General features: G+C 65.0%; 61 protein-coding genes and 2 pseudogenes. 35 read left to right on the top strand and 28 right to left on the bottom strand.

Translation table 11 applies throughout. The annotated features are described in order from the left end of the window. The 6 genes from BEMPMBAN_RS06085 to BEMPMBAN_RS06110 all read right to left on the bottom strand — a co-directional run. A partial coding sequence (locus BEMPMBAN_RS06085; RefSeq protein WP_234897315.1) for a DUF4226 domain-containing protein occupies positions 1–571 on the bottom strand: 571 nt, incomplete at its 3' end. 312 nt (positions 572–883) lie between these two features. Further along, positions 884–1,171: a hypothetical protein gene (locus BEMPMBAN_RS06090; RefSeq protein ID WP_083129130.1), complete on the bottom strand. Its 288-nt coding sequence runs from the start codon at positions 1,169–1,171 to the stop codon at positions 884–886. 157 nt (positions 1,172–1,328) lie between these two features. Next, a complete protein-coding gene (locus BEMPMBAN_RS06095) occupies positions 1,329–1,760 on the bottom strand; it encodes a PIN domain nuclease (protein ID WP_068920391.1) in 432 nt (143 codons plus the stop codon). After that, on the bottom strand, positions 1,751–1,972 hold the full coding sequence (gene vapB, locus BEMPMBAN_RS06100) for a type II toxin-antitoxin system VapB family antitoxin (protein WP_068920390.1): 222 nt from the start codon (positions 1,970–1,972) through the stop codon (positions 1,751–1,753). The genes BEMPMBAN_RS06095 and vapB overlap by 10 nt, the downstream gene beginning before the upstream one ends. Positions 1,973–2,175: 203 nt before the next feature. After that, on the bottom strand, positions 2,176–2,757 hold the full coding sequence (locus tag BEMPMBAN_RS06105) for a hypothetical protein (protein ID WP_083129131.1): 582 nt from the start codon (positions 2,755–2,757) through the stop codon (positions 2,176–2,178). Between the two features lie 136 nt (positions 2,758–2,893). Next, positions 2,894–3,862, bottom strand: a complete 969-nt coding sequence (locus BEMPMBAN_RS06110) for an EspK C-terminal domain-containing protein (protein WP_159229544.1) — start codon at positions 3,860–3,862, stop codon at positions 2,894–2,896. A 1,009-nt stretch (positions 3,863–4,871) separates the two neighbouring features. On the opposite strand from BEMPMBAN_RS06110, the gene BEMPMBAN_RS06115 reads away from it, so the two are divergent. Then, complete coding sequence (locus BEMPMBAN_RS06115) at positions 4,872–5,087, top strand: hypothetical protein (RefSeq protein WP_112558942.1); 216 nt, start codon at positions 4,872–4,874, stop codon at positions 5,085–5,087. Between the two features lie 1,291 nt (positions 5,088–6,378). Here the strand turns inward: BEMPMBAN_RS06115 and BEMPMBAN_RS06120 are convergent. Genes BEMPMBAN_RS06120 through BEMPMBAN_RS06130 form a run of 3 tightly spaced genes read right to left on the bottom strand, consistent with a single transcriptional unit; the run spans position 6,379 to position 8,882 of the window. Then, the gene (locus BEMPMBAN_RS06120) at positions 6,379–6,708 is read right to left on the bottom strand and encodes a hypothetical protein (protein WP_068920388.1); all 330 of its coding nucleotides are present in this window, start codon (positions 6,706–6,708) and stop codon (positions 6,379–6,381) included. Positions 6,709–6,745: 37 nt separating this feature from the next. Then, positions 6,746–8,497, bottom strand: coding sequence for a PPE domain-containing protein (locus BEMPMBAN_RS06125; RefSeq protein ID WP_083129135.1), 1,752 nt, complete (start codon positions 8,495–8,497; stop codon positions 6,746–6,748). Between the two features lie 58 nt (positions 8,498–8,555). Further along, positions 8,556–8,882, bottom strand: a complete 327-nt coding sequence (locus tag BEMPMBAN_RS06130) for a hypothetical protein (RefSeq protein WP_068920386.1) — start codon at positions 8,880–8,882, stop codon at positions 8,556–8,558. A 140-nt stretch (positions 8,883–9,022) separates the two neighbouring features. On the opposite strand from BEMPMBAN_RS06130, the gene BEMPMBAN_RS06135 reads away from it, so the two are divergent. The 9 genes from BEMPMBAN_RS06135 (at position 9,023) to BEMPMBAN_RS06180 (ending at position 22,892) form a co-directional block, all read left to right on the top strand. Next, the gene (locus tag BEMPMBAN_RS06135; RefSeq protein ID WP_068920385.1) at positions 9,023–9,310 is read left to right on the top strand and encodes a hypothetical protein; all 288 of its coding nucleotides are present in this window, start codon (positions 9,023–9,025) and stop codon (positions 9,308–9,310) included. A 2,484-nt stretch (positions 9,311–11,794) separates the two neighbouring features. Then, positions 11,795–12,193, top strand: coding sequence for a hypothetical protein (locus BEMPMBAN_RS06145; protein WP_133259164.1), 399 nt, complete (start codon positions 11,795–11,797; stop codon positions 12,191–12,193). A gap of 915 nt (positions 12,194–13,108) precedes the next feature. Then, positions 13,109–13,825 (top strand): ParA family protein, encoded by a 717-nt coding sequence (locus tag BEMPMBAN_RS06150; RefSeq protein ID WP_083129138.1) that lies wholly within the window; start codon positions 13,109–13,111, stop codon positions 13,823–13,825. Further along, positions 13,818–14,342, top strand: a complete 525-nt coding sequence (locus BEMPMBAN_RS06155; RefSeq protein ID WP_133259165.1) for a ribbon-helix-helix domain-containing protein — start codon at positions 13,818–13,820, stop codon at positions 14,340–14,342. Before BEMPMBAN_RS06150 ends, BEMPMBAN_RS06155 begins: the two co-directional genes overlap by 8 nt. A gap of 263 nt (positions 14,343–14,605) precedes the next feature. Then, the gene (locus BEMPMBAN_RS06160) at positions 14,606–15,388 is read left to right on the top strand and encodes a hypothetical protein (protein WP_371413115.1); all 783 of its coding nucleotides are present in this window, start codon (positions 14,606–14,608) and stop codon (positions 15,386–15,388) included. Between the two features lie 85 nt (positions 15,389–15,473). Further along, positions 15,474–16,052, top strand: a complete 579-nt coding sequence (locus tag BEMPMBAN_RS06165) for a hypothetical protein (protein WP_159229546.1) — start codon at positions 15,474–15,476, stop codon at positions 16,050–16,052. A gap of 362 nt (positions 16,053–16,414) precedes the next feature. After that, the gene (locus BEMPMBAN_RS06170; protein WP_234809908.1) at positions 16,415–21,754 is read left to right on the top strand and encodes a helicase-like domain-containing protein; all 5,340 of its coding nucleotides are present in this window, start codon (positions 16,415–16,417) and stop codon (positions 21,752–21,754) included. 89 nt (positions 21,755–21,843) lie between these two features. Beyond that, complete coding sequence (locus BEMPMBAN_RS06175; RefSeq protein ID WP_234897317.1) at positions 21,844–22,488, top strand: hypothetical protein; 645 nt, start codon at positions 21,844–21,846, stop codon at positions 22,486–22,488. Further along, positions 22,485–22,892 carry a hypothetical protein gene (locus BEMPMBAN_RS06180; RefSeq protein WP_083129141.1) on the top strand — a complete coding sequence of 136 codons (408 nt, stop codon included), beginning with the start codon at positions 22,485–22,487 and terminating at the stop codon, positions 22,890–22,892. Before BEMPMBAN_RS06175 ends, BEMPMBAN_RS06180 begins: the two co-directional genes overlap by 4 nt. Before the next feature lie 127 nt (positions 22,893–23,019). Here BEMPMBAN_RS06180 and BEMPMBAN_RS06185 read toward each other — a convergent pair whose 3' ends face one another. The 5 genes from BEMPMBAN_RS06185 to BEMPMBAN_RS06205 form a co-directional block, all read right to left on the bottom strand. Beyond that, positions 23,020–23,781: a hypothetical protein gene (locus BEMPMBAN_RS06185; RefSeq protein WP_133056250.1), complete on the bottom strand. Its 762-nt coding sequence runs from the start codon at positions 23,779–23,781 to the stop codon at positions 23,020–23,022. A 220-nt stretch (positions 23,782–24,001) separates the two neighbouring features. Further along, positions 24,002–24,670, bottom strand: a complete 669-nt coding sequence (locus BEMPMBAN_RS06190; RefSeq protein WP_133056251.1) for a hypothetical protein — start codon at positions 24,668–24,670, stop codon at positions 24,002–24,004. A 271-nt stretch (positions 24,671–24,941) separates the two neighbouring features. Further along, positions 24,942–25,220, bottom strand: a complete 279-nt coding sequence (locus BEMPMBAN_RS06195; RefSeq protein ID WP_039584124.1) for a type II toxin-antitoxin system RelE family toxin — start codon at positions 25,218–25,220, stop codon at positions 24,942–24,944. Continuing rightward, entirely contained in the window at positions 25,217–25,486 is a 270-nt protein-coding gene (locus BEMPMBAN_RS06200; RefSeq protein ID WP_039584126.1) for a type II toxin-antitoxin system Phd/YefM family antitoxin, read from the bottom strand. Before BEMPMBAN_RS06200 ends, BEMPMBAN_RS06195 begins: the two co-directional genes overlap by 4 nt. 203 nt (positions 25,487–25,689) lie before the next feature. Continuing rightward, the gene (locus BEMPMBAN_RS06205) at positions 25,690–26,043 is read right to left on the bottom strand and encodes a hypothetical protein (protein WP_036376747.1); all 354 of its coding nucleotides are present in this window, start codon (positions 26,041–26,043) and stop codon (positions 25,690–25,692) included. A 276-nt stretch (positions 26,044–26,319) separates the two neighbouring features. On the opposite strand from BEMPMBAN_RS06205, the gene BEMPMBAN_RS06210 reads away from it, so the two are divergent. The 5 genes from BEMPMBAN_RS06210 (at position 26,320) to BEMPMBAN_RS06230 (ending at position 29,582) form a co-directional block, all read left to right on the top strand. Beyond that, entirely contained in the window at positions 26,320–26,832 is a 513-nt protein-coding gene (locus tag BEMPMBAN_RS06210) for a hypothetical protein (RefSeq protein WP_083129144.1), read from the top strand. A gap of 361 nt (positions 26,833–27,193) precedes the next feature. Then, the gene (locus BEMPMBAN_RS06215; protein WP_068920352.1) at positions 27,194–27,475 is read left to right on the top strand and encodes a hypothetical protein; all 282 of its coding nucleotides are present in this window, start codon (positions 27,194–27,196) and stop codon (positions 27,473–27,475) included. Then, on the top strand, positions 27,472–27,993 hold the full coding sequence (locus BEMPMBAN_RS06220; protein WP_112558591.1) for a CopG family ribbon-helix-helix protein: 522 nt from the start codon (positions 27,472–27,474) through the stop codon (positions 27,991–27,993). Before BEMPMBAN_RS06215 ends, BEMPMBAN_RS06220 begins: the two co-directional genes overlap by 4 nt. A 34-nt stretch (positions 27,994–28,027) precedes the next feature. Then, a complete protein-coding gene (locus BEMPMBAN_RS06225; protein ID WP_083129147.1) occupies positions 28,028–28,381 on the top strand; it encodes a hypothetical protein in 354 nt (117 codons plus the stop codon). Positions 28,382–29,063: 682 nt separating this feature from the next. Beyond that, the gene (locus BEMPMBAN_RS06230) at positions 29,064–29,582 is read left to right on the top strand and encodes a hypothetical protein (RefSeq protein ID WP_070354495.1); all 519 of its coding nucleotides are present in this window, start codon (positions 29,064–29,066) and stop codon (positions 29,580–29,582) included. A 74-nt stretch (positions 29,583–29,656) separates the two neighbouring features. On the opposite strand, the gene tnpB is transcribed toward BEMPMBAN_RS06230, so the two are convergent. Beyond that, positions 29,657–31,117: an IS607 family element RNA-guided endonuclease TnpB gene (gene tnpB, locus BEMPMBAN_RS06235; protein ID WP_112558607.1), complete on the bottom strand. Its 1,461-nt coding sequence runs from the start codon at positions 31,115–31,117 to the stop codon at positions 29,657–29,659. Next, the gene (locus BEMPMBAN_RS06240) at positions 31,110–31,703 is read right to left on the bottom strand and encodes an IS607 family transposase (protein WP_083129149.1); all 594 of its coding nucleotides are present in this window, start codon (positions 31,701–31,703) and stop codon (positions 31,110–31,112) included. The genes tnpB and BEMPMBAN_RS06240 overlap by 8 nt, the downstream gene beginning before the upstream one ends. A 584-nt stretch (positions 31,704–32,287) precedes the next feature. Here BEMPMBAN_RS06240 and BEMPMBAN_RS06245 point away from each other — a divergent pair. Both BEMPMBAN_RS06245 and BEMPMBAN_RS06250 read left to right on the top strand, forming a co-directional pair. Next, a complete protein-coding gene (locus tag BEMPMBAN_RS06245) occupies positions 32,288–33,241 on the top strand; it encodes a coiled-coil domain-containing protein (protein WP_200845888.1) in 954 nt (317 codons plus the stop codon). Positions 33,242–33,289: 48 nt separating this feature from the next. Continuing rightward, complete coding sequence (locus tag BEMPMBAN_RS06250; RefSeq protein ID WP_083129150.1) at positions 33,290–33,559, top strand: hypothetical protein; 270 nt, start codon at positions 33,290–33,292, stop codon at positions 33,557–33,559. On the opposite strand, the gene BEMPMBAN_RS33105 is transcribed toward BEMPMBAN_RS06250, so the two are convergent. Beyond that, positions 33,556–33,798, bottom strand: coding sequence for a plasmid mobilization protein (locus tag BEMPMBAN_RS33105; RefSeq protein ID WP_107529119.1), 243 nt, complete (start codon positions 33,796–33,798; stop codon positions 33,556–33,558). The two genes, BEMPMBAN_RS06250 and BEMPMBAN_RS33105, sit on opposite strands and share 4 nt — an antisense overlap. 21 nt (positions 33,799–33,819) lie before the next feature. Here BEMPMBAN_RS33105 and BEMPMBAN_RS06260 point away from each other — a divergent pair, with 21 nt between their 5' ends. The 5 genes from BEMPMBAN_RS06260 to BEMPMBAN_RS06280 all read left to right on the top strand — a co-directional run bounded on the left by BEMPMBAN_RS06260 (position 33,820) and on the right by BEMPMBAN_RS06280 (position 38,279). After that, a complete protein-coding gene (locus BEMPMBAN_RS06260; RefSeq protein WP_070354493.1) occupies positions 33,820–34,506 on the top strand; it encodes a Fic family protein in 687 nt (228 codons plus the stop codon). A gap of 80 nt (positions 34,507–34,586) precedes the next feature. Then, on the top strand, positions 34,587–34,982 hold the full coding sequence (locus BEMPMBAN_RS06265; protein ID WP_133056253.1) for a hypothetical protein: 396 nt from the start codon (positions 34,587–34,589) through the stop codon (positions 34,980–34,982). 33 nt (positions 34,983–35,015) lie between these two features. Beyond that, positions 35,016–35,372 (top strand): hypothetical protein, encoded by a 357-nt coding sequence (locus tag BEMPMBAN_RS06270; protein ID WP_068920347.1) that lies wholly within the window; start codon positions 35,016–35,018, stop codon positions 35,370–35,372. 349 nt (positions 35,373–35,721) lie between these two features. Next, complete coding sequence (locus BEMPMBAN_RS06275) at positions 35,722–37,488, top strand: RNA polymerase sigma factor sigma-70 region 4 domain-containing protein (protein WP_112558133.1); 1,767 nt, start codon at positions 35,722–35,724, stop codon at positions 37,486–37,488. Next, entirely contained in the window at positions 37,485–38,279 is a 795-nt protein-coding gene (locus BEMPMBAN_RS06280; protein WP_165799860.1) for a hypothetical protein, read from the top strand. The genes BEMPMBAN_RS06275 and BEMPMBAN_RS06280 overlap by 4 nt, the downstream gene beginning before the upstream one ends. 20 nt (positions 38,280–38,299) lie before the next feature. Here BEMPMBAN_RS06280 and BEMPMBAN_RS06285 read toward each other — a convergent pair whose 3' ends face one another. Together BEMPMBAN_RS06285 and BEMPMBAN_RS06290 are read right to left on the bottom strand one after the other, a co-directional pair. Further along, positions 38,300–38,710, bottom strand: coding sequence for a hypothetical protein (locus BEMPMBAN_RS06285; RefSeq protein WP_176749603.1), 411 nt, complete (start codon positions 38,708–38,710; stop codon positions 38,300–38,302). 263 nt (positions 38,711–38,973) lie between these two features. Continuing rightward, on the bottom strand, positions 38,974–39,267 hold the full coding sequence (locus tag BEMPMBAN_RS06290) for a hypothetical protein (protein WP_159229548.1): 294 nt from the start codon (positions 39,265–39,267) through the stop codon (positions 38,974–38,976). On the opposite strand from BEMPMBAN_RS06290, the gene BEMPMBAN_RS06295 reads away from it, so the two are divergent. From BEMPMBAN_RS06295 to BEMPMBAN_RS06325, 6 genes and pseudogenes are all read left to right on the top strand, one after another. After that, positions 39,266–39,895 (top strand): thermonuclease family protein, encoded by a 630-nt coding sequence (locus BEMPMBAN_RS06295; protein ID WP_234897318.1) that lies wholly within the window; start codon positions 39,266–39,268, stop codon positions 39,893–39,895. The two genes, BEMPMBAN_RS06290 and BEMPMBAN_RS06295, sit on opposite strands and share 2 nt — an antisense overlap. Positions 39,896–40,022: 127 nt before the next feature. Continuing rightward, the gene (locus BEMPMBAN_RS06300; RefSeq protein WP_165799862.1) at positions 40,023–40,193 is read left to right on the top strand and encodes a hypothetical protein; all 171 of its coding nucleotides are present in this window, start codon (positions 40,023–40,025) and stop codon (positions 40,191–40,193) included. 174 nt (positions 40,194–40,367) lie between these two features. Further along, entirely contained in the window at positions 40,368–40,706 is a 339-nt protein-coding gene (locus BEMPMBAN_RS06305) for a helix-turn-helix domain-containing protein (protein WP_083129153.1), read from the top strand. A gap of 48 nt (positions 40,707–40,754) precedes the next feature. After that, complete coding sequence (locus BEMPMBAN_RS06310; RefSeq protein WP_070354488.1) at positions 40,755–41,177, top strand: hypothetical protein; 423 nt, start codon at positions 40,755–40,757, stop codon at positions 41,175–41,177. Positions 41,178–41,247: 70 nt separating this feature from the next. Then, a protein-coding gene (locus BEMPMBAN_RS06320) for an IS5 family transposase (protein ID WP_425294936.1) occupies positions 41,248–42,145 on the top strand; the annotation gives its coding sequence in 2 pieces (ribosomal slippage) (positions 41,248–41,636 and positions 41,635–42,145; 900 coding nt in all). Beyond that, positions 42,142–42,987: pseudogene (locus BEMPMBAN_RS06325) on the top strand (integrase catalytic domain-containing protein); the annotation flags it as partial. The gene BEMPMBAN_RS06320 and the pseudogene BEMPMBAN_RS06325, both read left to right, overlap by 4 nt. Positions 42,988–43,042: 55 nt before the next feature. On the opposite strand, the gene BEMPMBAN_RS33110 reads toward BEMPMBAN_RS06325, so the two are convergent. Together BEMPMBAN_RS33110 and BEMPMBAN_RS33115 are read right to left on the bottom strand one after the other, a co-directional pair. Further along, positions 43,043–43,669: a class I SAM-dependent methyltransferase gene (locus tag BEMPMBAN_RS33110; RefSeq protein ID WP_272952219.1), complete on the bottom strand. Its 627-nt coding sequence runs from the start codon at positions 43,667–43,669 to the stop codon at positions 43,043–43,045. Between the two features lie 63 nt (positions 43,670–43,732). Continuing rightward, a pseudogene (locus BEMPMBAN_RS33115) lies at positions 43,733–44,575 on the bottom strand (NAD(P)/FAD-dependent oxidoreductase); the annotation flags it as partial. A 47-nt stretch (positions 44,576–44,622) separates the two neighbouring features. On the opposite strand from BEMPMBAN_RS33115, the gene BEMPMBAN_RS06335 reads away from it, so the two are divergent. Further along, the gene (locus BEMPMBAN_RS06335; RefSeq protein WP_159229550.1) at positions 44,623–45,192 is read left to right on the top strand and encodes a helix-turn-helix domain-containing protein; all 570 of its coding nucleotides are present in this window, start codon (positions 44,623–44,625) and stop codon (positions 45,190–45,192) included. A 1-nt stretch (position 45,193) separates the two neighbouring features. On the opposite strand, the gene BEMPMBAN_RS06340 is transcribed toward BEMPMBAN_RS06335, so the two are convergent. Genes BEMPMBAN_RS06340 through cobC form a run of 4 tightly spaced genes read right to left on the bottom strand, consistent with a single transcriptional unit; the run spans position 45,194 to position 49,051 of the window. After that, entirely contained in the window at positions 45,194–46,252 is a 1,059-nt protein-coding gene (locus tag BEMPMBAN_RS06340; RefSeq protein ID WP_159229551.1) for a bifunctional RNase H/acid phosphatase, read from the bottom strand. Continuing rightward, positions 46,249–46,977 carry a zinc ribbon domain-containing protein gene (locus BEMPMBAN_RS06345; protein ID WP_159229552.1) on the bottom strand — a complete coding sequence of 243 codons (729 nt, stop codon included), beginning with the start codon at positions 46,975–46,977 and terminating at the stop codon, positions 46,249–46,251. The genes BEMPMBAN_RS06340 and BEMPMBAN_RS06345 overlap by 4 nt, the downstream gene beginning before the upstream one ends. Further along, the gene (locus BEMPMBAN_RS06350) at positions 46,974–48,131 is read right to left on the bottom strand and encodes a Nif3-like dinuclear metal center hexameric protein (RefSeq protein WP_159229553.1); all 1,158 of its coding nucleotides are present in this window, start codon (positions 48,129–48,131) and stop codon (positions 46,974–46,976) included. Before BEMPMBAN_RS06350 ends, BEMPMBAN_RS06345 begins: the two co-directional genes overlap by 4 nt. After that, a complete protein-coding gene (gene cobC / locus BEMPMBAN_RS06355; RefSeq protein WP_234897327.1) occupies positions 48,101–49,051 on the bottom strand; it encodes an Rv2231c family histidinol phosphate aminotransferase CobC in 951 nt (316 codons plus the stop codon). The genes BEMPMBAN_RS06350 and cobC overlap by 31 nt, the downstream gene beginning before the upstream one ends. Before the next feature lie 115 nt (positions 49,052–49,166). On the opposite strand from cobC, the gene BEMPMBAN_RS06360 reads away from it, so the two are divergent. The 3 genes from BEMPMBAN_RS06360 to BEMPMBAN_RS06370 are packed head-to-tail and all read left to right on the top strand — an operon-like array spanning position 49,167 to position 51,146. Then, entirely contained in the window at positions 49,167–49,832 is a 666-nt protein-coding gene (locus BEMPMBAN_RS06360; RefSeq protein ID WP_200845892.1) for an HAD-IA family hydrolase, read from the top strand. Next, positions 49,825–50,304, top strand: a complete 480-nt coding sequence (locus tag BEMPMBAN_RS06365; RefSeq protein ID WP_159229555.1) for a low molecular weight protein-tyrosine-phosphatase — start codon at positions 49,825–49,827, stop codon at positions 50,302–50,304. Before BEMPMBAN_RS06360 ends, BEMPMBAN_RS06365 begins: the two co-directional genes overlap by 8 nt. Beyond that, complete coding sequence (locus BEMPMBAN_RS06370; RefSeq protein ID WP_159229556.1) at positions 50,301–51,146, top strand: SURF1 family cytochrome oxidase biogenesis protein; 846 nt, start codon at positions 50,301–50,303, stop codon at positions 51,144–51,146. Before BEMPMBAN_RS06365 ends, BEMPMBAN_RS06370 begins: the two co-directional genes overlap by 4 nt. Here the strand turns inward: BEMPMBAN_RS06370 and BEMPMBAN_RS06375 are convergent. After that, on the bottom strand, positions 51,100–52,062 hold the full coding sequence (locus tag BEMPMBAN_RS06375; RefSeq protein ID WP_159229557.1) for a cobalamin biosynthesis protein: 963 nt from the start codon (positions 52,060–52,062) through the stop codon (positions 51,100–51,102). The two genes, BEMPMBAN_RS06370 and BEMPMBAN_RS06375, sit on opposite strands and share 47 nt — an antisense overlap. 36 nt (positions 52,063–52,098) lie before the next feature. Here BEMPMBAN_RS06375 and BEMPMBAN_RS06380 point away from each other — a divergent pair, with 36 nt between their 5' ends. The 3 genes from BEMPMBAN_RS06380 to BEMPMBAN_RS06390 are packed head-to-tail and all read left to right on the top strand — an operon-like array spanning position 52,099 to position 54,068. Then, positions 52,099–52,926 carry an oxygenase MpaB family protein gene (locus BEMPMBAN_RS06380; protein WP_159229558.1) on the top strand — a complete coding sequence of 276 codons (828 nt, stop codon included), beginning with the start codon at positions 52,099–52,101 and terminating at the stop codon, positions 52,924–52,926. Positions 52,927–52,953: 27 nt separating this feature from the next. Then, a complete protein-coding gene (locus BEMPMBAN_RS06385) occupies positions 52,954–53,349 on the top strand; it encodes a VOC family protein (protein ID WP_159229559.1) in 396 nt (131 codons plus the stop codon). A gap of 29 nt (positions 53,350–53,378) precedes the next feature. Continuing rightward, a complete protein-coding gene (locus BEMPMBAN_RS06390; RefSeq protein WP_159229560.1) occupies positions 53,379–54,068 on the top strand; it encodes an SOUL family heme-binding protein in 690 nt (229 codons plus the stop codon). Here BEMPMBAN_RS06390 and BEMPMBAN_RS06395 read toward each other — a convergent pair. Together BEMPMBAN_RS06395 and BEMPMBAN_RS06400 are read right to left on the bottom strand one after the other, a co-directional pair. After that, complete coding sequence (locus BEMPMBAN_RS06395) at positions 54,029–54,307, bottom strand: hypothetical protein (protein WP_159229561.1); 279 nt, start codon at positions 54,305–54,307, stop codon at positions 54,029–54,031. The genes BEMPMBAN_RS06390 and BEMPMBAN_RS06395 overlap by 40 nt on opposite strands. A 333-nt stretch (positions 54,308–54,640) precedes the next feature. Further along, a complete protein-coding gene (locus tag BEMPMBAN_RS06400; RefSeq protein WP_234897329.1) occupies positions 54,641–55,192 on the bottom strand; it encodes a TetR/AcrR family transcriptional regulator in 552 nt (183 codons plus the stop codon). Between the last annotated feature and the right edge of the window lie 6 nt (positions 55,193–55,198).

Consider the following 55,198-nt stretch of genomic DNA (forward strand, 5'->3'; position numbering starts at 1 on the left):
CCCCACCACCAAACGGAGAACCCCCGCCGCCGAACCCCGGAATGCCACCACCTAGCCCAGGAATGCCGCCGCCCATACCCATACCAGGAATGCCACCCATACCCAGACCCGGCTGCCCAGCCGCCGCCACCGGCTCCTCAGCAGGCTTAGCCTCGCCGCCACTGCCGCCAGCCTCTCCACCACCGGCACCGCCGTCAGCGCTGCCGCTACCCTGGCCACCGACACCCTCATAGGCCTCGGTGTTCTTGTCGGTGTCTTTGGCTTTGTCCTCAGCCTCGGCCGCGGCCTTCTCGATAACCCCACGCGCTTCTTCCAGCCGCGTCTTGCTGTAGTCCATCAGGGCCTGCTGCCCCTCCGGGGTGTACAGCGCACCACTGGCTTTCAGCTCGGCAATCTTGGCCTGCACATCAGCGTTGATCTTCTCCAGCTCCGCACGACCGGCCTCCCCGGCCGCGGCGATCTCATCGGCGCTGATACCGGCGGAATCCAGATCATGAAGGGTCTCCAGCATCATGCCAATCTTGCGGGCATTCTCCTTCGCCGCCTCAGCAGCCGGCCCGCCGTCACCCACCTCAGGAGTAGCCGGAGGAGGCGGTGGCGGCCCCACAGGAGGGGTCGGCGCACCGGGCGGACCCTGTGTGGTTGTGGTCGTCGTAGGTGGACCTTCCGGACCGGGAGGTGCAGGCGGAGGGCTCGGAACCGGACCAGGAGGAGCCGGCACAGGCGGCTGCTGAGGATAATCCAGCGGAAATGGAGCGGCCCCCGTTCCGGTACTTAACGGAACAGCACCCGGACCCGCGAACGCCTTCAACGCGTTCCCCACGACCTGGTTAATCGCCAAACCGAACACGTCCCACGACATAATGCATCGCTCCTTACGCGACTAGAAGTTCAATGCACGCTCGGCAGCGGCAACCGCTTCCAGCGTCGGTAACGTCCCATCAGAAACCCCATGGTTGGCCAACCATCGATCATGAGCCACCGCAGCCACCGCCCGACACCGCTTGTTCAGCGTCACCGAATCCCACTGGCGAGCTTCATTGCTCAACGCCACATAGCGCACAAACCCCATCGCATTGACACGCACGACCACAGACCGCCGAGACGACATAGCGGTCGCCGCCACCTGCGACATCAGCTCATCAGTCTGCGAACTCAGATGCTTGGTCATCGGTCCCCTTCCGGCCAACGCCGCTGCGCCGCTCTACGCACTGATAGACATATTACACATACTGACTAATCACGTGAACAATCAGTGATCAACTTTGTGTGACAGCGTGCATGCCCATCTCCAACTTCAACACCGGCAGGCGGCGTCCTCCAATGAGCTAAGCGGGCGCCGCTCCACCAGGCAGTGCCAGCCGGACCGTAGATTGCCCGGTGATCGCACTGATCGTCTCGAAATCCTTGTCGACGTGCAGGACCGCCAGCCCGCAGAGCTCCGCGGTGGCGGCGATGATGAGGTCCGGAATTGACGGCCCACGGTGCTGCCCCCGATCGGCAAGCAGCAACTGGACTTCTAGCGCGCGGTCCTCGATTCTCGGTGTCAAATACTCGACTGGCATCGCAGCCAGCGGTGACTCCCGGAATTCGCGGCGTCCGACCTCGCCCGAGTGAGCCGAGTACCCGATTTCGAGTCGCGTCATGTTGCTGATCCGAACCATCCCCCGCTCGATGCGGGTGACCCATTGGTCCACATCGTCGCTGTACGAAAGTCGCACCAAGGCCGATTTGTCGATCAACCATTCGCTCACCCCCACGCCCCACGCATCAACTCTGCGTCGGCGAGGCCGGAAACGGCTTGTTCGAGGCGCTGGAGATCATCGCGCGTGACCGCACTGCGGGTGACCCGCGCATCCTGGGCAAGGCGCCGACGAATGTACTCAACGCGCGATAGGCCCACCTCGGCCGCCCGCGCATCAATGCCAGCCAACACGTCATCTGGCAAGTCCCGAATCAAGACATCACTCATACACTGATGATATCCCGAGATATCGGGTCGCTGACCGCCAGTTATAACACCACACCAGAGCTGGCACCAGCCGTACGCGTGTAGTACAGCAGCCTTGCACGGCTGGTGCGGTTTACCTAGACTTACTGGTGAGCCGATGCATCGTGGTGTCATCGGAAGTGGACCCCAGGAGTTCCTGCCGGAAGACAGGGCCTGGGGCCGCGTCATTTCTGGGGCACTTCCAGCATGGTTACCTTCGACTCAATGATCCCGAAGTGCTCGGGGTCGCCGCTGCGGAGTTGGGTCACCGCGCCACAGCAAGCATCGGGTATCCACAGCATCGCCTCAGTGGGGCCGCCAACGTGATCGAGATGCAGCCGACCCCCTAGAGCGCGCTTTCGCCGCAGGTAGTCCAAGGTGCGCTGGTCCTCCCGGTCGTCCTTGGGGCCGCGGGATTCCACGATCGCCTGCGCGACACCCAAGGCCACCAGCTCGGGCAGTAGCAGTTCCATGCAGATCCGGCGCCGACGTTCCGGGTGCTCGGTGATGCCAGGCCGGGATCGGACGACCACGAGGTGCTCAACGTCGAGCCCTGCGACGGTCTTGGCAATCGTGCGCTGCCGGCCGCGGTCCTCATCGCGCCAATGCAGCTTGCGATGTCGACTCCCTACGAGCAGCGCCCGCATCGCCTCCCGCGCATGCTCAGCACGGCCTGCTTCGCTGATGACCGCGCTGAGGATGTACGTACCGGGATCAACACGTTGATTAGACCCCGATTCATCAATCCAGGCATCGAACGGACTCATGGGCGGTGACGGTATCGGTCCAAGGAGCAGGTTCGCCGGGATCGCCACTCGTGCCGAACCACTAATTTCCAGGTTTACGGAAGACAGCGCCCAACAGTTGCACACCGCTCCCCGCCATTTCATGGCGGGCAGATCGTCAGATCGAGTTCAACGTTGAGGTAACGACAGGCTTGAAGCCCGCCGCTACCGCGCAGTACACGATATCGGCCAACGCCGGCGAGGCCGGTTGCCGCCAGAAACGAATGAGCTCCGCAATCAACGCCGTCCGATAGAACGCCATGTACAGCAGACGCTGACGCAGCGAGTCCGCCGAATCATCCAGATCCAGCGGACCGTTCATATGCGGACTGGTCGCATTGCCGTCGTGACGCTGAGCGACCTCGGCATCGTACGAATCCCAGTCCACGGCGCCCTGGCTCAGCTGATTCAAGAACGTCAGGTCCGCCGCCTCGGCAACGTGAATCGGTCCATCCGCGCCACGCACCGGACCATCCGGGCCCACCGCACCCGCCGTGGCCACCGCCGACTCCACCACACTCCGAGTGATCACCGCAGCCACCGATATCGACGCCGGACCCGAGCCCACCGACGCAATCTGCTGAGCCAGCGCCGGATCAATCGTCGCCAACCGATGCTGATGAGCACCATCAAGCACAGGCACAGACCCCGGCGAGTGCAAAATCGACCGCAGCGTCACCGTCTCGAAATCCGACCACCCCGCCGGACGCGGACCCTCCGCAGTGGTCACCAAAGCACTGCGCACAACCCCAGATACTCTGTCGGACAACACATCCGCATGCGCAGTCAACAGATCCGCCGGTCGCCGCCAACCCAAAAACCCCGACGCCCAACTCCACGGCAAAGCAGGATCAATGGGGGCCAACCGCGCCGTCGTCGGAACGAACACCGAAGCAGGCACATACACCCCACCACCAGCACTAGAACCAATGACAAGCTGCGGACCCAGATGCGTACGCACAACGGCCACAGCCCAATTCACAAACCCGGCATCGATCGTGTTCCACGCGGCATCGGTACCGCGAACCAACCCGTCGATCACTTGCCGAGCCAACATCATGTCCGCGCTCACCTCGGGCTCAGGCATGCTCGCTGCTGTTGCCGCACCCGACGTGCCCGCCATCACCGGAGCGGCACCGCCCTGCTGACCCGACGGTGCCGCCGAAGCCGGCGCGGCCGCCGCCGACGCAGGAGCCGTCGGTCCCGCAGCCGTCGGGCTCGCCGCCGACCCACCCCCAGGCGGAACAAACGGGGCCAGCGGGCCACCACCGGAACCTCCAGCCGCGGGCGGATGCGCCATCATCGGCATACCACCGCCACCACCAACCATCGGTCCCGCAGCAGGGCCCGCAGAACCGCCACCAGCAGCCGCCACCGACGGCTGCACCGGACCCTGCAAAGGAGCTGCCACCGCAGGCGCCGCACCCGGATGCTGGGCTACGAACTTCTCCAACGGAGGCGGCGACACCGCACCCGAAGAACCAATACCCGACGCCAACCCCGAATTGAAGCTCGACGCCGCACTCGTCAATGACCCGCCACTACCCAGCGAGTCTGCTGCCGACGCAGGCGAAGTGAACGCATCCGACAGTGACTTGCCCCCACTGCCCAAAGGATTGCTGAGCCCGGAGGGCATCTGCGGCGGCCGCAAACCACCCATCGCCGAACCCGCCGATGGCATGCCCCCACCCGCAGAGCCGCCACTTGCACCGCCCATCGGCAATCCTGCCGCTGGCAGCCCTGTCGTAGTAGACGGAAGCCCGGTCGCGGTTCCTGGTGCGACGGGGGATCCGTCCGTCGTCTCTCGGACGTCGGTTGCGGTGCCGTCCGGTTCGGTACCGAGCTGCTTTACGTCGCCACCATCCTTCCCCGCAGAATCACCGTCTGCGGGGGCCTCCTCTCCGGGTGAATCTGGCACCGGCTTCTCGTCAGCTTCTTTTTGCTCAGTGTTGCTGGCTGGCTCTGCGACGTTATCCCTTGGTGCGTCGGGTGTTTCGCCGACTGGTGCTTCGGGGATGGGTAGGACGGCGGGTGTGGCGGCGATGTCTTCGAGTGCGGTGCTGTAGAGGCTGGCAGCTTCGGCTTTGAACGGGGCCATGGCTGACACTGCGGCCGAGGTGCCGCCGCTGGATTGGGCGGTGTCCCATGCTTCGGCTGCGGCGTCGGCGACGCGGCTGAGGTCGGTCTTCAATCCGGAGACGATTGCGCGGAATGAATCTGCTGCCGTTGCAGTGGATTTGAAGTGGTTGGCGCCGCCATCGGCGTGGTTGACCATTTTGCGCATCAGCGCGATGCGGGCTTCGCCGCCCTGACCTACCAGTAGGCTCGCGCCTTTGGTCATCTCATTTTGCACGGTGTCGGCGTATCCGGATACCGATGTGGCCATGGCTCTTTCGTCGTCGGCCAGTGCCTGCAAATCAGTTTCGCTGATGGACGGCCAATAAGGTAGGACAGTCAGTGACGATGCTCGCCCTGACGGCCGCTGTATGTCCCCTGCGTTTCCGACTACCGCCGCCATTGAAACCTCTCCGGCCTACTCTTCATCCAAACCGCAGGCCGTCCACACCTGGTCCACGGCGTTCTTTTCTGCATCCAAGCTGTACGGCGGGGGCTCAGCCAGCCCACGGGTACGGACCTTCCCATGTTCCGCAACACGGGCTTGGTACACCGAGGCGATGTCAGTGACAGCAACCCTCACAGGTGCGCTGGCGTCAGGATTCTCGGCCAGTGCAACCTTCAGAGCGGTCACCGCGGGAAGAAGGTCAGAGCCAACTCGATCAGGCCTGGGAATGGCGCTATTGATGATGGCGTAGCTGGTGCACAGGGACACGTCTTGGGCGTGTACTTCCGCCGCTGACGGGGTGACACCACCCGGCGCATTGGTTGGTAGGCCTGCGGTCGGCGCAGCGTCGCTGGCCCCGGAGTCACTTCCGCTGCTCGCGAAGACAGCTCCCAGTGTCACGCCAGCGATTAGTGCGACTACTGCGGTGCCAGCAACGCCAGCTGGGATCAGCCAAGGTCGACGTCGCGATGATGCGGACGGCAGAGCCTCTCCAGGCCGTGGTGTCGGCGGTAGCGCGCCATACTGGCCCGGAGCAGGAGGCAGAGGGGCAGCGCTGTACTGCTGATTGGTGCGCATGTCGTGCATCACTGGGTGGTTCATGTTGTCGCGCCTCCCTGCGGCGATCCCGATAACGGTTGTCTACAGCCTACCAACGCCCACCCACTTTGGTCTACACGCTGATCGTTGCCGGCGCGACGGCCGTTATGTCTGCTGCGTTCTCAGCGTCCTGCGTTTCCAACTGTGTCGCGCTGCCGACGTCCCCGGTGGCAACGGTGCTTGCCGCCCGGCTCATGTCCGCCAAGAACGTCGTACGTTGGGCGGGCCATGTGCTGGTGATGGCATTGATTGCCAGTGAAACCCCATCGGGCTGTGCCGCCCCGCTGGCCAAGCTCCCGACACCCTGCGCAGCTCCGGTGGCGCCGCGAGCAGCGACTGTTGCGGCCTCCGCGCCGGTCGTCGCGCCAGATGCAGGCAGAGCAATCGGGTCGACCTTGATGAGATCTCCCGAGCCACCCGACGGTGTTACTGCTGGCATATCGTTATCCCCTCTGCCCCTTCATGGCTGCTGAAAGCTGGTCAGCAACAGGATGTTTGCGAAGTTCCTCGGGGATCAGCTCAGCGCAGCGCTGAAATAGGCGCTCGGAGATGGCATCGATTCCCTTGCGGGCACGTTCAGCGTTGTCGCCCAGGGCCGCGTTGATCTGATCGTTGAGTTCATCCACGGTGAGTTCACGTTGAAGGCCTTCACGCACATCGAGGTCGATCAACCTGCCGCGGGAATCGTGGACCACGATCACGTCGTCGTCATCGTCGCCGCTGGACAAGAACTCTTCGGCTTCCTCGATCCAGTCATAGATCAGTCCCAGCATCGCGTCGTTGGCCTTGAGAGCCGCCGCTGCCGCTGGGTTAGCGGTCGTCGTGGGCGTTGTCACCGGTTGTTTCCTCCTGAGTCGCGGCCGCCCTGCGGCGGCCTGGACGCTTCCTCAACTGCTCCAACTCACCGAACACTGCCTCGGTATTGGCAGGGTGCCGGTGTACCACCCGTCGATCTGGATGGAGATCTCTATCTCGTTCGCCGGTCTGGCCGCCACCCAAGCCGCCCATCATCGGCGGCATCATGCCGCCCATCGGCATACGTGCCCCCGCGCCGCCAGCAGCACCTGATCCGGCAGCCGTGGGTGGAGCTGGTGGCATCGCCGCAATACCAGGAGCCGCAGCAGCAGGCGACGACACCGACGGAGCCGCAGGAAGACCACCGCCACCGCCACCGCCACTGCCGCCAGAACTTGCTGGGGTCGTGCCGAACGTGTCCTCGAAATCGAAATCGTCTTCCTCAGAGCCCAGTTCGGGCGGACTCATCGAGGGAGCTCCACCTAGGCCTGGGATCGACGGCAGCCCTGACAGTGCCGACATGGGAAGTCCACCGCCACCACTGCCGGGCATCAATCCCGATGCCGCTCCAGCGGATTGACCGACTGTGCCCAGAATCGTGCCCATCACTTCACCGGCAGTGTTCGCAGCCGGATCGACAGCCGACGCCAGCGGCTCGACCGGGGGCTTCGCCTCGGCAGGGGGTGGACCCGGCTCGTCAGTGCCGCTGCTGGAGTCCAGGGGCTGCTGCTCGGTGGAATCGGCGGCGAGCTTTGCATCCTCCTCGCTGTCGGACCCCTCGCCTTTGCCGTCCTTGTCAGCGCCCTCTCGCTTCTTGTCAGCACTGGTCTCGGCCGGGTTGTTGTTGTCCTGGTCAGCGCTCGACGGCCCGCCACCGACGATGGGCGGCGGGGCCGGCGGTGGGTCAGGTGCTGTCGTGCTGTCGACGTTGGCCGCGGCCGCATAACGTGTCTGTGCCGCCAGCGCTTCGGCTTTCGCCTCTTGAAGTTTTGTCGTCGCGGTCATCAAGGGTTCGGTCACAGTCCCACCGCTGGAGGCGTACGTCTGCTGCGCCTTGCGATACTGCGCGTTGAGCGCTGTGAACGTTTCCGGTGTGGGCGTCTCGTTCCGCGCCGTCTCCACGGTTGCGCTGGCGGTCTCAGCCGATGCTGCGAGCTGTCGGGCATAGTCAGCGGCGCTGTTCAACCACTGTGCGTGACGCCGGATCTTCTCCCCGGCGGGCTGATCACCCTCATCCCACGCGGAATCGACACCCGCGCCGGTCCGCTCGATGTCTCCTGCGACGGTAGCGAGGTTCTGGGCCGTTGTGCGTAGCTGCCCTGCCAGCGTCCTGAGCGGCTCAGCACCAGCCCCGCCGTGAATCGTGCGGGACCACACTTCCCCGGTGCTCGGATCAGGCACCGCCGGCACCGGCGGCGCCACAGGTAACGACGGCGCCCCGCCACTTTCGCGGGGTAGGTTCGGCGCTGCGCTGGCCGTGGGGGCTGTCCCACCGCTGGCAATGTGCGCTGCGGCCTCCTGGTCGCCCTGTTGCAACGCTGCCCCGGTGAGATCGACTGCGAGACCGCCAGCGGCACGCTGCAAGGCTGCATGGGTGATCAGCATGTCCAGCCCGCTCGCCCACGCCGTGAAGGACGCGGCCACCGCAGTGGACACGGTATCGGAGGCGGCCGGCTGACACTGGGAGCACTGCGCACCCGGCGCGTGACCGGCAAGCGCGCGGCCATGCGATGCCAGCGCCCCCGGATCAACAGCCACCTTCGCCACTACCAGTCCCCCGCTCCGCTATCGGATCGCACCGCCACCACCCCTATCCGCGCGGGCCCTAGCCGTTGCCGGTGATCGCCGAGATCTGCCGAGCCACATCGTCGTCGTGCTGCTCAAAGCCGATCTTATGGTTGCGCAGTTTGGCCGCGTGTGCACGCGCTTCGGCGGCCACCCGCTGATACGCCTGCTGGCGGGCCAGGTTCTCTCCAGCTTTGGACTGCACGAACGGCTCGTAGATCGCCCCGAGTTGTTCGCGCAGCGCCTCGGGCTGCACAGGTGGCTGGCCGCTGGCCTCCACCGCGTCTGCGTACTCCTCCCACTGCGCCGCCAGTTGTGCTTGCGCGTCGGTGTCGAGGGCGATTGCTTCGCCGCCGCTGTTGGCCATCTGAGCACCTTCCTGTCACACATGAATGTATAGAACTGTTCACGTACTGACTCATTGTGTACGGTACGTCTGAGTAAGTGCAACCCTTTCCGCGTGTCGCTAACAGTTAGCACCGCTCCGGTCTGAAAGAGTCTGAGTTTATGGCGATTCGCAGCACACACAAGGGCGACCGAGCGCAACTCGGACCCCGCGTCGATCGGGTTGTCTACGACGCAGTGGCCGCCAACAGCGGTCAGTACGGAGCCGACGGCATACCCATGTCCCAGTGGGTTGCCGACCTCCTAGCAGCCATCGTTGGCCACCCCGAACTCATGCGCGAACTCGACGGCGAAGACGTCGCCCAGATCCTGGCCCGCGCCCTGGACAACCCAGAGCTGCGGCGCACCCACGGCCGCCGACGCGAGGAGGGCCTGCCGCTGGCGATGTAACACACCCAGCCCCTGACTAAAGAAACCTCGTGGCCGGCTAACAGGGGCTACACCCGAACATCTGAATACCGGATCGCGGTAAACCCCCGGAAATGACAAAAGCCCCCGAAGGGGCTCTGTCCCGGTTTCAACCGAAGTGTGCAGCTTCGGTTCGGATTACCGATATCCACATCCCCTCTGGAAGGGACTAGTCTTGATGGACTCGTCTCACGATAGCGCATATCCAGACCTTGTGCCAGACCCGGCACAGGCTGCGTTGGCAAATCGTGATCTTCGTAAAATCAGCCCCACTGGCCAGCTACCCACCCGCCCCGCGGCCGGTGATGCGCGGCCACTATGAGCGCTGCGCTACACACCACTCCCGCAGAGGTGCACCCCGCCGAGGTATGGGCTGGTCTGGCACCTTTAGCTGCGGCTCCAGGCCGCCACCAAATGCGCCTGTGGACCCCCGATACCGGCAAGTTCTCCCAGACCGCCAAACTCACCGCCAAATGGCCCACTCAGCCAGCGGCCGTGTACCTCTACTCAGCAAACGCAACAACCGTCCTTCTAGCGCTAGATTTCGACACAAGCCGAGGCGACGCCGCCGCCGTCGAACGCGACCTGCGCACCGCCGAAAACTGGCTCATCCGCTGCGGTGCCCGCGTCGTCACCGACTACACCGACGACGGCGGCCGCCACCTGCTGTGCCCCCTCGCCATCGGCACCACCGCCTCACTGCCCGAAGTCACCGCCCTCATGCGCGTGCTCGCCGGCCACCTCCCCACCCTGGACATCGCTCCTGCCCTCAACCCCGCCCAAGGCTGCATCAGCCTGCCCGGCACCCTCNCCAAACGCGGCGGCTACCGCCATCTCGATGGCACCCTCACCGCCGCCCGAGCAGCCTTCATCGAGCGTTCAGAACCCGGCATGCTCCCCCGGCTCTACCAGCTCCTCGGCATGCTCAAACCCGCCACCCCAGACCCGTCACCTCCCGAGGAGCCACACGACGCCAGCGCGGCCGGCTACACCACCGGGGAAGGTGAAGACCGCCGCCTCACCCCCGCCTANACCCGCACCGACCCCCTACCCGACAGCATCGCCGCCTTCGCCACCCGCGGCGACACCGCCCCCACCGATCGCCCCCACTGGAAAAGTCCAAGCGAAGCCCGCTTCGCCACCGTCGTGGCCGCACTCGACCGCGGCCACACCGCGGCAACGCTGCGCGACCTCATCGCCCCCGACGGCCCATGGCACGACGGCCTCGGACACGCCTACAAACGCTACGGCCACGGCGCCGACCGAGCCCTACTCCGCGACATCGACCGCGCCTTCGACTGGCTCATCGCAAACCCCCTTCTATACCGACGCCCGCAGCACAAGCAGAAGTACCCACAGGGGGGTTCTTTAACAACAGCTACTCACAAGAGCGGGTTCACAGGCCCCCCCGAGCTACGCCACTGGCTGGCCAACGCGTTCAGATGGGCCGACCTTGAATATGCTGGGCAGCGTTACCGCTGGACCGTGCACGCTGTGTTGCAAACTCTCGCCGTGCACGCCCTCAAAGCCGGCGACAAAAGCACGGGAACCTGGGTGGTAGGGGTCGGAGGACGAAGTCTTTCCCTCGGCGCTGGGCTACTCAGCCCCGACGCTGTGTGGCGAGTCCTGCGAGATCTCAGGGACCGTCAAGGATCACCGATCGTCCTCGTGCGCAGCCACATGGGTCTAGAGGCCGACTACTACGCTCTGACCAGCCAGAACAACGTAATCAGAGGCCTCAACCACCACTGCGAGCGTGTACGAATCGAAGCAGTCCACGACATATGGCACATCCTGGGACACCACTTACGCCGAATCTACGAACTCATCGCCCACCACGGCCTGACCCATCGCGAAGACATCTACGCCGCCGCTGCGGTATCCCGAAGCACCGGAGACGACGCGGTGCGCCAACTACAAATCCACGGACTCATCGCAGCCACAGCGCCCAAAATGCTTGGGCCAGGGCCAATCACCCCCCACACCCTGGCCGAAGCACATCAACTCCCCCACCTACGAGAACAACGCCAACAGACCTACCGTGAACAACGCGCGCAATGGCAACAATGGCTCGATATCCGGGAACGCCTGAAAAACGCGGACGTCTCTTTCGCCGCTGCGAGCGCACCGGGAGGCGACGCAGACCAATCATCTCCGCCGTACAACGCATTCGCTGACACTAAGGACTACCTGGAGTCAGTTCTGCGCACCGGACCTCCAGAGGACATCGAACGTTTAGAAGATCACGCGATCGGCCTGATCGAAACCATCATGGGGGCAACACTGCTCACTCGACGCGCAGCAGCCCCGCCGAAACCGTCACAGTGACGATACGCGGCCCTTGGAGATAGACGTGCCCAAACCATCACGAGGCGAGGGCATGCGACTGCGCAATGGGCTTGTCGGACGCCTGTGCGAGCATGAGCGCCAGAAGCTAAATGCTAAATGGGGAAAGGGGGTCTCACAGTGGACACCATCGTGATCGCCGTCGGGATGCCGTTTTGTCTCGCATTCTTGGACCAGCCCATCGATGAAGTCGTGACCCTCTGGGAGTCGTGGGTCGAGTCAGGCGAACTTGTTCGCGCGCGCCACGAAGACCCGACCCGCGATGCCGTCATACGACTACGGCCCGCCGTTCTGGGTGTCGCGGAGTTCATCGCGAACGAGCCAGCCGGTCGACTCTTTGCGGACCGGATGCTCTGGTCGCTGCCATCCCTGATAGCGCTCCCTGGCGCTGCTGACTACGCACCGCAGAATTCCCACTATTGGACGCTCCAGATGAACGGATTTGCGGCGAGACCAGAAGTCGCCGCAGACGGGTCGACCGGCCTAGTTTTGTGCAGATGGGACTTCGGCCGGCTGTAGCCACGCGAACCAAGCGCCACGCTGAGGTGGGTGGTTCACCTCCAGCTCAGCCAAGGCCTGGCCCCTCCGCTTGCAGGTCGACTCGTTGCGTGCGGACCTGGCCACCCACCGACGGCAGGCTGACATAAGCCGTCGATGGCGGTCGAATTGCTCTTCGGGCGTCCCGGGCGGACGGGAACCGAGGGGAAGCGACCGAAGAGCTTGTCCGGCCCTCCCCCCCGTGCGGGCGCCGGGGCATCGAGGATCAGCAACCTTCGATCATGTCGCGCACGGGGCCCCAGGTCTCGCCCGGAGCCCCCCCGGATCGGCCGAACTATGATCGGGGCGACCTTGGGGCTGGACACCGCCGGTGTGGACGCCTCCGGGCCGCCAACCTCGCCGCATGGGGCGCTGGAGGCGCTTGACCATCGGTCGCTCAACCAGCAAGTCGTGCGTCCCCATCTCTGGCCACGTTGACCCCCCACCCCAGCAGAAGGTTCCCCCCCGATTTCGCTCTCGGTTGGTACCTAAACAGCTTCGCTATCAAAATCCTCCGTCGCACACCGGTAGGCAACGGGTTAGGCGCTATAGGGCCACGTCATCGCTTTGCACTAGGCTCGCATCGCTCCATACTCGTTACTAACGTCACTGTGACGTAAGCCGCGCTAGCTAACTGTTGCCAGCGGCATATCTCCTGGTAGTCGCTGTTCACCGTGCCGTACAGCCATTCTACATTAGAACGCTAGAACGGTTGTACGATACATTCGTTAATTATTTAACGCTTCCAACGTACTATCGTTTCAGTCTTCAACTGTGATAGGCTTACAGCGTTTGATCGGTACAGCGTTTGATCGGTACAGCGTTTGATCGGTACAGCGTTTGATCGGTACAGCGTTTGATCGGTATCTCAATGCTTCGATAGAAAGACACAAACCAATGGCGAAGATTCTCGTCACCCACTCACGAAAGGGTGGCGTCGGAAAAAGCACCAGCGCGTACGAAGTCGCATATTCGCTCGATGCCGTCCTGGTGGACCTCGAGCACGACATCGCCGGCGTCACGTCGATATGGGGGGACCGGCCACTCGACCGAGCCAGGGTTCCAATCCTGGACGCACTTGCGACCGGCCGGACCCCGAAACCCCTCAAGGGGTACCGCAAGCCTCGGCTTGTGCCAGGGCACCCGCACCTTGACAAGGAAGCGCCCAGCCGCGAGCAGATGTCAGAGGCCCTGCTGAAATGGGCGGCGGAGTGGGACACCGATTGGGTCGTTGTCGACACGCATCCGGGGGCCGGTGAGCACACGCATGGTGCCCTTGCTGTGGCAGATGTCGTCCTGGCGCCTACAACCCTAGATCTCCTGGATCTTCGAGGGTTGGAGCAGCTGGTGGACGAGATGGTCGACTACCCGATTGTGGTGCTGCCGACCAAGGTCCGCGCAGTCCCGGCCGCAGTCGGGCTGAAGAAGCTTGAGCAGATCACCGCTGGAACTCCCGTTCAGATCGCACCGCCGATCCCGTTGGTCGCCGACCTGCCCAAACGAACCAAGCGGATTGCTATCACGTCTGAAGAGCCGCCCGCTAAGCCGTTCCGGCTCCTGGCTGAGCGCTACAAACTGGTGTGCGAATTCGTGAAGGAGTACGTGAATGAGTAACGGGATGGACATCCTCAAGGCGCAGCGGGACAAACGCAAGTCGGTGGGCAACGAGATGCCCAAGCCGATGCACGGCCCCCGGGCTACGCCGGTGAGCATCCCTGTCACGAGTGAAGGGGCGGGGGAGCCCACGTCGCCGTCTGTGCCGGCGGCGACGGAAACGCCCGCTTCGTCAGTGGCACTGTCGGCCCCGTCGACTGAGCCTGCCGTGACGCCGAGCGCCAAGGCGAAACGTCCAGCAGCACGGGACAAGTCGGACAAAGCTGCGCCGAGCCAGCCAGCTAGCAACAGCTCCGAGCTTTACCCGACAACGGCGTACCTGGAACTGGAAGAGGACAAGTACATACGTCGTGCGCTTGAAGCCGGGCGATACGGCAAGCCCAAGGTCACCTCGGCAAGCGCGGTCATCCGCTATGCGGTGCGTCACTTGGCCGAACACATGACTCCCGAACAGGTTGTCGCCGCGATCCGCGAAGCTGCGCCCGAAACGTCCAACCAGGGGAGAATCCGCCTTTAATCGCTCTACCGTTCTATCGATAGAACTCGCCGACGCGCCACGATCATCCATTGTGCACTGTTGCGCTATATGTATGCCAACAGTGCATGTAAACTCTGCGGCAACGTGGCGGCGCGGGCACTCACCACCACGTCCACTAAGTGACCACTGCGCAAGGGGACTGGGAGGCGATCATTACGGCCGTCGTGGACCAGGACCACCCCGGCGACCCCGATGTCGCCCTACTCGCACGCCACGTCAAAGCACGCCTACGTCGGCAGGGAATGTCGGTGCTCGCCGCATCGGAGTATGGAATCCTGTCGCGCTCGACGCTGACGGCCATCACTCAGGGTGCCGACCGGGTGCCGAGCTACCGGACGCTATCCAAGCTCGATGACCTGCTGAGCTGGGAGCCTGGATCAGCAGAGCGGGCTCTGCATGGCGGAGAACCGGTACCGCGCGAGGACGGCGTCTACGGCAAACTGCCGGCCCCACCTACCGACGCACCGGAAGAGGACGTCGCCGCGGCGACGGCAGCGCTCAACGATGTCTTCGACACGAGTTTCGAGGACCCGGCCGGCTGGGACTATAACCACCTGCTCCGGTGGATTGATCAGCGCCTACGCGAACTCAACATGACGAAATCCAAGTTCGCCGCCATTGGGGGACCGGCCCGCGCGACGCTGGCGACTCTAGGTAAGCGGGGCTTTGGCCCGAGCGCAGAAACCCTTGATCGGATCGACACATTCTTGCTGTGGGAGCGTGGATCTGCACTCACAGCTCTTCGCGGCGGCACGCCGGTGCGCAAAGGCCCCAAGGTGGCGCCGAACCCGGCACTGGTCCCGCTCAACGGTGCCCTGGACACACTCAATGCTGTGAAGGTGCGTCTGACCCGCCAGAGTCAGAGCCTTTCTCAGCTACATTCGGATGTAGACGAGGCGCTGGAGCGTGTCAGCGTCGCGATCAGTGAACTTGGTGACAGAGAACGCCTTGATGCGTTGCTGTTGTCGGAGATGGGCGACCCCGAACAGGGTGATGCCGCAGGAACGGGAGAAATCCATGACTAGCGGTATTGCAGTAGGGGAGCGCCGACTATGGCCGACACCGAGGACCAGGGTCTGTTCAGCGTCGAGGAATCGGAGCACAGTCACAGTGACCGAGTGGATGCGCCAAGCCGTCGAACAGGTGTACCGCCAACAGATCGGGACACCTCCGGGGTGGTCCCCGGAGCAGACAGAGCTGTTTCTGAGCCTGGTGACCCAGCGGCTGGACGATCAGGCCGCGGCCCTGGCACTGGAGCTGGGGGAGCAGGCGGTGCAGAGCTGGACCCAGCAGCACAACGGCCAGCCGGACCACGAGACGACAGTCGGCCTGCACGAGACGGCTCTACAGAACGCACGCGAAGCGATCGTGCGCCAGAGCCTGTACGACCTCATTCCGCAGCCACCGGAGGGACGCGACAGCCCGCCGCCAACACCGGCCGATATTCCCTGGACTCAACGGTGGCGGCATCTGATCTATCGGGCCGAGCCGAGCGAGCAGATCGAGGAACTCGCAGACCATCTGTGGCCGGACCGCAGCGCGATGTTCCGGGTCAAGGCGGCATTTCTGCTAGCAACCCGGCTGGAAGAAAACCGGGCGATTCCCACCGCCCCGGGCCAGCGCCTGACCCACGACCTGGGAGTCGAGGTCGCCGAAGCGATGACAGCCGAGGGGTATCCGGGCGAGTAGCCCGCAGGCGTAAAGCTCAACCTCTGGCCGAGGACGATCCGCAACTTGCGCTGTTCGCCGAGGACTCCTTCGACCTGCCGACCGATCCGCGCATCATCGACCCCGGTGGCGCTCCACTGCCGCCGCTCATACCGGCAGCACCCGACCAGGACAGCGCCCAACCCGACCACGGGCACTCAGCCGCTATCGATGCCCTGACCCTCAAGCGGCCCGCACGCACCGTACCGATCGGCGACGACACCACCGCCACTACGCTCACCGCTGCCTCACTGGCCACCGCCCCGGCCGCGACGGCGCAGCCTCCCGCAACCCCTACCGTCGCCGCCAGCGACGCGACCGTCAGTGACCCCGAGACGGGCGCATTGCCATTGCCGCCGGCCATCGACTACCGGCCCGGCACCACCATCGCGGTCCCGTCAGGCGCCAAGGCCCGGCTCACCGCCAACCTTGCCGCCATCGACACGCTTATCGCGCTCCAAGGCCAACAGCGCCACGCCACCGCCGCCGAACAAGACACCTTGGCCCGCTGGTCGGGGTGGGGCGCGATCCCCGAGGTCTTCGACACCCGCACCGACACCTACGCGGCCCAGCGCGACTACCTCAAAGAGGCACTGGGCACCGACCAATATCAGGCTGCCTCTAGAAGTACGCTCAATGCCCACTACACCGACCCCGCCATCGCTGAGCAGATGTGGAAAGCGTTGCAGCACGCCGGATTTACCGGCGGCCGGGTCCTGGAGCCCGGGTGTGGCGCGGGAACGTTCATCGGCCTGGCGCCCGAGGCGGCGCAGATGGTCGGCGTAGAGAAAGACCCCATCAGCGCCGCCATCGCCGCCCACCTCTACCCCTCAGCTCAAGTCCGAGCCGAAGGCTACGAAACAACCAACGTCCCCAACGGCTCCTTTGCCGCGGTAATCGGCAACGTCCCGTTCGGAAACTTCGCCCTACGCGACCCCGCCTACAACCCTCGCCGACTGTCCATCCACAACCACTTCATCGTCAAGTCCCTGGACCTCACGGCCCCCGGCGGCTACCAGATCGTTCTCACCAGCCGCTTCACCATGGACAACGCCGATCCCAAAGCGCGCCGCGAAATCCTGTCCCGCGCCGATCTCCTCGGAGCAATACGTTTGCCGTCCAACGCCTTCCGGCGTGTGGCGGGCACCGAAGTAGTCACCGACATCCTCGTGCTGCGCCGCCGCGAAGCCGACCGAGTTATCGAAGACGGCGCTGACGACTGGCTACACACTGCACCGCTGACCGTGGCCGCCGATGACGGCCCCGACACCGAAATCGACATCAACGCCTACTTTCACCGCCACCCCGACAACATCCTCGGCCAGCCCAGCCTCGGCCACGGAATCCACGGCCATCAGACCCTTAACGTGGCTGCCGACGAATCCAGTCCATTGGCCCTGCAAGTCGGGCACCGCCTGCGCGCCATCATCGACGGTGCACTGGATCGCGGCCAAGGGCTCACCGCCACCGCCGCCACGTTGACCGAGGTCAACGACGTCAGTTTCGATCCCGGCCTCATCACCGCCGCTACCACAAGGCTCCCGGCGCGCGACACCCTGCGATTCGATGAAGCATCCGATGAGTTCCAGACCTGGACAGAGGACACCTGGAAGACCGCGAAGGTCTTCAACACCCGCAAGCAGGAGACCATCCACCTGCTCAAGCTGCGTGACGTCGCCAACGCGGTCGTCTCATCGCAACGCGCGGGCCAGCCCAGCGATGTCCGTGAACAACTGCGCGGTGAACTCAACCGGCTCTATGACACCTACGTCGCCAAACACGGACCTATCCAACGCTTCAAGTGGAGCAAGCCGTCAGTCATCACCCAGGACCGCCACGACAAGACGCTAGCGAAATCCATCGAACGGTGGCGGCAGAAAAACCCCGAGCAGCACACTGTGCCCGCCGAGCTCCTCGAAACGTGGGACGAGCAGGCATGGGAAACACCCAGCCAGTACAAGATGCGCCCGCACATCGTCACCGCGCTGCGCAACGACCCCGGTTGGACCACAGTTCTGGCGTTAGAGGGCTACGACGAACTCACCGGACAGACACGCAAGGCACCGATCTTCTCGGTAGACCTGCTGAGCCCACCGCAGGTCCGAGACCGCGCTGAGACCGCCGAAGAGGCCCTCGCTATCAGCCTGGATCAAAACGGTGGCGTGGACATCCTGCACATCGCCGCCCTGCTGAACATCGACCCTGCTGCCGCGCGAGAAAAGATGCGTGGTCTGGTCTTTCCCTCCCTGCGCGACCCCGACATTCTCATCCCCGCAACGCAGGCACTATCCGGCAACGTCCGCCAGCAGCTACGACAAGCACAGGCAGCCGCCGAACACGACCCGCGCTTCCACGAGTACGTCGCTGCGCTGCGCGAAGTCCAGCCAGTCGACCGCGAAGCCAGCCAAATCAGCGCTCGCCCCGGATCACCCTGGATCGACGCCAAGTACATCGCCCAGTTCGCCAGCGAGACCTTCAAAGCCGCTGACGCGACACCAGTGGACGTCAAGGCCGACCACGTACAGGGAGTCTGGTCGATCGAATGCCAAAGCCGAAACACTGCCGCCATGACCGAGACCTGGGGTACCCGGTTCCCTAAACGCGATGCCATCTCCTTGCTCGAAATGGTCTGCAATAACCAAGAAATCGCCATCCGATACACAAAAGAGGAGACCGAAACCACCGGCCGGACCGGTGTCAACCGCAACGCCACCGTCGCCGCGCAAGCCAAAGCCACCAAGATCAGCGATGCGTTCCAGAACTGGGTATTCGCCGATGACACCCGCCGCACCGAACTAGTTGCCACCTACAACGAGCGCTTCAACAGCCTGCGCGCACCCAAGTACAGCGGAGCAGCATTAACGCTGCCCGGTCTGTCACACCGGTTCACCCCACACACCCATCAACGCGACGCGGTAGCCCGCATCATCGCAGAGCCCAACGTTCTTCTCGATCACGTTGTGGGAGCAGGGAAATCGGGAACCATGTTCATGGCAGCCATGGAACTGCGCCGCCTCGGACTGGCCCGCCAACCCTGGATCGTGGTCCCCAACCACATCATCGAACAAGTTGGTAAGGAAGCCAAGTGGTGGTACCCCGGCGCGGAAATCCTGCTCGGCACACCCGGAACCGATGCAGTAGGCCGGCGCCGATTCGTGGCCCAATCAGCCACCTCGGACTGGGATATGGTGATCGCCCCCGAGTCGTTGTTCATGGGTATCCCCGTCGGCCACGACGCCCAGCGCGACTACATCGCCCGAGAATCCAAGATGCTGCGCGAATCACTGGAGAACATCACCGGAGATAACGCCACCGCCGCCACCGTCAAACGGCTCGAGGCGGCACTGCAACGCTACGAATCCAAGCTCGAGAAACTCACCGACCAAGAAGGCAAAGACACCGGACTTCTGTTCGAACACACCGGGTGTGACTACCTGATGATTGACGAAGCCCACATGTACAAAAACCGGACCCGCCTGAGCCCCGTCAAGGAACTCGCCTGCCCGGACGGCTCCGACCGCGCCGACGACCTGGCCATGAAAATGGAACTCCTACGCAACCGCCGACGCGAGGACGCCATCGCCGCCGGCCGCACACCCACCCCCGCCGACGAGCGAGTCGCCACCTTCGCTACCGGAACCCCGATCGCAAACTCCCTCGGCGAGCTATACGTCATGCAACGCTACCTACGCCCCGACCTGCTCGAAGACGCCGGAGTGCTGCACATCAACGACTGGGCAACGACGTTCACCGCCACCGTCAACACCGTCGAAGTCAACGCGACCGGCACACAGCTCAAGCCAGTCACCCGAGTCGGAAAATTCTGCAACCTCCAAGAGCTGCTGCGTATCTCGTCGGTCTTCACCGATGTCATCACCCGCGACCAAATCGGCTTGAAACTGCCCGAACTCAGCAACGACGGCAAGCGCACCATCGTCAGCATCCCCGCCGACCAAACCCTTCGGGACTTCATCACCGACCTCGGCTACCGAGCCGGCACTCTCGATCCGAAAAACCTTGCCCGCGACAACATCCTGAAAATCTCCAACGATGGCCGCGAAGCCAGTCTCGACCCGCGCATGGTCCACCTGCCCGAACCAACCCACTCTCGGACCGCCGCAGTCGCTGAGAACATCATGGCCGTGCACCAGCAGTACGCCGACACGATCTACAAAGACCCCCAATACGGTCACGACATGCCCACACCCGGCGGGCTGCAAATCGTCTTCTGCGACCGCGGCACCCCCAGCAAAGGCAGCAAGAAAAAGAACGACTTCAACATGTACGGCGCTATCCGCGACGACCTGATCGCCCGGGGGATGCCCGCCGAGAAGATCCGCTTCATCCACGACGCCGAAAAAGCCGAAGACAAGCTGCGCTTGTTCGATGACTGCAACCGCGGCCAGGTCTCGGTGCTCATCGGCTCCACCGAGAAAATGGGCACCGGAACCAACGTCCAAACCCGCGCTGTCGCACTGCATCACGTCGATGTTCCATGGCGGCCGGCCGATCTCGAACAGCGCGAAGGCCGCATCATCCGGCAAGGAAACCAAAACGAGACCGTCAGCATCTTCAACTACGTCGTAGAAGGCTCCTATGACGTGGTGATGTGGCAGAAAATTGAAGCCAAATCACTGTTCATCGCGCAGGTCAAACGTGCCGACATCAGCGTCGATGAAGTCGATGACATCGGTGGCAACGAAATGACTGTCGCGGCCGCCGAAACCAAGGCGCTGGCCACCGGAGACCCCCGCTACGTCCGCCAGGTCCAGCTCCAAGACGACATCGAACACCTCGCCGCTCTCGAACGGGCCTACCACGACGGCATGGCGGCCCGCGACCGCGATATCCGACAGCGCCAGCGCCAACTGGACATCACCACCTCCCAACTTGACGCCCTCACACCCACCGTGGACGCCATGGCGTCCCGGCCCGCCGACGCCCCCGTCGACATCGTGGTCGAAGGACGTCGCTACCCAGAACGCAAAGACTGCGCCGCCCCCTTCGCCGAAGTCTGCCGCCGCGTGTACGGCTCGTTGAACAACTCGGCATCCTGGGATAGCCAGCCCCTGAACACCGCGATCAACGGCATGGCTCTACACGCCCGCCGCGACCACGTGGGCGATCGGCTCTGGATCACCCTCGAAGGCCCCTCGGCAGAAATCGCGTTCACCATCCAAGACCTGCACGACAGCGCACCCAAGGTAGGGGAGACCAACGGGGCCAGCAGCGCCAAAGCGCGCGGCCTGCTGACCCGAGTGGAAAACCTTTACAAAGACCTTCCCGCCCATCGCGATCGACTCCAGCTCCAGCACGACCACCTCACCCACGCACTCACCGATCTCACCAACACCGAGGTCGAACCATTCGACCGCGGCGACGAGCTGGCCGCCAAACGCGAAGAACACACCACCCTGACCACACTGCTGCAACTGGAGGCCCAGTCCGAAGCAGCCAAGGCAAAGGCCGCCGAAGCACAGCAGCGATTGTTGGCCGCCGGCCGCCAACCAGGCTGGTCACTGCACCTGAACCCCACCCCATTCCTGATCGGAGAATCCGGGCTCGCCACCGCCGACCAATACCGGTTCGCGCAAGGGCTCGCTGAACAGGCCCGCGCCAGCGAGTACCGAGACGCCCAGCGTGAGGACCACCAAGAGCGCAGTGACGATGGGAGGACATTGTGAGCGCCCCAACGCCGCCCTCAGCAGATCCATGGTGGAGCTACGCGGTCGGAACCGCCGCCGCCCTACGGTCAGGCAAGGAACCGCCGACCGTGGCTGTACACGGCCCATTCCTGAACTCCAACGAGGTCGCCCGACTGAGCAGCCCCGCCACCTACAGCCGTCTCGCCGCCGGCGACGGCAACTATGAACGCGCCCAAGCACCGTTCATGGTCAACCCGGTCCTGATGGCCGCCGCCATGGCCGGCCAAGGTGTCGTCAACAGCCGACGACGACGTGACGCGGACCGCAGCAGTCAACCCCAATGGACCAACTACCGCGACGCCGCTGTCTTGACCACCAACCAGCGGCTGATGTGCAGCCGCCCCCAAGGCGGGTGGACATCGTTCTGGTACAGCGAAATGGCTGAGTTCTACCCCGATCCCCACCGCCGGGCAGTCACCATGTCCTTCGCCGACGACCACACACCGCCACTGCAACTAGCCGGGCCCGCGGTCCCTGCTATCGCGCTCTGGGTCGGACACTCCGTCTACGGGGACCGATGGCACGAAGACCCCCGCTTGGCCGCCCTGCTGCCCAGCCAGGCATCCCAGGAGACCACCACACCCCAGCAGGCCGCCGAGCGCCCCGCTGCTGCAAGCGAGGACGGTCTCACCGCCGAGCAGCAGGCCTGGTGGGAGCGTCACCGCCCCCGCCACAGCCGCCACCACAGCTCCCAGGGCGGGCTGGAGCTATGAGCACCCGCACCCTGCCGCCGCTGGTCATCGCCGCCGAGCTAGGTCGCTACGCCAGCTCCCGATTCGACCACCTCACCGACGGGCGTCCGCTCTACATTCCCGGCTTTCGCGCCGAAGCTGACCCTGTGGTGGCCGCCGCGCAGGCCTCGCTCTACCACCACCCATACAGCGTCAGCCAACTACCGCTGCTTACAGTCCACTTCGACACTATGCTCGACCCCGAACCCGCCACCGCGTGGTTGGTCAGCCTGGCCCACCTTGCCCACCACGACTGCCCCGCATGCGTGAGCACCTGGACAGAAGCCGAGCGCTGCGCCCAGGAACTACCAACCGCCAGCCCTCAGTTTCACGTCGTGGAAACCCCGACCGCTGTCGTGCTGCTGCACTACGAAGACCACCCCTAGTTAGCGGTTCCCACCTTCGGGAAGATACACCGGATGCGACTCCAGCCCACGCGATGTGACAGCACAGCTGCATACTGCGCACCGACCTGCTGGGAGGCATCCGACATTCCCGGAGACGGCATGGACATCACGACCCCTTTCCGCTGGCCACCTTCGCCGGCAACACCACATCGACAGGAGAGCCATCGTGCGTTCGCCAGGTCGCAGTCATGCTGTCAGCGTTCACTTCCAAGATGCTGGAGATCTGCCCTGACAAGGCCGAAAGCCACGGTCCCTCCATTTGTCGCACGTTGAGGACAGCGTGCAGATCCAAGCTCCGCCCTTGCCGCAGCAAACGATTCAACATGGAGACCGTCTCCTCGGACTCCGCTCGTGCCACATAGCCTTCGCGCGTTAGAACTGGCGGGAAGCCGTCAATCAGGTGATCGTCAATGTCGACAACCACCACTACCGCAGGGACGTTCTCGCCCAGGTCGCGCTGCTCACCGGCGCGCGGTCTGTGCAATTCAGCGAAATCCCTTGCCCCAGCCTGCAATAACGTACGCGCTCGCTCTTCGATCAGGTGGTTGACCTGTCCAACTTCCCCCTGTGTGGTCAGCACCTCAACCCCACGCCGAGGAGGCCGTGCGGCCAGCGACTCGACCATCAGCTCGACTGCCCTGCAACGACCGAACCGCGACGCACCGATCACCGCCACGTGCGGACCGTCCCCCCCGGCAGCCATCTCCTCGATACCAACCCAGCAAGGACGACCAGCGGCCTTGCCGATCACGACCTGGAGGGCGCTGTCAGCGTGAGTGACGGCACGCAGAGCCACCGGATACGGCGTACCCGGGAACCGTCGTTGATGGTCGCGCGCTGCGCGTTTGCGTGCATTCGATGACGCCATGAAATCACGAATCCCTTCAAAGACACGTGTGCGTAGCTGCCCACATCAACCGACGCACGATCTTTGTCGGGAGCGCGTGACCCGGTGAGTCTGGTCCCCGGAAAGTAGTTCGGTTCGGTGGCAATTCCGATGTGGGCGGAACTGCGACGCGACCGGGGGAGTCCGCCTTCGCGCAATGGCGTTGCCTGCCAAGATACCTCATCGACTGCCTAATCTGGCGCTATGCGGTGGAGCCGTCGAGGGCCTGCTCCAGTTCGTCGGCGTAGTCGGTGATTTTGTCGCGCTCCGCGCCCAGCGCCCGCATCACGGCGCGGGCTTCCGCGCTCTTGAGGACTTCGGGCATCCGTGTCACCACGGCTCCCAACTGCTCGGCAGCGTTGCGCAGCCGGTATGAGCGCATCCGCGGGTCGGTCTCTAGCGGGAATACGAGGCTGTGGACCGGGTCCACCTCGAACTCGACGGGCGTCTCTTCGTTATGCCGAGGGTCATCACTACCGGCGATGATGCGTGCATAGGTGTGATCTAGGACAATCAGCCGCCGCATCTCGGACTCCATCCGCGCGACGAGGATCAGCAAGGTTCTCGGAATCTGCACATAGACGTCACTGACGGCATTTTCAGGTGAAAAGCCATACGCCCGAACCGTTTCGGCCGCCTCTCGCACCTCAGCGATCAGGTATCGCACACCAGCGACGTCACACCGAATGACATTCCCACCCTCGCGATCTCGGCGGATCTGCTCCACTGTCTCGCGACTCCATCCCTGAAAGCGTCCACCGACGACAGCATCCGGGGCAACAAAACGGCCCGCCCTGATCTCCGAGTTGAGTGCATCCCTGCTAATCCCCAGCTCATCAGCTACTTGCGTGCTGCTCAAATAATTCTTCATGGGCCAAGTATAGAGCTAAACACATTTGTGCGCCACAATTGTGCGACTACGTTGTAGTGTGTCCTCCACTCGGAGTGGTCGTTGCCGACAACCGAGCCCGAGACCTCGGTAAACGACAAATCTGCATCAGATCAAATGAGAAAGCCATGCTGTCCCCAGGCGTAGCGAGAAGGCCCCCGGGCAGATGGGCGACCGGGCATGCATGTCCGCCATGCCGACAGCTCGCGCCGCCCCCGCGGACGTTGCGTCACTGTGACGTTTTGGCCCAGTTTCAGTGCGTGCGGTAGGCGTGTGCGCGATGCTCGATCCGGCCGACGTAAAGCGTGTGGTCGTCGGGGAGTAGACGAAACGTCACCCGGTAGCTTCCTCGCCGCGCTACACGCCAGCCTTCCAGTTCGAACCGCAAGGGCTTGGACATGAGGTACGGATCTGTGGGCAACGTGGCGGTGATGAACTCGGCCATCGCTGCGGACACCTTGTGTGGCAGGCGGTCTAACGCGCGCATCGCGCCCGGCGACAGCTGAACCAACCATGGCTGTGGTTCGCTCACCGCAACCCGTACCGTTGCCGCAGGTCCGCACCTGACACGGCGTTGCCGGCCGCATAGTCGGCATCGGCTTGTCGAAGTTCCTCGACCAGTCCAGGTGTGCGCAGCGCGTGCAAGGTTTCATTCAGTGACTCCAGGTCGTCGGCAGACATGATCACGGCCGCGACCCGTCCGTGACGCGTGATCTGGATGATCTCGTGCGTCGTGTCGGCTTCCTCTACGAGCGCCGACAGCTTGTCTTTGGCTTCACTCAGCGGTACATTCCTCATGCGTCGAGTATAGCCAGGTTTCTGGCCTGTGACTAGCCTGATATTTGGCCGATAACTTAGATTATGTCAACCTGGCCAGATAGCCGCATGTCCGACTGGCGTGTTCCCGTTGTGTCCGTTCTCGTTGAACTTGGCGGTTATCGCAATCGAGTTGGCGGTTGACGAATTGCGGCCGGCGTCCCGATTAAGCTCTGCGGCGCTGCCTACTTATTGCGGGTCAGCCCATCACGCTCATGCGAGCAGAACACACACGGCTGGCCGTCTTCACTGCCGTACTCGACGAACCTGGCCACCTCACCGACGAGCGCACGCGCCGTCTCCGTGTCCAATTCCGCTCCCTGCGAGCTCACCGGACTCAACGACCCGATACTCGCAATAAGCGGCACAACAGATTTCGGATCACCGGTCACATCAGCTGCGGCCCGATTGCCGACGAACACCGTGAACAGATCGTGCTCCGGGAAGCCGACGTTGAACCTCAACACCCACCACACATCACCGACCTCGGCGGCGAACGGAAAGAAGCGATACCCCGTTCGCACCCACAGTGGGGCCATAGTCCAATCAATACCGACACCGCCACCTCTCATACCGTGAACCCTAGAACAGCACCTCTTCCTGCGACGCGGCGTGCTGGGCATCTGACTACGCTTTCCACCGCAGTCGAGTGAAGCCGCCCTCGTCACCGAACCGCCAGATCTACTGAACGGCGGTATAGGCGAAACGTCTCCGTCGAACTGGCGAACGCCAGGTATTCGCCGTCAGTTCCACTGAGACCGCGGCCTTCGGCATGGGCAGCAGCCGTCTCGGTTGCGCTGTCGGTGGGTAGTGTCATGATCGCGTACGTGGTGACCCTGTCTTCGTCAGTGCTACGACCCTCCTTCTGGCTGGTCGCAGGCTTAGCCTGGTCGGGCGATGCACTGAGCGGAGCTCCATCGGCTATCGCCATCGCCCCAGACGCTTTGCAAGTCCAACTGCTCAGGACGCCGACACGCCAGGTCTTGGACCTCGCGCGCTACTTCGCGAGCCACAGCCAATACCGCGTTGTATTCCTCGCCGAGCTGACTCGCTGGCTCGACCACTTTGGACGCACGTGGTCTTCGGATGGAATCGACTTCGACCAGGCTCTCTACGACATCACCGAAGTGCTACCCGGGCTCTACTTAGGACTTGATCATCGCTCGTACTGCATTGTCTGCGACGCCTCCCGCCAAGGCATGGTCATCCATTACCCCGAGAGCCGAGAACAGCTCACAGAAGCCGACCGCAACACAACCCGACTCGGGCTTACTCAAACAATCACCGAGAGCTGGCCAGCCTACATCCAATCCATCCAGGGCGACTAACGCCGACACGCGGGCTCGATCCGCCATCTCAGATGAGACGGCGACCCAGGTATGCGCCTCAGGCGAGCTGGCGTACCTGCATCAGGCCGCCAGGTCTGTTCAGAACAGACAGCCGCCGCCGATCCAGCGATGTCAGACCTCGGTGGCGTCAACATGGCACCGCGCCAATGGTTTTAGCGAGTTCTCACTCCCCTACCCGGTGCCAGACCGGCCAAGTTGACCGGCTGTGGTTGGCGGGTGGCACAGCGTCCAGGGCATAGACCTCAACGCAGCGGCGTTAACTGGGGTGGGTGAAGGAAACGAACCCGAGACCCGAGATATGTACTACACAACTACACGGTTGTGTAGTACACTACTGGGTATGGCCATCGAGTTCACCGAGAGTGCCCGACGTCACGGATTCACCATTGCCGACGCCGTTCACGCGATGAGCAATCCTCGTTACTACGAGGCCGAGTTTGATGACCCGAGACTGGGCGGCGTTAAGCCGGACCTCTGGATCGGGCCGAGCTTGCAGCCTACGTCGCCGCTGATTGAAGTCATGGCAGAGGTCATCCCGCCGTCAACCGTGAGGATCTTTCATGTCATGGCTGTTCGCGTGAAGTTCCTCGACCGACTCGATCAAAAGGAGGGCGACCGATGAACATCGACCAGGACCGATACAACAAGCTTGCGGATTGGGCCGAAAGTGCCGACCGCGGCATTCATCCCGAGCGCGGCGAAACGGGCACTGAGGCAACGCGATCAAGCCGTGAACTGATCCGCCGGGCCGGTGGTCGGCCCAGCGTTGACCCCGCCTCCGAACCGGGAGCAGTCTCGCCACGCCGGCAAGTTCGGCTGCCCCGTGCGCTTAGCGAGCGTGTCGACCAGCTAGCCGACCGCGAGAACCGAAGCGCCAGCGATCTCATGCGCGAGGCCATCGCCCAATACGTCGCTACGCACGATGAGCAGCGAGCCGGAGACGAGAAAGGCGGGAAACTCGTGAAAGACCCCGACGTTAGGGCGACGGTCGAGCGTGCACTTGAGGCGGGCCAGCGGCGCGAGGACATCGACATGGTTGTGCGGGCTCGGTACACCTACGAGTGGGGCGGCGGGGATGCGTTGCACCTGGAGCTGGCGGATGAAGTCGAGCGACTGCGCACCCTCGTCGGCAAGCCATAGTCCGCGAAACGTACCAAGAGGAAGAGAGCGATAGGTGAGTGAGGACAAGAACAATGAGGACCGAATCGAGTTTGAGATGAGCACGACCTCCACCAACAGAAACACGCTCGTCCCCGATGTAGAGGGCGTGCTCGACGCGCAGCTCGCCGCCATCTGTGTTGCTCTCAACCAGCGGCCATCCGTGGAGCCACGTTTGACCGCAATAGCCGCAGCCTCGCAATACCGCGAAAAGCTGCGTAAAGCGATGGCGCGCCAGGCGGACGAAGACAGGGAGACCGAGAAGACACAAGGCGCGGCGCCGATGCCTCCGATGCCTCAGGTTCCGTGTTCGGGCGACGACCCCGCTCAGCCCGCAATAGAATACGGAGAGAACGGAATTCGTGCATGACTGGATCCGGCTTCGACAGTGGGCGGTGTGAATCTGCATCGGAGAGGTTGCCACAGCAGCAGGGGCGGTTGCGCTTCGGCTATTCCGACCTGGTTGCAGAGCAAGGAGATTCGTCAAACATGAGACTTGAACGCCCGAGCCCATGGCCTCGGGCGCAGCGACTCGGTGCACCGGCGAAGTGGGCCATTCTTGCCCTCGCCGTGTTTGTGGTGGCGCTCGGCGGCGTAGTCGCTGTTCAGAGGATCACGACCACGACATCGCCTCCTAGCCCGTCGCTGCCGGCCCAGTTCGCTGAGTGGATGTCGGCGAATACTAGAAGCGACATCCAGATCAGCAGAGTCTCCTGCCTAGACCCCGCCGCTGGCGGAGCGCTCGTCACATGTCAGTTCACCGCGACGGTCGACTCTCCCGGCGGGACGTCCACCTATTTTCACGACTTCAAATGCCCAGCCACTCTCGACCTCGCAGGCAAGGTCACGCACGTGGAATGCCCGACCGACAGTGCGTGGATGTTCTCGGAGACCACTGCTGTACCCGCAGTATGAACCGGCTTGGAATCCCCCCGGCTTTAGCCGTGGGGAGGACCCCTGGGAAATCTGAAAGGCGGAACGCGTTGCCGGACAAACAGGCTTGGCTAGATGAACGCGCGGCGGTCCTGATTGCCCGCATCAGTGATCGTGGCATGGTGCTCTCCCACGAGGCGGCCTGCACGCTCCTTGCTGAGCGCCACGCCACCGTGGCCAGCCAGCTAGGTATCAGCGAACGGTCCGCACAGCCTCTACTCGATCACGCCGCCCTCGATGCTCTCGCCGACGAAATCGTCGCCTCATTCACCGATGAGGAACCGGGCGAGAATCTCTTCGCCCTTGCCCGGACGGTGCACATCAGCGTGTCGGTGTTCGGACGCTTGATCAGCGGCCTGGCCGAGACGTTGCTGTTCTACCAGAGCACGACGGCAACCACCGCCGCAGAACGAGCCGCGCGCCAACGCGAGACGGCGCAACTGCTGTCCATCGCAGGCATGATTCAAGCCGAGCACACCCAAGGTCCCATCGCCGCTCCCCCGGCGCTGCTTGCCCGCATAGCGCGGACGTTGACCACCGCAGCCGATCTGACCGACAACGACGCATTAACCCAGGCGCTGCGCCGCGATGCCACCCGAGCACGGACCGCGGCCACCGCGGCACGTCCCTCGCATTGAGTAGCGCTTTAAGTACAGAGCCCGGCAGTTCCTGCCGTTGCCTTTTGTTGAGCGAATGTGAGTGTGCTCGTTCATTAGGCAGCCTCGCCTTGCGGTGAGGCGGTCCCCGTCTGGTCCACCGGGTGGTGGTGCGGGGTTGACGTTTCATCGCCCGCTGCGTCGCCCGCTGGTGCGGGTTCGGTCTCACGCGTGGCTCCACGTCCTGCCACCGGGCCACTCCCGGCGGGACTCTGTTCACCCTGATGTGTGGGTACGCCGAGTCGGGCGAGGTTGGTCGCGGCACCCAGATCGCGATCGATCCGCATACCGCAGTCGTCACATTCGAAGACTCGATCGGCCAGGGTGAGGTTTGACTTTCGCCTCCCACAGGCCGTGCACGTCTTCGATGACGGGTAGAACCGATCGGCCTCCACTAGATGGCTGCCGTACCAACGTGTCTTGTATCCGAGCATGCGCCGGATCTCGGCCAGGGCGGCATCAGCCAAGGCGCGGTTGAGCCCGCGCTTGCGAGCCCCGCCCTTGGCGCGCATGCCCGCGGCGTTCAGAGTTTCGACCACCACCACCTGGTGCTGCTGAGCCAGTGCAGTGGTGGCCTTGTGCAGGACATCGCGACGCACGGCCGCGGCGTGGACGTGTGTGCGGCCGATCCGGGCCTGGGTGCGCCGCCACCGCTTCGACGGCACCTGCTTGGTCTTGGTCGCCGGATCGTAGGGGCCGTGCTGGCGGGCGGCGCGGCGCTGCAGCGCCCGCAACCGGCCCTGCGCAGCGGTCAGCGACTTCGGCGCAGCAACGCGATCGATCTCGGTCCCCCCGGGGGTCGCCACGACGAGCAGGCTGTCGGCTTTCACCCCGACATCGACACCCACAATCGGATGGATTGACCGCCGCGCGTGCGCGGGCCGGGCCTTGACCGCGACGATGACCTGCAGAGCGCAGTACCAGCGTCCGGCACTGTCTTGGCGCACGGTGGCCGACAAGATCCGCGCCGTCCCGGCCTCTATCCGGCGGGCCAGTTTGCGCGTCGATTCATGGCTGCGGACCGCGCCGAGTCGCGGCAACGTGATGTGGCGACGATCGGCCTCGCACCGGATGACACCGGTGGTGAACCGCACCGAGCGCGGGGCGCGGGCCGTTTTGAACCGCGGAAAACCGGCTGCGCGGCCGGCCCGCTCACCTTTTCGGGACTTCGACCACGCGTCCAGACCGCGGGCCAACCCATCCAGGCCGGTGTTGTAGGCCTCCTTGGAGTTCTCGGCCCACCATGGCGCGCACGACGGTTTGCGCTGATTCCACACCTTGCGCAACGCCGGCAACGACCACCCCAACACCGAGGTCAACCGATCCTCAGGGACGCCGTAGCTGCGTTCGGCGACCCGCTGATCCATCACTGCCTTCACCAACGCCAACATGTGATTGTGGGCAAACCGCGCAGCACCAGCATGAGAAGCCAACGCCCGCAACTGTGTCGGTGTCGGATCCAGTGCGTACCGGTCGGCCTGCGCGGTCCAACCCTCGGGTATCTCGAACTTAGCCACCACCAACCACCCCGACAGGCTCAGTCTGTTTGGTGGCCGTCACCGCCCGCATCGCACGGTTGCGCGCCCCCCGGCGTCCGTACAGGCGCGCGCACATTGAGGTCAGCACCTCAATCATGTCGCGCACCAAATCATCGACGGTCTCGCCTTGGTCGGCGACGATGATCGTGCGGCCCTGCGCAGACAACGCGGCTTCGAGATACTCAACCCCGAAGCGCGCGAGCCGATCACGGTGTTCCACGACCACCACTGAAGCAGACGGGTCTGACAGGATCCTACGCAACTTGGGCCGCTTGCCGTTCAGACCGGACCCGACCTCGGTCACGACCTCACCGACCACATACCCGTGCGACGTAGCCCAATCAGTCAGCCGTGCAACCTGGCGGTCCAGATCGGCCCGCTGATCATGCGACGACACCCGCGCATACACCACAGTCCGGCCAGCCACCCGGCTGGCCGGAGCATCGACCCAGATCGTCCCCGACTCCAACCGGCGAGCAGGCACCGGCATCCGACCCTCACGAAACCACCGATACGCCGTCTGCGGATGCACACCACTCGCACGCGCCCACTCAGCCAACTTCACACACTCACTAAAACACACATTCGATCACGAATACTCACATTCTCACGAACAGTTCAGTACCCCTAAACTTCGCGATCAAACGACACCGAATCTCATTCCTGCACGTAAACCTGCGGCGGCGAGTCTTCTGCGTTGAAGCCAGGCCACCACCGCTACTTCCACGTTGCCCCCCCGTAGTTCCTGGTTCCTGGTACCTGGCTCAAAGGTGCGAATCGCTGGCTGCCCATGTTTCGTTTCGTTACGTTCCGTTTCGTCTTTCGTTATGTGCTATTCGGTGACGAAAGTGATAAGATGGCGGTATGACTGATGCGAACGCAGCCGCGGCGACGGCCGTTGACCGCTGTCACTACCCCGGTTGCTCTCGTCCTCGCCGCCCAGACCCGGCCACTGGCCGTCCTTCTCGCTACTGCGAGCGGGCCGACGACAGTGGCGGGCCGGTTCACAACCGCGCGAACGCATGGAAGGCACGCCGCACGCAGGCCCCTTCGGGCGAAGCGCGACACACTGAAACCGAGCAAGCCGATGCACCGGTCTCGATGGCGCGGGCGACCCTTGAACAACGTCTTGCCGAGTTCCCTCAGAGGGTGTCTGAGATCCGCCAATATCTCGATGACGTGCTGGTCGGGATTCGCGCGGCCGGCGATGTCGAAGCCGCCGGGGCCGAGGTCGAGGACGCCCACCGTGACGCCCTTGCCAAAGTCACCGAAGCCGAGCGCCGTGCCACCACTGCCGAGCGCACCGCGCGGGCCGCCGACGAGCGAGCAGCGCAGGCACACCAGGAACGCGAGGAAGCCGACGCGCTCGCCGAAGACGCTCTCACCGAGGTTGAGCGACTCCGCAACGCTACCGAGGCTGAAATGGCCGAACTGCGCTCGCAGACCGACTCAGCTGTCGCAGCGGCAGAAGCCAGCCTTGCCGATGCTCGCGCTCGGTTCGGCGAGCAACTCGCAGAACGGGACCGCCACGTCGAGACCGCCCGCGAGGCAGCCAAAGCCGCACAAATCGAGGCCAGCGCAGCCCAAGCAGCACTGGCCGCGGCGAATGAATCGGCCGAGCGTGAACGGCAGACCGCGGCGCAGTTGCGCGGCCAACTCGACCAAGCTCGAACGGATTCCGAGGAAAAGCAGTCCACCCTGCGCAGCCAGATCGACACTGCGCGCGAGGAAGTCCGCGCGGCCACGGCAGACGCTGCGGCGCTACGCGTCGAACTCGCTACAGCTCAGGCACGCGCCGAGTCGGCAGAACGAGCCGCAGACACCGAGCGCGCCACAGTGTCCACCCTTACCGCCGAACTTGATCGTGTCCGCGTCGAGCAACGATCCGAACGTGAACGCTTGCAGACTGCCCACGCTGAGCAGCTCGCACTCGTACAGCGCAGCGCAGATGACAGAGTGCAAGCCCTCACCGACGCGCTCACCCTCGCGCGGCAAGCGACCGGAACCGCCAGCAGCGATGGCCCCGCCAGCCCCGAGAAGAAGGCACCCCGGGAACGTCCTGCGAGCAAGAAGACGCCCGCCCCGCAGGCCCCGCGCGAGTAGCTACCGGCACTGCTCCCCTGCCGAAGGAAGGCGCGTGAGAAACAGCACATGATCCCGAATCAGCTGCCCAGCGTGTGGCTCGGTGAGGCCCGTGCGAACCTGCATGCCTCGGTGAGGGCAATGGCTCAACCGCGACTGCGGATCGTCCACGCCCGTAGGGCCTGGACTTTCGCCATGTACGTCATGGTGAATGAGGCCGACGATGCCCAACCCTCTGAACTCGACGCTGCCACCGTCTTTGCCGACGAAGCTGTCGGCCACATCACCGCCGCGCACGCCGAACTCGACGGCCCACATCCCTCAGGCGTGCGCAACTAACCCTCTTCTCCTCGGCCCCGAGAACGCCGGCGAGCTGCGGCAAGTGCGCGGTCGCGGACCCATGCCGATACGGCCTGTCCGTCGGCTTCGGCTGCGGAGTCGATGATTTCGCGCTCTTCCTCGGTGAACCGGACCGGCACGGCAGCGCTTCGGCGTTGCCCCGCCTTCAAAGGCGGTCTTCCGGGAGACGGCATACGTCGATGATAATCGACTACACAATCCCTATCCGCCGACTTCATTAATCGACTACACTAAAAGCCATGAACGCAGCCGACCAAGACGACCGTGCCGTGGGTCGACTCACCGTGACTGACCTCGCCGGTGTGGTCTATTCGTCGGGCAGAGTGTTCGACGGACTGTCCACCGGCCGGCTGGACACTGAGAACTTCCTGCGGACCGGCAGCCTTGACGGCGTGGCATCGCGCGCTGACCTGGCACTCCTGGAAGATCTACGCGATGCGGCCCAGTTCGTCATCGACCACGCCGCGCATCGAATCGACGCCGGATTCGTGCAGGCCATTAACGCCACCCTCACCCGCAGCGCAGCCCTGCATCCAGGACGGTTACGAACCCAGGAACAGGCCATCGGTGTCACTACGTCCTACGGTCGCCACGCCCCCGACGCGCTCACCGAAGATCAGCTCCAAGTCTTGCTGGACAACGCGACCCGCAGCCCCGACGCCGAAGAAAACGCACTGGACTTGTTCGTGAACCTCGCTAAAGCGCAGCCGTTCGAGGACGGTAACAAACGCACGGCCGTGTTTGTCGCCAACAGCCTGCTCATCGGCGCCGATGCCGGTGTCTTGCTCACGATCCCGGTCGATGACAACGACCCAGGTGTAGCGAGAGCATTCAACGACCTCCTGGCCAGGGCCTACCTCTACAACGAACACGAGGCAGTGAAAACACTGCTACGCCGCGGTGGGCTCACCCAGATCAGCAGGTAACCCCGCACAACGGTTCCTGCGCCATGCCTGGTACCGACACCGCGACTCAATACCCAACGGATACAAGGAGACAGAGTGACATGGGAGCTGACGGAGCTACGTCACTGTGGACGTTCGAAATTGAAGGTCCAGGATACCCAGGCGGGTACTACACCCCGGCCGAGGAATGGGTGAAAGCCGAGTCCGCCGCCCGGTGGCTCGCGCTGGCACTTCACGACTTTGGCGCCATTGCAGGTGACCGCGAGAATGAAACCAAGCAACGCGCGCGTGAGTTTGCACCGCTGATCGAGCAGGTGACGACTACGCATTCATGGGTTGAGGGCGGCCACACGATAACGGTAATCAGAATGGATTCCTCAGCAAGCGACCCCAGCCGCATGGGAACGATGGCAGTCCGTCGGCGGATTCGTCAACGACAACGAGATCTGGCCAGCTCGGGAGGCGGCCCCGACGACACCGCTACCGTTCATCCGTAACACCTCGCAGCAGAGCAGAAGGGACAAAGTCACATGGACAATCAGAGCAGCAAACAACCGCACGTCGCCGGTGAAGTATTCGAGGCGCGGTCGCCTGTGGGGGCCGAGGCGGTGCGGGCGGCGTTGGCGGGTTCGTCGGTGTCTGAGTCGTATCAGAAGGCTGGGGTTACGTTGCCTCCTGCGGGGACTCCGGTGACGGAGCCGATCCCGCCGACGAAGTTGCAGGCCGGTGATGTCGGTATGTGGAAGGACCACCAGGTGATGGCCTTGGGCAACGGCAAGGTGCTGGTCTCAGGTCAGGAACAGCCGTTGGAGAGCGTCAGCTCAGGGCCTGACTTCCTGGGCTGGTTCGACCCCACCGCAACACAGAGGGGTGCCGACAATGGCTAGCAATCCGGTCACGCGTGGGCTGGATCAAGCGGAACGCTGGACGCAGCGTTGGATGTTTACCCGCATCGGAACGCTATTTCTCCTCGCGATGTGCACGGCATGGGCGATAGCGTTTGTAGGCACGCACAAGGGCGCCTGGAGCCCAGTGGTCATGATCGCTGCGACCGTTACCATGGTCGCATTTTTGTGGCTGTGCTCCTTGCGGCGCATCTGGCGCTCCATGCGCTGGAAGCCCGAGGCCCACGAACATCGATCGTAGGCCCGACCGTGCGGCCAGTTCCCTCAAAGGCGTCCTATGCCTAGATTCCATGTCGGGCAATCTCATCCGGCACGATAGCCAGGTTCCCGCATGTCCCAACCCATAGTCGAAGACTCGACGCGACCGCTGGGCGAGCTCATTGAGGACTTCGACGTGATCGCTGACCAATTGATTCCCTACAGTCAGCTTCCACCACGCCTGGCCGCATACGCCAAGATGTATCCAACGTGGCGTGATATCGGTGCTCACACCGTCAAACACCTTGCTGCGCAACCGGCCATCGGGGCCAGTGCTCTCGACGCGATCGTCGGCGCTGCCCGCCGCGCGATTCGCAGCGCAACAGCCGGCCACCCCGATACCGCCCCTGGTGCGGCGGCCAAGCTGCTTGACCAACTTGACCCCGAGACCCGCACCATCGTCGCTACCCGCGTCACTCCACTCGATCCACAGTCGACCGGGCAGGTGGCAGCGATGCTGGGCTGCGCCAAAGCCAGCGTCTCCCGACGGACTCGGCGGGCCGAACGCAAACTCACCGGACTCCTTGAGCACGCCGAACACGAACCCCTGCACCGCCACGCGCAACTGCTCGCCCAGCGACTTGGCCCCTATGTGCCCGCCCACCTGGCCACCAAGGAACTTGGCCAGTCAGACCAGTCACTTGCGTCCGACACCACAGCGCTGCTGCTGTACGTCGCCGGACCGTACCGCCGCCATCGCCAATGGCTGGAGAACACCGGACTTTGCGGCCGTGAAACCATTGATCGCGTTGCCGCGCAAGCCCTTACAACAGGTGCAGGCGCGCTGCGGACTACCGAACTGACCGCCATCTTGCAGGCCGCGGGGATGCACCCTGACGCGATCGACGCCTACCTCGATGAGACCTACCTCCACACCACCATCGCTGGCCGACGCATCACCCACACCGCAGAGACCACGGCCAAGATGGCGGCGGCGGTACTGCACGCACACCAACGGCCACTCACCGTCGATGAGCTCCGCGCTGATATCGGCATTCCCGCCTCGCCCGGCTCGGTGACAACCGTGCTCTCGGCCCACAAGGAATTCGCGCGGGCCAGCCGCACCACCTGGGCGCTGCGCGCATGGGAGCTACCCCAGTACACCAGCATCAACGAAGCCATCGCGAGATACATCGATGACCATGGCGGGCACGTCCCCACCACCGAGCTACTCAATGACCTCCAGGCCGCATACCCCGACATCAGCGCACGATCCCTGCGCACCTACCTCGCCACACCCCGATACATCACCCGAGACGGCTACAGCCGCCGCCGCACCGCCGACGACCCTGCCCCATCCAGCAGACCCCTCAACCAGGCCCGGGGCGTGTACCGCACCAACACTCAAGTCATCCGGCTTGCACTACCGGTCACCACCGATCTACAACGGGGGTCTGGCCGCGGTATTGCCGTGTCCGTCGCGCGGGCCGCGCACATCACTCTCGGCGGGCACCAGACTTTCACCAATCCACGCCATAGCCCGATCACCGTCACCTGGGTTACCAACGCGAGCAACAACGCACGCATCGGCTCGCTCCGCACCCACGCCCACGAGCTGAACGCCACGCTCGGGGACACACTGATCATCACCTTCAACACTCACCGCCGCACATACTCGATTGCCACACTCGATCCGACAGCACCGGCCACCGAACAGATCGCTCAACTCACCGGGCGCGATCCCCGAGACCCCAACGCTGCCATGGCCGCCGCACTGGATAACCCGCAAGCAAGCCCTGAGCACATCCTTCGCCGACGCGGCGACGGCGACGTTGCCGATCTACTCAAGCGGGCATGCGCGGAAGCCAGCACTGCCGCGCACCGAACCGAGCACTCATGACACCAACGTCCGACGACGCGCCCACTGGTCCCCTTCCCGAACTCAGCCAGTTCTTCACCTGGTCTGCTGCCGACGACCCACACCCGTACCCGCCGCCGGCCACTGACCTCGGCGTGAGCGCTGCCGCCCACGGCACATCCGTCAGCGCCCAGGACTCACATCTGGGCGCGAGCTTCGACCACACGATCGCTATCACCCCGAACCGACGCCAACCGCGTATGCAACGACCTCTGGTTATCCTGTGGTCGATCTTTGCCGTTGTTGCGACCATCGCGGTCGTGCTGTGGGTGATCCTTCTATGGCCATCACCAGCACCGCCGCAGACCACCAGCGCCCCGGACACCGCCACCGACACCACGACGGTCGCTGTGGAACTCCTGCGCCGCAACCTGCCACCTGGATATCGACCATCCGACTGCACTCCCACCGTGGAGCCCGCGCCAACCCTGGCTGGCCTGCGCTGCGGACCACACCCCGCCATCGCCGAGGCCACCACCGCGCACTACACGCTCTATGACGCCACGACAGACCTCGATGCCGCGTTCGCCGAAGTCACCTCCTCCACCACCGCGAAGGTTTGCCCAGGTGGCTACCAGTCCCCGGGCGCGTGGCGTCGTAACGCCAGCCCCGAACGTGTCGCCGGAACCCTGCTGTGTGGCACCAACCCTGCCGGTCAACCCATGGTCGCCTGGACCACCGCATCGACACTCGTGCTGGCGACGATCCACGCCGACACACCGCAAACACCCACTCTGGAACAGCTTTATACCTGGTGGTCAAGCCACTCCTGACCAGGCGCGGGATCACCCACTCAGACCCGAGGTGGCACCTGCGTCGCGTCGTCCAACAGTCCGCAGCCCAGGTAACCGACCTGCGCGGCGTTGAAAACCCCCGACTCGCCCAGAACGGGGTCGAGGACCGCCCCAGCGTGCACTGCAAGGTTCTGAATCCCGGCCTGTAGAACCTGATTACTCGCCGCTGGAGTCACCACCAGTGCGCTCACGCGCAACGAAGTACCATCCTCGGACAAGAGGGCATCACTGATATGGCGCCGCTCCGTGGAGTCATCCAGCCGGCACCACACCTCAGCCGTTACCCGGCAGAACCAAAACCGACCCGGCATATCTGAGCGCAACCGTCCGGCCACCGACAGCTCCAGCGGCAGGCGTGCAGCAATATCCGTATGGGGAAATCCCCGCAGACTATGAAGCACCAGGGCCACGCACCGAGCATACCTCCTGCAACCGTCACCGGGCTGGAGTCGGCCGCAAACGAATCAGCCCCCGAACCCGTTCTCTTGCTGCGTCATTCGACATGATGTCGCGAAACCGTTCACACAGCCCGTATTTATCGACTACACTAATTGTTATGAGTTCATTGGATATGACAGTCCTGCAATTGATTTCACACGATCAAGCCGACGACTGGGCCGGTTCCCGGCTCACGTCAAGTCAGCTCGAACGCCTTTCCGCGGCCATCCCGCATTCATCGATACCCGATGCCATAGCAACGATCATCGACGGATTCGACATCAGCGACGACGACGCTGCGTGCCGCGACCCGTTCGATGAAGGCTGTCGCGAATCCCTTGACGACGGGCAGGGCTGGGCCGGGTGCTGCGGCGGGTGCGCAGACCGCATGGAGGGGTTGCACGCCGGAAGCGAGTGGGGTGATGACTGCCAGCCATCCGAAGACCACCGCGGGTGCATCACGTGTCGCTGAAAAGCCCGCGCTCAACGAGATACCGCCCGCCGCGACAACAGTACTAGGAGACACCATGATTGACCGCTCTGCCTATCCATTGGAATCCGTCGTCAGAAACGGTCACCATGCCCTCATGACCGCCCGATCTGCCTCCGGCCGCGCACTTGCTGCACTCCTGGGCGCGGCCGCGATAGTGCTCGCTGGATGTCACAGCCCTTCATCGTGGACGGCGCACACTGCCACTACCGCCACTTATCCGCCGATGCCGGCCACGGATGTGATCGACGGTCCGTTTCCTGTGGTACGCGTTATCGACGGCGATACGATCGTGGTCGAAATCGACGGTACGCCAACGACTATCCGCATGATCGGCGTCGACACACCCGAACTCCTTGACCCGCGAAAGCCGGTTCAGTGTTTCTCGCGTGAGGCATCCGAGTACACCAAGTCCCTGCTCACTGGCCAGTCGGTCTACCTGGAATACGACCCCACCCAAGACCGTATCGACCGCTACGGGCGCGGCCTGGCGTATGTCTGGACGACCGCCGAGCGACTTGTCAATCTCGACCTCATCGCCGAGGGCTACGCCAACGAATACACGTACAGGACACCCCACCGCTACCAGGCGGAACTTCGAGCGGCCGAAAGCGCCGCTGCCGATGAATCCCGTGGACTGTGGTCACCTGAGACCTGCCCAGCGTGATCATCACCAAACGCCGCGCACCAACCCAACATGGGTGGTTATACACCGCCACTGGCGGTAGGCTATAGCCAACAAATATGGAATGGAGGCTTTTGATGTGTATCGACCAGCCAGCATCCGCCGCGACATGACGTATACCTCCGAACCCGAATGGCATCTGCCTCCGTGGACCGACGACGAAGTCGCGAACATCAACGACTACCAGCGGTCTGGAGAGATGCACCCGCTCACCTGCGGATGCGACCCGGCCATCTCCGCATCGAACACCGAACCCCACCAAGATGATTGGGACTTCTGATGCGTGTACAACTGGGTGATTGGTGGACCCGAGACGAAGCTGGAAAGACAACAGCCCAAGTAAGGGAAGGCCGTGGCTCACGCACGCACTCTGGTAGCCTTTCGCCCTCCACCGCGCGTATGCTGTCGGCAAGAAGTCGCGGCGTCATCACCGCGAGTGAAAGGACCACAGCCGATGTCTCCTACCCAGGCCAGCACCACCGCCGAGGAACGCAAACGCGCCGGCGTGGTCGCACGTGAACTGCAAGCTCAAGCCGACCGCGCGCTCCTGGCGCGCATCATGCCCGTGGTCGGCCGCAACATCGCACAGCGGCGAGAGACACTCGGTCTGTCCCAGCGCGCCCTCAGTGAGCAGGCCAGCGTTGATCGCATTTTCCTGCGCGGCGTGGAAGCCGGCGAACGCACTCCCACCGTGGTGTTTCTGGCCAAGATCGCACCGGCCCTGCAGACCACCGTGGCTGCATTAACCAGGGGCATCGAGCAAGCGATGGCCATGCCGTCCCAGGACTCTTGACTTCGCCCCAGCGCGGTCGCGGTCCCCGAACGAAACGGTAGTAACAACATGGACCCGTTCGACTCCCCGCCAGACCGCAGCGCTCAGGTACCCGCCAGCTCTCCCCCCTACGTGGCGGCCGTGCGGCCCTTCCACGCGGTCAGCGCCGACGACAACCACCCCGTTGCCCGAGTGCGCCTCACCAACGGCCTGACCTACCTCAGCTGGCACCACGTCCGCCACGATGACCTGGCCGCCGTCACCCACCGGCCAGTGACCTACTGGCTTCACATCGACCACCACGCCCGTGGCGTTGTAGCCCGCATCCGCGAACTGACCGCCACTGGAGCGCTGCCCCAGGTCGTGTGCTTCACCGAACTGCGCCACCACATCGACCCCAACAGCGGATGGACCCCGGCTATCGCCGCCCTCTCACCCGAGGATTGGACCGCCGTGCAGCACCGCGTCACCGACATCCTGCGCAGCGGCTAGGGCGTGTCTCCCATATTGAGATGGGTTTTGAGGTGATGCTGTCGGTGTGACGACGGCTTCGCGGTATCGGTTGTTCGATGACGCTCAGTGGGAATTGATCTCGGGGTTGCTGCCCTCCAACGCGGGGCGGCGTGGTCACCCGTTCGGTGATGACCGCCGCGTGGTGGAAGGGATCATTTACCGGTACCGGACGGGGATTCCTTGGCGTGACCTGCCCAGATCGGAGTTCGGACCGTGGCAGACGGTGTGGAAACGGCACCGGCGCTATGCCGGCGACGGAACCTGGGATCGGGTGTTGCGGACGCTGTTGGCGACCGCCGATGCTGAGGACCGGTTGGATTGGACGGTGTCGGTAGATGCCACGATCAACCGCGCCCATCAGCACGCGACAAACACCACGCGCCCCGATCAGGACACAGGGGGCTGGGTCGAATTACACGAATCAGCCACTACGCCAGTGTGAACCCGCAGGTCACGGCATCGGCCGGTCACGGGGCGGGTTGACCACCAAGATCCACACCGCCGTCGATGGCAACGGGCGCCCACTGGCAGTGATCGTGACTGGCGGCCAGCGCAACGACCAGGCGATGCTGGCCGGTGTCCTCGATGAGATCGTCGTGCCGCGCCGCGGAGTGTCCCGTGTGCGACCCGACGCAGTGATCGCTGATCGCGCCTACTCCAGCGGTGTCGCGCGCCGACTGTTGCGTAGCCGCAAGATCACTGCGGTCATCCCCCAGAAGAGCGACGAGATCGCCGCGCGACAGCGTCGCGGCAGTGCCGGTGGTCGGCCACCGGCATTCGACGAAATCCGCTACAAGCAGCGCAATCTCATCGAACGATCCTTCGCCCTACTCAAACAATGGCGCGNACTGGCCACTCGATACGACAAACTCGCCATCGTCTACCGCGCCGCCGTCGTCCTCAGTGCCTGCATCACCTGGACCCGCCATTTAGGAGACATGCCCTAGCTCCAGAGCGAGCCAGACGCCAACTCAAGGGACGTTGCGGCACGAAGCCGGGGTCGCTGCTCAAAAGTCAGATCCCGGTGCGCACTTGGGCCGAGTGGGACGATGCGGTGCCCGGCTTCGTGGAGATCGACACGGTCTTTCATGACGGTGGTATCCGGGGCGGAGGCCATGCGTTCACGCTGACGGTCACCGATATTGCCACGGGCTGGACCGAGAACCGCTCCGTACCCGACAGGACCGCCAAATGCGTGCTCGCCGCGCTCAACGAGATCTCCCGCGCGATGCCGTTTCCCATCTTGGGTGTGGATTCTGACAACGGCTCGGAGTTCATCAACGATGACTTGTTCGCCTGGTGTCAGGGACGTCAGATCACCTTCACCAGATCGCGGCTGGGCAATAAGAACGATGGCTGCCATGTTGAGCAGAAGAACTGGTCGGTGGTACGCACCGTGGTGGGTTACTACCGCTATGACACCGCCTCAGAGCTGTTGTTACTTAACGAGATCTGGAAACTGCAGTCCATGCTGACCAACTACTTCCACCCGCAGCAGAAACTGGTGGCGAAGGTCCGCAGAGGCGCCAAAGTGTCCAAGAAACATGACAAGGCCACCACCCCTTTCCATCGCACGATCGATCACCCGACCATGACCGTGGAACGCATCGTGGCGTTAACTCGAGCTCACTCGTTGATCAATCCGGCCGCCATCCAGCGTCAGGTTCAGGCACTGACCGCCCGGCTGTTCACCCTGGCCCTCGCCAAGGCCGGCCCCACCGCCCAGCCTCAAGTCAACAAGCGCGCACGATTACGTGAGGCAACGAAGACCCCTACGCGCGCATCTTGACGTGAGGCAACAGGCCGACACCAGTCGAAGAGAAATCTCGCGCCTGTGGATAACCTCAGCGAGTCCGCCGCAGCACCATCACGTTGTCGATGAGATGCCCCGGCTGCCCATCGGGTCCGGTGGCCTCGCGCTCGACCGGGCCCACCTGGACGCGCACCCAGCTGTCGTCGAGATCGAGCGATCCGACCACCTCTTCCGCGCCGGGGAACTCGACGTGCCGGTGGTTCGACCATGGTGGCGCCTCACCGTGGTCGACGATCACCAGCAGCCCGCCGGGAGCCACGGCCGCCGCCGCTCGTTTCAGCACCCGCGCACGGTCCAGCGGAATCTTCGAGTGCAGGAACTGCGCGGACACCAGGTCGAACTCACCGTCCGGGAAACTCACCTCGAGGTCATGGTGCTGGAAATCGATCTGGCTCAACAACTCCCCCGCATCAGCGGCGGCACGTTCCAGCGCCACGTGCGAGACATCGGTCGCGACCACCGACCATCCCCGAGACGCCAGCCAGATGGCGTCGCCTCCCTCACCGCAGCCCAGGTCGAGGGCGCGCCCGGGGGCCAGCGTCTCCACCACCTCGGACAGCCGGAGGTTCACCCGTCCGCTCCACACCCGATCACGCTGGCCGTAATGCTCGTTCCAGTGCTGTTGGGCATCGGGTGCCGGCCACGGCGGAACGGGCAGCCCGACGTCATCGGCCAGCAGACTCTGCACCACCGCAGCGGCCGCAAGCGACCCACTGGCCACCGCCGCCGCCACCTGCGGCATCTGAACGCTGACGTCTCCAGCCGCGAACACTCCGGGCACGGTGGTGCGCTGGAAGGCGTCGACGACGATGGCATCTGCCGCAACAGGACTGGCCGGCGCGAAGGTCACCCCGAGGTGGGCGGCCAGGTGTGAACGTTGGTGCAGCACTGCCGCCACCAGCACACCGCGCCGGGGCAGGGCCTCACCGTCAGCGAATCGCACCTCGGCCAATACACCGCCCTCGGAACGGAATTCGCTGACCTGGCGGTCGTCCACGGCAATGCCTGCGGCAGCCAACAGATCGTTCTCCGGGGCCGTGCCATTGCTCAGCACGACGATGTCGTCGGTCCAGCTCTTGAGCATGAGCGCCATGTGCACGGCCCGGTCCCCATCGGCGAGCACGGCCAACGGCTGATCGCGAACCTCCCAGCCATGGCAGAACGGGCAGTGGAAAGCCGAACCGCCCCAGAGCTCCTCCAGGCCGGGGACCTGCGGCGGCCGGTACTGCATTCCGGTCGCCAGCAGGATGCGGCGCGTGTGTTCGTGGCCCCCGTCGGCGAGTTCGACGACGAAGCCCGGCCCGTCCGCTTTCGCGGCAGTCGCCTGCACCGACCGGAAGGTGACGTTCGGGTACTCGGCGAGTTCCGCGCGCCCCGCCGCGTAGAGCTCGGCGGGCGGGCGGCCGTCGTGCCCCAGCAGTCCGCCGATGCCGTGAGCGGCCAGGTTGCTCTGGTCACCGTCGTCGAGGACCAGCGTGCGACGACGGGCACGGCCGAGTACCAGCGCCGCGCTCAGGCCGGCCGCGCCGCCACCGACGATGATGCAGTCCCATTCGTTGTTCATGTCATCGAGCTTGCCGATCGGCGGTCAGAATGCCAAGCTCCTTTGCCATGGAGGCAAAGAGTGTCGACGACACCGTCCGCAAACGGTTGCGGGATCTGCGCACCCAGCAAGGCTTGACGCTGCAAGATGTGGCCGCCCGGGCCAGCATCGACGTGTCGACCCTGAGCCGGCTGGAATCCGGCAAGCGGCGGCTCGCCCTGGATCACCTGCCCCGTTTGGCGAGCGCGCTCTCGGTCAGCACCGACGAACTGCTGCGCGAACCGGAGTCCGAGGACCCGCGGGTCCGTGGCAGCTCACACACCCGCCATGGGGTGACCTACTGGCCGCTGACCCGTCAGGGCCCGACCGGCGGCCGGCACACCTTCAAGGTGCGGGTCAGCACCAAGCGCAACACACCGCCGGCCGAGCTGCCCGTCCATGAGGGTCAGGAATGGATGTACGTGCTCTCCGGGCAACTGCGCCTGGTTCTGGGTGAACGCGATTTCATCATCAAACCCGGTGAGGCCGTGGAGTTCTCGACCTGGACGCCGCACTGGTTCGGCACCGTCGACGGACCTGTCGAGGCCATCATGATCTTCGACGTCCACGGGGAACGCCTGCACCTGCACTCCGACTGAATCAGAGATATGAGGTCTGGTTGACCAGCCGCACCGAAGCGAGCCCGTCGGGATAGAACTCCGCGATGCTCAGCGAGGCGAGATCCAGGTGCAGCCGGTACAGGATCCCGGCGCCCCCGTCGAGCGCCAGCCGCAGCATGGTCTTGATCGGCGTGACGTGGGAGACCACCAGCACCGTGGACCCGGCGTGGTCCTCGACGATCCGATTGCGGGCCCGGCGCACCCGCTCGGCCACCGCATCGAAGCTCTCCCCGCCCGGCGGGGTCACGCTGGTATCGCGCAGCCATCTGCCGTGCAGCTCCGGATCCTGTTGCGCTGCTTCGGAGAACGTCAAGCCCTCCCACGCGCCGAAATCGGTCTCGATGAGATCGTCGTCGATGACGACGTCGAGACCGAGCTCCTTGGCCGCAGCAGTGGCCGTCTCGTGGGCGCGGCCCAGGGGTGAGCACACGATCGCGTCGATGCCGCCCTTCTCCCCCAGGTAGCGGGCCGCCGCCGCGGCCTGATTCCTTCCGAGTTCGGTGAGCGCCGGGTTACCCCGCCCGGAGTACCGGCGGTCCACCGAGAGCTCGGTCTGCCCGTGCCGCAACAACATCAGCCGGGTCGGTTCCCCACGGGCACCGCTCCAGCCCGGTGCGGCCGGCGCCGCCGCGGGCGCCGCTGCGGCGTCCATGGCCTCATTGGCCAGCCGGTCCGCGTGCGAGTTCTCCGCCCGCGGGATCCAGCCGTAGTCGATCTGGCCGAACTGCCGGGCGAGTTGCGCGGCTTCACGATTGAGCTCCAGCAGGTCGGGATGCTTCACCCGCCAACGCCCGGACATCTGCTCCACGACCAGCTTGGAATCCATGAACACCACCACCTCGGTGGCGCCCAGTTCCGCCGCCGCGGACAGACCGGCGATCAATCCGCAGTATTCGGCGACGTTGTTGGTCGCCCGGCCGATCGACTCCTTGCGTTCGGCGAGCACCGCCGAGCGGTCGCCGCTGAACACGACTGCGCCATACCCGGCCGGCCCTGGATTCCCGCGCGACCCGCCGTCGGCCTCGATGACGACCTTCACTGCTTGATCCGCAACAGGATCGCCCCACATTCCGGGCACCGCAGCACCTCGTCGTCCTCGGCGGCCTGGATCCTGGCCATTTCACCGCGATCGATCTCGATGCGGCATGCCCCGCAACGTTTCCCCTGCAGCAGACCGGCTCCTGGTCCCCCACCGGCGCGCTGCTTCTCGTACAGGGCCACCAGATCTGCGTTCAGCAGCGAGGTGAGCTCGGTGCGCCGACCCGCTGACACCTGACGGACGTTGTCGATGTCGACCAGCGCCGCGTCGCGCGCCAGCTGTGCCGCCGACAGCTCGTTCTGCAGGGCGTCGATACGGGCCAGATGCTCGGACTGCCTGCGTTGCAATTCCTCCCGGCGCTCCATGACCTCCAGGAGCGAATCCTCCAGGGATGACTGGCGGCGCTCCAAGGTCTCCAGTTCGTGCTGGAGTTCGCTGAGCTGCTTGGCGTTCACCGTGCCGCCCTGCAGCAGCGTCCGGTCACGGTCCTCGCGCTGGCGCACCGAATCGATTTCGCTCTCCAGCTTGGCGATCTCGCCGTCGAGGTCCTCCAGGGCGATCCCGACCACCGCCAACTGATCATTGGCCTCCTGGTACAGCGCCTGCACGCGCTCGAACTCCTGCTGCTCGGCCAGATTGGCGGCGCGATGGTCGACGCGACGCAACTCGGCATCGACTTCGGTCAGGTCGAGTAGTGAACGCTGCTGACTCACTTCGGCTTTCATGATTGGGAACCTCCATCGATATTCCACGGATCGGTGCGCACGGTACTCACGCGCACCGGTAATGCCTCGCCGAAACTGCCGCGCAGCAGCGATGCCGCCTGGTGACACCAGGGGAACTCACTTGCCCAATGCGCGACGTCGACCAGTGCCACATCGGAGACCCGGCCGTGCTCATCGGCCGGGTGGTGCCGCAGATCTGCGGTCACATAAGCCTGCACCCCGGCGGCGTCGACCGCGCCGAGCAACGAATCACCGGCGCCGCCACAGACGGCGACCCGGGACACCACCGCCTCGGCGACGCCCGCGGCCCGCACACCCCAGGTGGTCGCGGGTAGTGCGCCGCGCACCCGGGACACGAATGCCGACAACGGTTCGGGCTCCGGCAGTGTGCAGATCCGGCCGATCCCGACATCGGCGGGCAGCGGTGCCAGCGCGAAGACGTCGAAGGCGGGCTCCTCGTACGGATGGGCGGCGCGCAGTGCGGCGAGCACCCGTCCGCGCAGGCGTGCCGGGGCGATCACCTCGACGCGGTCCTCGGTGACCTGCTCGACGGTGCCCACCTCGCCGATGGCGGGAGTCGCACCCGCGTGCGGCAGGAACTGACCGGTGCCGGTGGTACTCCAACTGCAGCAGGAGTAGTCACCGATCTGACCCGCGCCCGCGGCGAACAGCGAATCCCGCACCTGCGCGGCATGTTCGACCGGTACGAACACCACCCACTTGTCCAGATCGGGTCCGGACGGCCCGCGGGACAGCACATCCTCGACCACCAAGCCCAGCGTCTCGGCGAGGGCATCGGAGACCCCCGGGGAGGCCGAGTCGGCGTTGGTGTGTGCGGTGAACAACGCCTGACCGGAACGGATCATCCGGTGGATCAGCGCGCCCTTTGCGGTCGAGGCGGCCACCGTGTCCACACCCCGCAACAACAGCGGGTGGTGCGCCAGCAGCAGTCCGCCCTCGGGCACCTCGGCGACCACGGCGTCGGTGGCATCGACCGCCACCGTGACCGAGGTGACCGGTTCCGCCGGGTCGCCGGCAACCAGGCCGACCGAGTCCCAGTCATGGGCCAGCGCAGGCGGATACGCCGCGTCCAGGACGTCCATCACCTCGGCGAGAGACACGCTCACGTCAGGGCCTCCACCAGCAGCGGCCATTCGGGACGCACGGCCGCCCGCAGATACTCGCCGTCCAGGCCGACGAAGGTGTCACAGCGACGCACCGCGATCCCCCTGGTGTCCAAGTGTTTTCGGGTCAGTTCGGCATCGTCGACGCGCAGCAGCACGAACGGTGCACAACCGTCGATTACGTCCACCCCGGCGGCGCGCAACCCGGCGACCATCTCCGCGCGCAGGGCCGCCAGTCTGCGCGCGCCGGTATCCGCCTCGGCCACCGCTTCCGGGGCGCAGCAGGCCGCGACGGCTTCCAGTTGCAGGGTGCCCAGCGGCCAGTGCGCGCGCCGGGCTGTCAGGCGGGCCAGCACCTCCGGGGCACCGAGTGCGTATCCGACCCGCAGACCCGCCAGCGACCAGGTCTTGGTGAGGCTGCGCAGCACCAGGACATCGGGCAGCGACATCCCGGCCAGGGACTCCGGCTCGCCGGGCACCGCGTCGGCGAACGCCTCGTCCACGACCACGATCCGGCCCGGGGCGCGCAGCGCAAGGATGTCGCGCACCGGATGCAGCACCGAGGTCGGGTTGGTGGGGTTACCGACCACCACCAGGTCGGCCCGCGCGGGCACCACCGCACCGGCCAGCCCGAACGGCGGGCCGAGGACGACGTGCTCGATGGGCACCCCGGCGGCGCTCAGCACCGCTTCCGGTTCGGTGAACGACGGCGCGATTAGCGCGGCCAGTCGCGGGTCCAGGTTCGGTAGCAGCGCGAAGCCCTCGGCGCCGCCGGCCAGCAGCGCGACCTCGTCGGCGCCGCGCCCGTGCCGGGCGGCCACCGCCTCGGTGGCGCGGGTGACATCGGCTGCGCTCGGGTAGTGCCCCAGGTCGGTGAGCCGCTCGCCGAGGCGTTCGACCAGCCAGGACGGTGGGCCGGCAGCCCGGACGTTGACGGCGAAGTCCAGCATCCCGGACGCGACGGCCTGGTCACCGTGATAGCGCGCCGCCTGCCGAACCTCGTGAACCACAGCACGACAGTAGTGCGCCGACCAGCAGCACCGGAACATCGGCGACAATGGTGGGGTGACTGAAACCGTGACCCGAGCCCCGCAGTTGGTGTTGTTCGACCTCGACGGCACCCTGACGGACTCCGCGGACGGCATCGTCGCCAGCTTCCGCCACGCGCTGGAGAGCATCGGCGCCACCGTCCCCGACGGCGACCTGGCCGGCCGGATCGTGGGCCCGCCCATGCATCACACGCTGACCTCGATGGGTCTGGGTGACCGCGCCGACGAGGCGATGACGGCCTATCGCGCCGACTACACCACCCGCGGCTGGTCGATGAACCGCCTGTTCGACGGCATCCCCGACCTGCTGGAGGATCTGAAGCGGGCCGGGGTGCGGCTCGCGGTGGCCACCTCGAAGGCGCAGCCCACCGCGCAGCGCATCCTGACCCATTTCGGGATGGACGGATATTTCGAGGTCATCGCCGGGGCCAGCCCGGACGGCACCCGGGCCGCCAAGGCTGACGTGATCGCCTACGCGCTCGCACAGCTGGGCCCGCGCCCGGAGCGGGTGCTGATGGTCGGTGACCGTTCGCACGACGTGGAGGGTGCCTCGTTCCACGGCATCGACACCGTGGTGGTCGACTGGGGATATGGCGGCACCGACTTCGACGGGCCCGACGCGCCCGCACCGCTGCACCGGGTGGCCACCGTCGAGGACCTGCGAAGGGTGCTCGGTGTCTAGCCTGCATGTGACGTTCGTCTGCTCGGGCAACATCTGCCGGTCCCCGATGGCCGAGAAGATGCTCGCCCACCAGATCGCCGGCCGCGGCCTTGCCGAGCAGGTGCGGGTGAGCAGCGCCGGGACCGGCGGCTGGCACGCCGGCGACGGGGCCGATCACCGCACCGATGCCGTCCTGCGGGCGCACGGCTATCCGACCACCCACCGCGCCGCCCAGCTCGACGAGGACCATCTGGCCGCCGACATGGTCGTCGCGATGGGCCGCAACCACGCCCGGATGCTCGCCGATATGGGTGTCCCGCCGGAGCGGCTGCGGATGATGCGTTCCTTCGACCCCCGCTCGGCCGCCTTCACCCTGGATGTCGAGGACCCCTATTACGGCGGCCCGGAGGACTTCGAAGCGGTCTTCACCGTCATCGAGGCTTCGCTACCCGGCCTGCATGACTGGATCGACCAACGATTGGGGCGCCCGTGAAGCGCTTCGGGTTCCTGTTCCGGCCGCAGTGGCTGGCGCTGTACGTGGTGGTGGCGGCCTTCGCCTGGCTGTGCTTCACGGTGCTGGCGCCCTGGCAGCTCGGCAAGAACACCACGACCTCACGTGAGAACACCCAGATCGCCAACTCGCTGAACACCGACCCGGTGCCGCTGACAACCTATCTGCCGCAGCAGGATTCGTCGGCGCACGAACACCAGTGGCAGCGGGTGACGGCCTCGGGTCACTACCTGCCCGAGGCGCAGGTGCTGGCCCGGTTGCGGTCGGTGGACGGTGCCCCCGCCTACGAGGTGCTGGTCCCGTTCGTGGTCGACGGCGGACCGACGGTGCTGGTCAACCGCGGCTATGTGAAACCTGAGCAGGGCACCGCGGTGCCGCCCATCGCGGCCGCGCCGGCCGAGCCGGTCACCATCACCGCGCGGCTGCGCGATTCGGAGATGCTCGCCGTCGGCAGGGAGCCGTTCCGGGCCGAGGGTGCCATGCAGGTGTACTCGATCAACCCCGGGCAGGTCTCCCAGGTGACCGGCGTCCCGCTGACCGGGTCCTATCTGCAACTGGTCGAGGACCAGCCCGGCGGCCTCGGCGTGATCCCGCTGCCCGTGCTCGATGCCGGGCCGTTCCTGTCCTACGGGATCCAGTGGATCGCGTTCGGCATCATCGCCCCGATCGGGGTGGGGTACTTCATCCTGGCCGAGGTGAAGGTCCGGCGCCGCGAGAAGGCGCTCGCCAACCCGCAGAGCGAACCCGAACCCGACGAGGCGGCGGCGCCGAAGCCGGTCAGCACCGAGCAGAAGCTCGCCGACCGGTACGGCAAGCGGCACTGACGGCCACCGCCACCAGCGTCGCGCCGGCCTGAACCGCCCGCGACAGCCGCACACCGCGACGCAGGTCGGCGGCGTTCGGGGCCGGCCCGTCCCCCAGGGTGGGACGCATCTCCAACCGGTGCGCGTACTGGGTGGGGCCGCCGAGCTGCACCCCGAGCGCTCCGGCGAAGGATGCCTCGGCGACACCGGCATTGGGGCTGGGATGTTTACCGGCGTCGCGTTGCCAGGCCCGCCAGGCGGCGCTGGGGGCACCACCGACCGCCAGCACGACCAGCCCGGTCGCGCGGGCTCCCACGTAGTTCACGACATCGTCGAATCGCGCGGCCGCCCAGCCGAACCGCAGATAGCGGGGCGACTTGTGCCCGATCATCGCGTCCAGTGTGTTGGCACCGCGGTAGACCAGCAGACCGGGCACACCCGCGACCGCTCCCCACAGGATCGGTGCGACCTGCGCGTCCGAGGTGTTCTCGGCGACCGATTCCAGGGCGGCCCGGGCCAGGCCGTCGGCGTCCAGGGCGGCCGGGTCCCGACCACACAGCGACGGCAGCTGCGCGCGGGCGCCGTCGATGTCCTCGCGTTCCAGCGTGTCCGCCAACCGGGCACCCGTGCGGGCCAACGATGTTCCGCCGAGCACCACATAGGTGGTGATCGCGGTGGCGGCGGCCGTCCACACCGGGCCNCGCCGGCGCGCGGCGCGCTCGACGGCCAGCCCGATCGCGCCGAGTGCCCCGAGCAGCACCGCGGTGTGGGCGGCACCGGCGGCCCGACTGTCTGCATAGGTGCGACGCTCCAGTGCCGCCGCCGCGGACCCGAACGCGGCGACGGGGTGGCCGCGCTGCGGGTCGGCCAGGACCACGTCGGCCAGGTAACCGCCCGCCAGTCCGATCGCACGGGCAGAGCTATTGGGCGCAAACACGTCGGCAGCGTCTCACAAGGTGGTGTACTCAGTTCCATGAGGCTCGGTCCCCCGCGGAATCCGAGGCGCGTCGCCGATCTGATCAATCCGGCAGCGGCGCTGGCACCTGCCGCGAACGTCATCATGCAACTGGCGTCCCCCGGTGTCGGGTACGGCGTCCTGGAGAGCCCGGTGGACCGCGGCAACGTCTACAAGCATCCCTTCAAACGGGCCCGCACCACCGGCACCTATCTGGCGGCGGCCACCATGGGCACCGACGACGACCGGGCACTGATCCGCGGGGCGGTGGACACCGCGCACCGCCAGATCCGGTCCGGCCCGGGCAGCCCGGTGCGCTACAACGCATTCGATCCTGCGCTGCAGCTGTGGGTGGCGGCCTGCCTGTACCGCTACTACATCGATCAGCACGAGTTCCTCTACGGCCCACTCGATGACGAGTCGGCCGATGCGGTGTACCGCGACGCCGCCCGGCTCGGCACCACGCTGCAGGTACGCGCGGACATGTGGCCCGCGGACCGGGTCGCGTTCGAGGAGTACTGGAAACGGTCGCTGGACGAGCTGCGGATCGACGAGCCGGTGCGCAGGCATCTGCACGGGGTGGCGGCGCTGGTGTTCCTGCCGACTCCGCTGCGCCAGCTGGCGGGACCGCTCAACCTGTTCGCCACCACCGGCTTCCTGCCCGCCGAGTTCCGCACCCTGATGCGAATGCGCTGGACCTCCCGCCAGCAGCGCGCGTTCGACGCCCTAGTCGGCGCGTTGCGGATCGCCGACCGCGTGGTCCCGCGTGATCTGTGGTTGTTCGGCTACCAGCTCTACCTCTGGGATATGCGGTCCCGTGCGCGACGTGGCAAACGGGTGGTGTGAACCGAACGATCAGGCAAGGAGACTTCCATGGCAATTACAGCGCTCAACCATGTGGCCGTCACGGTCAGTGACATCGGGGTGAGCGGGCCCTGGTACCGCGCGCTGATTGGGACCGACCCGGTGCTCGACGAGCACACCGACGGCGGGTTCCGCCACGTGGTGTGGGCGTTCGGGAACGGCACACTGTTCGGCATCCATCAGCACGACAGGTCCATCGCCCCCGGTGAGTTCACCGAGTTCCGTGCGGGCCTCGATCACGTCGGGTTCGGCTGCGAGACGCGAGCGGAGTTGCAGCAGTGGGCCGGCCGCCTCGATGATCTCGGTATCGCGCACGATGGTGTGGTCGACGCGCACTACGGCTCCGGCCTGAGCTTCCGCGATCCCGACGGTGTCGCGTTGGAGTTCTTCGCCCCGCCGGAGTAATCCGCGCCGAGTTGGGTACTACCTAGGTCATGTTGACCAAGATCGCAGGTGCCGCCACCCAGTTCGTCGAGGGCGTCGGGGGTGTCTTCGGTATCCGGGTCGGCACCGAGGAGCCGCTCTACGTCCACGAAGACGACCTCGGTGCGATCGAGATCCGGCGGTACGGGCCGCGGGTGGCAGCGCAGACCAGCGTGAAGGGTGACGGCCAGGAAGCCCGCAGTGAGGGGTTCCGGCGGCTCGCGGGCTACATCTTCGGCGGCAACCACCGCAAGACGAAGATCGCGATGACCGCCCCGGTCGCGCAGCACGGCGAGAAGATCGCGATGACCGCGCCGGTCGCGCAGACCCATACCGGCGGCACCGGCGAATCGGTGATCCGTTTCTACATGCCGTCGAAGTGGTCGATGGACACGCTGCCCGAACCCGACGACCCGAACGTGACCGTGGTGGACGTGCCCGCCGAGCGCTTCGCGGTACTGCGGTTCAGTGGTGACCGGAGCTCGACCGCCATCACCGCCAAGTCCGCCGAACTTCTACAGGCGCTGCACGGCAGCGGCTTCAACACCGACGGCCCGCCGGTCGCGTGGTTCTACGACCCGCCCTGGACGTTGCCGTTCCGCAGGCGCAACGAAGTCGCGGTGCCNCNCNCCGGGTGNGCAGCACCGCGACCCCGGTGCGATCAGTACTGGTATTCGGCCGGGCAGGACAGGTCCACGTAGACCGTCGCGCCCGGGACCGCCGCGTCCGAGGCGCCGCGTACGGAGTCGACCGAGCAGTTGGACAGCGGCCCGTTACGGGTGCCGTTCAGCTGCACGTTGTAGCCCTGAGTGCGCAGGTCATAGATGGTTTCCTCGACCGATGACGCACCGGCAGGAGCCGCCGACGCGGTGGCCGCCATCCCGAATGAACCGCCCGCCAACGCCATGAAGGCCGCTGAGGCCAGGAGAATTTTCTGCATGTTCGTATTCCTTTCGGCAGAGTTCGACCACCCGGCGGCGCCATGGCGCCCGGGGCAGGACTCCGTGATTTGTGAAGTTTTGGCTAGTGTGTTCTAGGAGTTATCTGCTTGCATATCAGTAGTTTTCAGGCACGTGACCCGCCTTCCGCTGAACCAGACGTGTTCTTGTCTCTCAACGTATGAGCCCATGTCATCACTGTCACGGGACTCATATGAATCACCAACACTTCTCGGCCGGGGAACATTCCACATATATGGTCGAATTTCACCAAGGTGGTTGTCCAGGTGGGAATCCCGAGAGTCGTCCGGGGGTTATCCCCAGGACCGTCGGGGCTAAGGCGTGGAGACGGTCCTGATCAGCGGCAGGTACACGGTATCGAGGATCTCGGCGATCGCGTCGCGGCCCACCTCGACACGGGTGAACACCAGGAGGTCGCGCAGCAGGAACCCGATCGACAGCGCGGGCAGGCGGGCTATCTCCTGCCCGCCGATCTCGCCGCGTTCGCGGGCACGGGCCAGTACCGGATAGACGGTACGTTCGGCCAGTCCAATGATCTGGGTGTGCAGCAGATCCAGCAGCTCATCGTCGGCTTCGGCGACCAGCCGTCGATAGTTGTCCACACCGATGGCCACGAAGTTGTCCGCGATCGCGCAGAACACGTTCAGCAGGTCGTCGCGTAACGATTCCGATGCGGTGAGATCGATCTGGTCGGGTTCCCATCTCAGATTGGGTAGCGCATCGACGACCATATGGGCGCGCGTCCGGTAGCGACGGTAGAGAACGGGCTTGCTGGTCTTCGCCCGCCGGGCCACGCCTTCGAAAGTCAGGTCGGCATAGCCGTGTTCGACGAGCTCAGCCCGGACCGCGTCCCGGATCGCCGACATCAGCGC

Origin of the sequence: Mycolicibacterium austroafricanum (genome assembly GCF_902705885.1) — a bacterium.
In the GTDB taxonomy this organism is placed as follows: domain Bacteria; phylum Actinomycetota; class Actinomycetes; order Mycobacteriales; family Mycobacteriaceae; genus Mycobacterium; species Mycobacterium vanbaalenii_A.

What these genes read in the sequence shown, in the direction of transcription:
- BEMPMBAN_RS06090 (WP_083129130.1), bottom strand. Translation starts at nt 1,171, where the DNA reads ATGACCAAGCATCTGAGTTCGCAGACTGATGAGCTGATGTCGCAGGTG.
- vapB (WP_068920390.1), bottom strand. Translation starts at nt 1,972, where the DNA reads ATGAGTGATGTCTTGATTCGGGACTTGCCAGATGACGTGTTGGCTGGC.
- BEMPMBAN_RS06105 (WP_083129131.1), bottom strand. Translation starts at nt 2,757, where the DNA reads ATGAGTCCGTTCGATGCCTGGATTGATGAATCGGGGTCTAATCAACGT.
- BEMPMBAN_RS06110 (WP_159229544.1), bottom strand. Translation starts at nt 3,862, where the DNA reads ATGCCTGAGCCCGAGGTGAGCGCGGACATGATGTTGGCTCGGCAAGTG.
- BEMPMBAN_RS06115 (WP_112558942.1), top strand. Translation starts at nt 4,872, where the DNA reads ATGGCTGACACTGCGGCCGAGGTGCCGCCGCTGGATTGGGCGGTGTCC.
- BEMPMBAN_RS06120 (WP_068920388.1), bottom strand. Translation starts at nt 6,708, where the DNA reads ATGCTGGGACTGATCTATGACTGGATCGAGGAAGCCGAAGAGTTCTTG.
- BEMPMBAN_RS06130 (WP_068920386.1), bottom strand. Translation starts at nt 8,882, where the DNA reads ATGGCCAACAGCGGCGGCGAAGCAATCGCCCTCGACACCGACGCGCAA.
- BEMPMBAN_RS06135 (WP_068920385.1), top strand. Translation starts at nt 9,023, where the DNA reads ATGGCGATTCGCAGCACACACAAGGGCGACCGAGCGCAACTCGGACCC.
- BEMPMBAN_RS06150 (WP_083129138.1), top strand. Translation starts at nt 13,109, where the DNA reads ATGGCGAAGATTCTCGTCACCCACTCACGAAAGGGTGGCGTCGGAAAA.
- BEMPMBAN_RS06155 (WP_133259165.1), top strand. Translation starts at nt 13,818, where the DNA reads ATGAGTAACGGGATGGACATCCTCAAGGCGCAGCGGGACAAACGCAAG.
- BEMPMBAN_RS06160 (WP_371413115.1), top strand. Translation starts at nt 14,606, where the DNA reads ATGTCGGTGCTCGCCGCATCGGAGTATGGAATCCTGTCGCGCTCGACG.
- BEMPMBAN_RS06180 (WP_083129141.1), top strand. Translation starts at nt 22,485, where the DNA reads ATGAGCACCCGCACCCTGCCGCCGCTGGTCATCGCCGCCGAGCTAGGT.
- BEMPMBAN_RS06185 (WP_133056250.1), bottom strand. Translation starts at nt 23,781, where the DNA reads ATGGCGTCATCGAATGCACGCAAACGCGCAGCGCGCGACCATCAACGA.
- BEMPMBAN_RS06190 (WP_133056251.1), bottom strand. Translation starts at nt 24,670, where the DNA reads ATGAAGAATTATTTGAGCAGCACGCAAGTAGCTGATGAGCTGGGGATT.
- BEMPMBAN_RS06200 (WP_039584126.1), bottom strand. Translation starts at nt 25,486, where the DNA reads ATGAGGAATGTACCGCTGAGTGAAGCCAAAGACAAGCTGTCGGCGCTC.
- BEMPMBAN_RS06205 (WP_036376747.1), bottom strand. Translation starts at nt 26,043, where the DNA reads ATGGCCCCACTGTGGGTGCGAACGGGGTATCGCTTCTTTCCGTTCGCC.
- BEMPMBAN_RS06210 (WP_083129144.1), top strand. Translation starts at nt 26,320, where the DNA reads ATGATCGCGTACGTGGTGACCCTGTCTTCGTCAGTGCTACGACCCTCC.
- BEMPMBAN_RS06215 (WP_068920352.1), top strand. Translation starts at nt 27,194, where the DNA reads ATGGCCATCGAGTTCACCGAGAGTGCCCGACGTCACGGATTCACCATT.
- BEMPMBAN_RS06220 (WP_112558591.1), top strand. Translation starts at nt 27,472, where the DNA reads ATGAACATCGACCAGGACCGATACAACAAGCTTGCGGATTGGGCCGAA.
- BEMPMBAN_RS06230 (WP_070354495.1), top strand. Translation starts at nt 29,064, where the DNA reads ATGGTGCTCTCCCACGAGGCGGCCTGCACGCTCCTTGCTGAGCGCCAC.
- BEMPMBAN_RS06250 (WP_083129150.1), top strand. Translation starts at nt 33,290, where the DNA reads ATGATCCCGAATCAGCTGCCCAGCGTGTGGCTCGGTGAGGCCCGTGCG.
- BEMPMBAN_RS33105 (WP_107529119.1), bottom strand. Translation starts at nt 33,798, where the DNA reads ATGAAGTCGGCGGATAGGGATTGTGTAGTCGATTATCATCGACGTATG.
- BEMPMBAN_RS06260 (WP_070354493.1), top strand. Translation starts at nt 33,820, where the DNA reads ATGAACGCAGCCGACCAAGACGACCGTGCCGTGGGTCGACTCACCGTG.
- BEMPMBAN_RS06265 (WP_133056253.1), top strand. Translation starts at nt 34,587, where the DNA reads ATGGGAGCTGACGGAGCTACGTCACTGTGGACGTTCGAAATTGAAGGT.
- BEMPMBAN_RS06270 (WP_068920347.1), top strand. Translation starts at nt 35,016, where the DNA reads ATGGACAATCAGAGCAGCAAACAACCGCACGTCGCCGGTGAAGTATTC.
- BEMPMBAN_RS06275 (WP_112558133.1), top strand. Translation starts at nt 35,722, where the DNA reads ATGTCCCAACCCATAGTCGAAGACTCGACGCGACCGCTGGGCGAGCTC.
- BEMPMBAN_RS06280 (WP_165799860.1), top strand. Translation starts at nt 37,485, where the DNA reads ATGACACCAACGTCCGACGACGCGCCCACTGGTCCCCTTCCCGAACTC.
- BEMPMBAN_RS06295 (WP_234897318.1), top strand. Translation starts at nt 39,266, where the DNA reads ATGATTGACCGCTCTGCCTATCCATTGGAATCCGTCGTCAGAAACGGT.
- BEMPMBAN_RS06290 (WP_159229548.1), bottom strand. Translation starts at nt 39,267, where the DNA reads ATGGTGTCTCCTAGTACTGTTGTCGCGGCGGGCGGTATCTCGTTGAGC.
- BEMPMBAN_RS06300 (WP_165799862.1), top strand. Translation starts at nt 40,023, where the DNA reads ATGACGTATACCTCCGAACCCGAATGGCATCTGCCTCCGTGGACCGAC.
- BEMPMBAN_RS06305 (WP_083129153.1), top strand. Translation starts at nt 40,368, where the DNA reads ATGTCTCCTACCCAGGCCAGCACCACCGCCGAGGAACGCAAACGCGCC.
- BEMPMBAN_RS06310 (WP_070354488.1), top strand. Translation starts at nt 40,755, where the DNA reads ATGGACCCGTTCGACTCCCCGCCAGACCGCAGCGCTCAGGTACCCGCC.
- BEMPMBAN_RS06335 (WP_159229550.1), top strand. Translation starts at nt 44,623, where the DNA reads ATGGAGGCAAAGAGTGTCGACGACACCGTCCGCAAACGGTTGCGGGAT.
- BEMPMBAN_RS06345 (WP_159229552.1), bottom strand. Translation starts at nt 46,977, where the DNA reads ATGAAAGCCGAAGTGAGTCAGCAGCGTTCACTACTCGACCTGACCGAA.
- BEMPMBAN_RS06350 (WP_159229553.1), bottom strand. Translation starts at nt 48,131, where the DNA reads ATGGCCGCTGCTGGTGGAGGCCCTGACGTGAGCGTGTCTCTCGCCGAG.
- cobC (WP_234897327.1), bottom strand. Translation starts at nt 49,051, where the DNA reads ATGCTGGACTTCGCCGTCAACGTCCGGGCTGCCGGCCCACCGTCCTGG.
- BEMPMBAN_RS06380 (WP_159229558.1), top strand. Translation starts at nt 52,099, where the DNA reads ATGAGGCTCGGTCCCCCGCGGAATCCGAGGCGCGTCGCCGATCTGATC.
- BEMPMBAN_RS06385 (WP_159229559.1), top strand. Translation starts at nt 52,954, where the DNA reads ATGGCAATTACAGCGCTCAACCATGTGGCCGTCACGGTCAGTGACATC.
- BEMPMBAN_RS06395 (WP_159229561.1), bottom strand. Translation starts at nt 54,307, where the DNA reads ATGCAGAAAATTCTCCTGGCCTCAGCGGCCTTCATGGCGTTGGCGGGC.
- BEMPMBAN_RS06400 (WP_234897329.1), bottom strand. Translation starts at nt 55,192, where the DNA reads ATGTCGGCGATCCGGGACGCGGTCCGGGCTGAGCTCGTCGAACACGGC.